This window comes from Billgrantia gudaonensis (assembly GCF_900100195.1).
Lineage (GTDB): Bacteria > Pseudomonadota > Gammaproteobacteria > Pseudomonadales > Halomonadaceae > Halomonas > Halomonas gudaonensis.
In genome coordinates this window covers 112,181-166,738 of sequence record NZ_FNES01000003.1, presented here as the reverse complement: position 1 = coordinate 166,738, position 54,558 = coordinate 112,181, and the positions used below count along the sequence as shown (strand labels likewise).

Sequence of the window (54,558 nt, the reverse complement as noted above, 5' to 3'; positions counted from 1 at the left end):
ACAGGCGTGAACGAAACGGGGCCCGCATCAGCGGGCCCCGTTCGACGAACCGGAGAGGTTCGTGAGCGCTCGTGATTAGGCGAGCGACTTGATATTCGAAGCCTGGAGGCCTTTCTTGCCCTGGGTCACGTCGAAAGAGACGCTTTGACCTTCCTGCAGGGATTTGAAGCCTTCAGCCTGAATTTCGGAGAAGTGGGCAAACACGTCATCGCTGCCATCGGCAGGAGAAATGAAGCCGAAACCCTTGGAGTCGTTGAACCACTTTACGGTACCAGTCGTCATGATGAATCCTCTCGCGCTTAGCGCCTTGTCAAAAATTCTGGTGTTACCCAGATGAGTAGCGGGTAAAACAAGAATTATAATTACAGGCGGTCGAAAGAATTCGAGTGCTTCTGAAACCATGCTGCTTGCCAACCAACTAGTGACCACAGTGTCACGCCCAGAGGCGTGGGTCAAAGACTTTCGCGTTTTATTTTGGATTCTCCGTACATGGGATCCCATCCGCTCGACCTCGATTGACGCATGGCCGAGTGACTTCAAGCGGGCCGGCGCACGACTCTCAGTTTTCCGCTGCCTCCGCCGCCGCAGAAGAACCGATCGTTGCCATCGGACTCGAGCCCCGACACGCCCATGCCGGGTGGCAGCTCGAGCCTTTCGAGGAGCTCTCCCGTTTGCGGATCGATTCGCCGCAAGTCGCTCTCGTCCCCTTCCCAGGTGCCGTGCCAGAGTTCGCCGTCGAGCCAGGTGACCCCGGTGACGAAGCGGTTGGATTCGATGGTGCGAAGGACCGCTCCCGACCGGGGATCGAGTTGCTGGATCGTGCGATCCCGATACCGGCCCACCCAGAGCGTTCCTTCGGCCCACGCGAGTCCCGAAACGCCGCCTTCAGGGGCGGGGATGGTGTCGACGACGCGGCCGGTCTGCGGATCGACCTTCTGGATGCGATCTTCGGCGATCTGGAACAGGTGCTCCCCGTCGAAGGCCGTTCCCGCATTCGCGGTGACCTCGATCGAGCGCAACGTCTCCCCGCTCGCCGGATCGAGGGCGGTCAGCGTGTCGCCGGTGGCAAGCCAGACGTGCTGACCGTCGTACGTGACGCCATGCACGCAATCGATACCCGGGAAGGGGCCATACTCGCGGAGGATGTCGGCAGTTGAGCGGTTCATGTTTCTGTCCTGGTTGCTGGGTAGGTGACTCCAGCCTAGCTACCTGGATAGGGACCGGGGAGTAACAAGGTTGTCGTGAATCCCGGCATGGGCGGGGTCATCCAGCGACGCGCCCGCCCGTGGCCGAACGATTGGGCCTTGCCTTCCGCCGCCAGGGCGTCGAGGGCTCGCTGCACGGTGCGCTGACTGGTGCCAAGGGCCAGTGCCAGAGCCGAGCTCGACCACGGCTCACCGTCGGCAAGCAGGGCGAGAACCGCGGCATGCTTCTCTTCGATGGGCCGTGCCAGTACCACCACTTCGCCGGTGCTGTGGGGCACCAGCTCGAACCCTTGCTTCGTCGCGCGTACGTCGGCCAGGGGCGATAGTGCCGTGCGCAGTCGCCCGACTTCGACGCGCAGCCGCACGCGATGCGAGTCATCGGCGAATGCCGTTCGAAAGGCTTGCGCAATGAGCCTGTCCCTCGGCACGCATTCCGGCCAGGCTTCGCCCAGCAGGCGTGCGAGTGCGAACAGTACCGGGCGTCTCGAAAGCGAGACCACCGTGTGCCCACTCCGCACGACATGGCGGCAGGCGTCCACGATGAGTGCCTTCGATGCCAGTAACGTCTCGACCTCTTCGAGCAGCAGGAGCCGCTCTTCGCCCTGCCCGATCAGGCGCGCGGCGGGCGTGTTCAGCACGTGAGATGCGCTGTCGACCTCCGCCACGAGTGCAGGAATCCCGGCGTGGTACGCGACGCTCTCGGCTCTGGCGAGTGCCGCGCGCGCCGCTTTCGTCTGCAACCGGCGCATCGCGATGCCCGCTGCCACGAGCTCGTGGGCGGTCCTCATTGCCGGCGGCAAAGGGGTGGGATCGAGACCGGCGAGCGTCCGCTCTGCCGCTTCCAGGCGTCCGATCAGCAGCAGGTGTCGGGCCTCGAGGTACCTCGCATGCGCAGCGTTGACTCGGTCGCCGTGCGCTTCGAGCGTCGCCCGCGCCGTGTCGAGTGCTTTCGCGGCCCAGGCGAGGTCGCGCGAGACCAGGGCGATCTCGGCCTCGGCGACCACGCACCTTGCGCGAGCCACGGCTTCTTTCGGACCGAAGGTGCGCACGGCGCGTCGCAGAAGCGCTTCCGCTCGCTCGAAATCGCCAAGCTGTGCCATCGCGATCCCGCGCAGCGCAAGCGCCGGCGCATCGTCGCGCAGTGCCACTCGGTTCAATGCGCCGAGAGGATCGCCCGCCGTGAGTGCGCGGCTTGCGGCCGTGATCAGTGCGTCCATCGCAATCCCGCCACGCGTGATGCTCCTTCCGTTCGATCGCCTGGCATTCAATGTACCTCATGGCGGTGAAGAACCCCGTCACATCGGGAATGAAACGAAGACGCCATCGTATGAAGGGTTGCGGCCGAGTTGGCTGCCACGGACCGTTCGCAGTAAGCAAGCTGAGGGGGCATGATGGCCGTTGACGAACGTTTCGTATTGACGTCGTTATGACTAATGTCGGTGGAAGGAGACAGCGCAAGGGAATGTCATGACTTCGACTCGTCGTCAGCTGGTTGTCTTGATCGAACGGGGCACGATACCGTGGGAGGAGGTGGCCCGTGCGGTGCGGCTTTCCGGGCTCCATCCCTCGGGCCGAGACTGGCTGATCTTTCTGGATCGCCTGCTGTTATGGCTGGGCTGCCTGGCGCTGGCCTTCGCGGTGCTGTTCTTCATCGCCTACAACTGGTCCGGAATGGGGCGCTGGTTGCGCTTCGGGCTGGTGGAGGCGGCGCTGGTACTGGCGGTTGCCGTCTACTGGTTGATGGAAAGCCGCAGGGTGATGGCCCAGGTGGCGCTGACGGCGGCGACGCTGCTGCTGGGGGTGCTGCTGGCGCTGTTCGGCCAGGTGTACCAGACCGGGGCCGACCCCTGGCAGCTTTTCTGCGTCTGGGCCGCGCTGATGCTGCCCTGGGTGCTGGTCGCGCGCTTCGCCGTGCTCTGGGTGCTGTGGCTGGCGTTGCTCAACCTGACCATCCTGCTCTACTACCGGACTTGGGGCGGCGCTTTCGGGGTTCTGTTCGGGAGCGAGGCATCCGCCCTGTGGGTCGTATTCCTTCTCGATAGCGCGGCGCTGGCGCTCTGGGAGCTGGGCTCCCGGCGCTGGTCATGGCTGTCGGTGGACTGGGCCAGGCGCCTGGTGGCGCTGGGCAGCGGCGTGCCCATCACCTTGCTGCTGATGATGGCTATCGTCGATGGGCATGAAGCGACCTTACCGGCCTGGCTGGCGTACCCGTTGTGGTTGGCGGCAATTTACGGGGTTTATCGCTACTGGAGACCGGACCTTTGCATGCTGGCGGGCGGCTGCCTGTCGGCGATCGTGGTCACGCTTCTCTTTATGGGTCGGCACCTGCTCTGGCAGGCCGAGGCGGGGGGATTCCTGGTCCTCTTTCTGGCGGCACTGGGGTTGGGGGCGGCCGCGGTCTTCTGGCTGAAGCGGGTGCATGCGGAGATGCAAACATGAGTCGCTCTCCGGTCACTCTGCGGGAGAAGCTGGCCCAAGGCGGCATTAGCGTGGCCGAGAATGATGAGGCGCCGGTGCTGGAAACGCCCTGGTTCTTGAGGGCGTTGCAGGCGTTCTCCGGCTGGTTGGCCGCCGTGTTCCTGTTGGGTTTCATCGCCCTGGGGATGGCGTCCGTCATCGAGAGCAGCGTCGTCTCCGCGGTGCTGGGGCTGGCGATGCTCGCCGCTGCCTATGGAATGTTGCGCCAGCGCCCTGGCGACTTCGTCGAACACCTGGCGTTGGCCGTCAGCCTGGCGGGGCAGCTGCTGGTGGCCTGGACGATAGGCTCCGCCCTGGATGGGCTCTCCGCCGGCCTGTGGTGGGCCTTGCTGGCGTTGCAGGTCCTACTGGCGATGATGATGCCCAGCCTCACCCACCGGGCGTTCTCCGCCTTCGCCGCCGGCCTGGCGCTCTACCTGGCTTTGGCCGAAAGCGGTGCGTCCTTCGTCGCCAGCGGCCTGGTGCTGCTCGCCGCGACCGGGGTCTGGCTGAACGAGTTTCGCTGGCCGGCTCGCCTGCGGCACATGCAGTCGTGGGGGTATGGCCTGTTGCTGGGTTTGCTGGCCATGCAGTCCCTGGGGGATTTCGGCCAGCCGCTGCTGGGGTGGCGCATTGGCCCTGGCTGGGAGGCATTGGCCTGGATCGGACCGTGGCTGGGAGACGTTCTGGCCACGTTGGCGTTGCTGCTGCTGCTCCGGCACGTTTTCCACCATCGCGAGCGTGACGTCGCCCCGGCAAGGCGAATCGCCGCCTATGGCGCCGTGGCGGTGCTGATGCTGGCCTCGCTCCAGGCTCATGGAGTGACCCAGGGCGCCGTGGTGGTGACGCTGGGCTTCGCCATCGGCAACCGCTTGGTGATGGGGCTTGGGGCGATACTGCTGGTGCTGTCCATTGCCCGCTACTATTACCTGCTCGAGGTCACCTTGCTCGGCAAGGCGCTGACGCTCGCCGTCATCGGCGTGCTGCTGCTGGCGATGCGTTGGGGACTGAGGCGCTGGTGGGCCAGGGAGGGGCAGGGCGATGAATAAGCTCGTCGTGGCGGTGGCCACCTTGTTGATCCTGGCCGCGATCAACTGGGCCATTTGGGACAAGGAGAAGCACCTGGCCGAGGGTGAGGTGGTGTACCTGGCGCTGGCGCCGGTAGACCCCCGCTCGTTGATGCAGGGCGACTACATGGCGCTGAACTTCGAGATCGGCAACCGCATTCGGCAGGCCGTACGGGAGCGAACATCTGGCGATGAGGCGAGGGATGCCGCCAACGGCCATGTCGTCGTAACGCTCGATGAGCGGCGCGTGGCGCACTTCGAACGACTGGGCAAAGGCGACGAGGAACTCGCAGAGAGCGAAATGCGGCTTCGCTATCGAGTGCGCAACGGGCGGGTCGAGTTCGCCACCGATGCCTTCTTCTTCCAGGAAGGCCAGGCCGAACGCTATGAGTCGGCGCGCTATGGGCGGTTTCGCGTCGACGAGCAAGGCGATCCCTTGCTGGTCTCCCTGCATGACGACGAGCTCGAGCGTCTGGGGGACGTGGAGCGCTGAGTACGAACGGGCTTCGATCGCGCGCCCGACGCGATGGTCGCGCTGCTCATGCGAATGCCGTTTCCCGGAAGCTCTCTCTGCCGAGGAGGGCGCGATGCCATGCTGCCAGTTGCTGGTGCCGGCTCGGCCAGTCGACCTCGGGCAGGCGGAACGACAGGTAATCGAGTGCCACGCCGACCACGATGTCGCCGAGCGTCAGCGGCTCCGGTTCGCCCTTTCGGGTTCGCTCGTGCCCCTCGAGCGTGGCCAGCAGGCGTGCGATGGCGCGTTCGCGGCGTTGGCCCAGCACGCTCTCGTCGGCTGCCGCCCCTTGATGCTTGCGGGCAATCACGGTCGTGAAGGCGGCATCGATGAGACCCTGGCCGAACCCGGTATGGCTCAGCACCTCGGCCAGCGCGGCGCCCGGCAGCAGGTCGATGCCGTTACCCCGTGCGTTGAGGTATTGCGCAATGAGCAGGGACTCACTGAGCGTTGTGCCCTCGTCCGTGACCAGGGCCGGCACTCGGCTCGCCGGGTTGACGGCCAGCAATGCCTCATCGTCGACCCAGGGATCGCACCAGCGCAGGGAGACGTCATCGGTCAGTCCGCGCTCCAGGGCAACGATGCGTGCAACGCGCGCATAGGGAGAAGTGGCGTTCAGATAGAGTTCCATGGTCAGCGCTCCCGGTTTTTGAGAGTAGGGGGTCGAGGGGAAACGGTCGGCGTGCTCGAGGCCGCTACGCCTCGGCTGAGCAGAATGAGGACGATGCCGACGGCCAGCGCGATACCGCCCATCGCGAACAGCGGATAGTAGGTTCCCGATGCGGCATACAGTGCCGACATCGCGTAGCCGGCCATGGCCTGGGCGGCGGCAAAGACGGCGGTGGCATGGCCCCATAGGCGCTTGTGCTCCTTGGCCCCGACCAGCTCCGCCAGCCGGCCGGAGGTGAGGGCGACGATGGCTGGGATCATCGCCCCCACGAGCAATGACGACAGCGAGCGGCTGATCAGAGACAGCGAGATCAGCGGGATCGCCACCGCCACGGTCTTGGTCACGAATCCCATCGCCAGCCCGGTGTGCCAGCCCAGATGCCTGGCCACGAAGCCGGCCAGCAGCGGACCGGCTACCGCGCCCACGCCGAACAGGGCCCATTGCAGCGAGGCCGCCCGGTGCCCCAGCCCGGCTTCGCGGGCCAGGAAGTCGACCCAGAACACCGTGTGCGGCACGAAGCCCACCGCGTCCAGGCCATAGGCTGCGATCACCAGCAGCACGGCCGCCGTGCCCAGTGAGCGAGCCTTGGCCGGCGATTCCGATACCGGGTGGGAGGCGACGGAAGGCGAATCCAGCCGAACGGCACCCCGGTCGCCAGCTGCGCCGGCGGCCAGCGCCAGCACGCCGAGAGCCAGCCAGGTTGGCGTCAGGCCGATCTCGAGCATGAGCGGCACCAGCGTCGCCGACAGCAGGGCGCCCAGGCCGATTCCGGTGAAGACGAGGGCACCCACCGTGGCCCGGCGATGGGGCGGCGTGGCGGCCAGCGCCGTGGAGGGACCGACCACCATCAGGATGGCGCCGGCCACGCCCGAGACCAACCGCCACGCGAAGAACCAGCCAATGGCGCCCGGGGTAGCGCAAGCCAGGAAACTCAGGCCGATGCCGGCGAAGGCAGCGGCCATGACCCAGCGGGGGGAGAAGCGCTCGGAGAGACGATGTGCCGCGAGGGCGCCGATGAAGTAGCCGAGCAGGTTGGCGGCCCCCAGGTAGGCAGCTTGGGAGGCGGAGAACCAGTGCTGCTCGATCAACGCCGGCAGCAGCGGCGTGTAGGCGAAACGGGCCACGCCGATGCCGGCAAGCGTGGCCATGATGCCTGTCAGGAGCGCGGGAAGATCGTGGTGGCGAGTCATGTGTGTGAGCTTACTCGAATCACTCGCGCCCATCACCGTGCTGCCCGCGCGGACATTGGTGCAGTGTTTTCCTAACGCTGCCGGGATTCGGCCAACTGCTGGCGGCGGTACTCTCCCTGCCGGGTGAACATCCAGCCTGGATACTCGGGCGGTAGGGCGCTGACGCTATCGAGTTCGTCGAGTTCGGCAGCGCTGAGTTCGATCCGGGACGCAGCGAGGTTGTCATCGAGCTGGTCGATGCGTTTGGCCCCGACGATCACGCTGGTCACCGCCGGTTGATGAAGCAGCCAGGCCAAGGCGACCTGGGCGACGGAGACGCCTCTGGATTCGGCGATCCGGCGCATCGTGTCGATGCAATCGAAGGCGCGCTCCCGGTCCACCGGCGGGAAGTCGAAAGTGGCTCGACGATTGCCTTCCTCGGCCTCGGTATCGCGGCTGTATTTGCCGCTCAGCAGGCCACCGGCAAGCGGGCTCCACACCATCAGGCCCATGCCTTCGCTCTCCAGCATGGGAACGATCTCGCGCTCCAGGTCGCGACCGGCCAGGGTGTAGTAGGCCTGCAGCGATTCGAAGCGGGCCAGGCCGTGTCGTTCGGCGATTCCCTGGGCCTTCATGATTTGCCACGCTGCCCAATTGGAGACGCCCACATAGCGCACGTGACCTTGCTGTACCAGGGTGTCGAGTGCGCGTACGGTCTCCTCGATGGGCGTCGCCGGATCGAAGCCGTGGATCTGGTAGAGGTCGATGTGGTCGAGCTGCAGGCGCTGTAGACTCGCCTTGACGGCGTTCATGATGTGATAGCGTGAATTGCCCCGGGCGTTGGCACCGCGACTGCCGGTTTCGCCGAACACCTTGGTGGCTATCACCACGTCGTCGCGCGACACCTCGAGGTTCTTCAGCGCCTGGCCGGTGATGCGCTCCGACAGCCCCTCGGAATAGACGTCGGCGGTGTCGATGAAGTTGATGCCCGCATCGAGGGCCCGGCCGATCAGTCGCTCGGCATCGTTTTGCTGCAGATCGCCGATCTGGCTCCATAGCTCGCCTTCGCCACCGAAGGTCATGGTGCCCAGGCAGAATTCGGAGACGAAAAGGCCAGTATTGCCGAATTGACGGTAACGCATGGTGACACTCCTGATGTTGCCGGGTTTCGGGTTGACGATGACGACGATACGTTGGCCGCGAGTGCGGGATAAGGAATGCGGCATACTGGTATGCGCACTTCCCCTCTATTGGCCCTTCCTTTCCTTCTGGAGGATGAGCGCAGTGCTCAGCATTGACCGACGTAGCGAGATCGCGACCTTTCTGAGAATCCGCCGTGCTCGGCTGCAGCCCGAGCAGCTCGGTCTGCCGCGGGGCACGCGGCGGCGAACCCCCGGCCTGCGCCGTGAGGAAGTCGCCGAGATGGCCGGTATCAGCACGGAGTGGTATGCCTGGCTGGAGCAGCGACGCAACGTGCATCCATCGATGGACACCTTGCAGTGCATCGCAGATGCGCTGAAGCTCGAACCCGCCGAACGACAACATCTGCTGATTCTGGGCGGCTACGGCCCTGAAAACGGCAGCAATGGCGTGGTGCATGAAGCTGGCGTGAGCCCACCGCTGCAGCGGTTGATGGATCAGCTCGAGTGTTGTCCGGCGTGGATCATGGGGGCACGCTCGGACATCCTGGCCTGGAACCGTGCTGCGACCGTCATTCACGGTGACTTGCATGCCCGGCAGGGCATCGAACGCAACGGCATCCATGGGTTGTTCTTGAACCCTCGCATGCGCAGCATGCTGCTGGACTGGGAAGCCCACGCTCGGGACTGCGTCGCCAAACTGCGCCTGATCTACGCCAACTACGTCGAGGATCCTTGGTTCAACGAGTTGATCGCGCTGCTCCAGGCACGAAGCCCCGAGTTCGCCATGTGGTGGGAAGAGCATGACGTGCAGCTCCCCCAGGACGGCGTGAAGGTCTACCAGCATCCGGAAGCGGGGCGGCTGAGCTTCGATTACGCCATCTTGAGGGTGGCCGGCAGCAACGGCGTGCCGCTGCAGCTGATCACTTACGTACCCACCAGCGATACGGATACTCAGCAGAGAATGGAAACGTTCATGCGGCGCTCTGCAGAGGCGATTCACGCCTGAAGCGCACCTGCCCGGTAGCCCATGGTGTCGTCCAGAGATCCTGCTTCGCGCGACTTCGTGTTGGTAGCCCGTTGCACTGAACGCTCCCGCCCGTATCGTGCGGGAGCGTTCGGCGACGGTTCTCAGGCTATGTGTCGTTGTTGCTCCTGGATCGAGGTGGTGGCACGACGCAGGAAGTCCCGGTTGATGAGGCTATGCGGCTTGAGTGCCAGGCGTTCGTTGGCCAGGCCCTCGGCCAGGTCGCGATTGCCGCCGCGCAGGGCGGCCTCGGTCAGCGTCCAGTCGATGATGTCGCGCTGGGCGTGGCTGCCGCCGAAGGCGTTGGCGATGAAGCGTACCGGGTGCAGGCGCTCGGCGGCGGTGGCGTGGTCGCCGCGCCAGAAGGCGGTGAAGCCCTCCACCAGTGGCAGGCCGATGCCCCGGGCCCAGGCCGCCGTTTCCGAGTTGTCGTCGGTTTCTCGCAGCGTGGCCAGCAGTTCCTCCACCCGATCGTCGCGGCCGGCACCCAGGTAGGCCATGACCGCGTGCCAGTCGTTGAAGGGGTAGAGCCTGCCGTCGGCGTGTTGATCCCAGGCGGCGGCCAGTTCCTGCCAGCGCTCGCCGACGTCCTGGCCGGTGAGGGTCAGCCGCCACAGCAGCGTCGAGGCGTCGATCATGTCCAGTGCCACGGCGCTGCGCTCCTGACGGATCGGGCCGTCGTAGAGGGCCAATACCTCCTGGGTCTGGCCGAGGTCGAGATGGCAGAGGGCGCGATGCCACCAGTTGTGCACCTTGAACAGGTTGTCGTCGCCGGACCAGTAGGGTTCACGCGCCGTCATCCAGCCGATGCCGTCCTGCGCACGGCCTTGCATCTCCATGACGTGGGCCACGGCGTGATGCGCCCAGCAGTCGAGCGGTTGCCGGTCCAGCGCTTGGCGGCCGGTCTCCTCGGCGCGGGCGTAGTCGCCGGTCTCCTCGAGTCCGAAGGCGTACAGGCCCAGCGCGATCGAATGGCCCGGCATGTCGGGCGACCAGCGGGGCAGCACGCGGGCGAGGCGGTCGCGCAGGTTGCGGGCGTTGGCGCGATAGAAGTCGATCAGGTGGCCGGCTTGCAGGGCCAGCAGGTCATGGGGGTAGCGCAGGTTGTGACGATCCAGCGCGACCCCGGCGGCGCTCCACTCGCCGGCCAGCAGTAGCGCGAGGGCGGCGACGTGGGAGGCTTCCCGGTCATCCAGGCGCGAGTCCTTGACGACCGCCAGGTCGGCCTTGGCGGCAACGGCGGCGGCAGGCTCGGTGGCCAGAGCACACAAGTAGGCTCTGGCGATGCGCGCCATGGTGAAGGCGGGGGCGGCCTCGATCGCCTGGTCCAGCGGGGTGACGGGGTCGCCCCGGTAGATGTTGAAGGCGTCGATGGCTTGGTTGTACAGGGCCAGGGTATCGGCGGTGGCGCCGGGCAGGGCGTTGCCTTGGCGGTCGGTCAGCATGGCGGGGCTCCGGGGTCTCGTTGTGATCATTGGCGGCGAAGGCGTGTCGGCCATCCGGCGGCGGCCGGGCCGCTCGCCGTGCTGCTAGACTACTGTGTGGTACGGGGAACCCTAATGGCCGAGGCGCCGGCGTTGTTGTCCGATCCGCCGCGATAGAGGCTGCGACCCATGGATGCGGCACTCGACGTGCTGCGCACGATCCGCTTTACCGGCGGCATCTTTCTCGATGCGGAATTCTCTGCGCCTTGGTGCGTGATGGCGCAGGTCACCCCAGAGGATTGCCGGCCGCTCACGCCGGTGCCCCAGGGCATTTTGGCCTACCACTACGTCAGCGCCGGTCGTCTGCTGCTGCAGGTGGATGAGGAGGTGCCGGTGGCGGTGTCGGCAGGGCACATCGTGCTTCTGCCACGCAACGACCCGCATCTCCTCGGCAGTGAGCTGGGCGGTCGGCCCGTCAGTGTCGATCGTCTGATACGGTCGATGACTCGGGGCGGGCCGGCAAGGATAGTGCACGGTGGCGGCGGAGAAACCACCCGCCTGGTATGCGGTTTTATGCACAGCGACACGCCCTACAATGCCTTGCTGGGCGTCCTGCCCAAGGTCATGATGCTGGATGTGGCGAAGGGGGCGGCCGGTGCCTGGATAGAGAGCTCGTTCCGTTTTGCCGCCGATGAGTTGGCAAGCGGGGAGGTGAGTTCGCCAACGCTTCTCGCCCGGCTCGCCGAACTCCTCTTCATCGAGGCCGTGCAGCGCTATCTTGCCAGCCTGCCGCACGAGCAGCGTGCCTGGGTGGGCGGCCTTCGCGATCCCTTCGTCGGCCGTGCGCTGACCCAACTGCATGACCATCCCGAGCGACACTGGACGACGCAAGCCTTGGCTCGCCAGGTTGGACTCTCGCGCTCGGCCTTTGGCGAGCGTTTCACGGAGCTGGTGGGCGTGCCGCCGATGCGCTATCTGGCCAGGCTTCGCATGCAGATTGCCGCACGTCGCTTGCGTGAGTCGCCGGCGCCCATCTCACGCATTGCCTGGGAAGCGGGGTACGAGTCGGAAGCCTCCTTCAGCAAGGCGTTCAAGCGCGAGTTCGGGGCGCCGCCGGCGACATGGCGCCGCGAGCAGCACGTCCTTTCTGATTCCGGCTGAGTCGACTGATAGAGTGTGCTTGTGGACTTCAGGATGAGAAAGACCTCGAAACAAGGAACGTCGATGATTTCCCGGCAAGGCTTCACACTGACTCGCGCCGACGCCCGCCGCCTGCTGGTGCGCCATCACTTCCGGGCGTCGTCGCTGGCGACCATCGTGCGTCGCCTGGGGACCATTCAGTACGACCCGCTGGCGCCGGTCGGTACCAATCCGGACCTGGTCCTGCAGGCCCGGGTATCCGGCTACCGCCAGGGCGAATGGCAGGATGCCGCCTATCGTCGGCGGCTGCTGGTCGATGGCTGGGACAAGCAGGCCAGCCTGATCCAGCCCGAAGAGTGGTGGGCTCAGGCGCCGTTTCATCGCTGGTTCGCCCGGCGCTGGTACCAGCGCGGCGTGGACGTCGATTCGCCGGAAGCCCGCAATCTGGTCGACCAGGTTGAGCGCGGCGGCCCCGCCACCAGTCTCGAACTCGGCGACCAGCGGGCCGACCCGGCACTGCGCGGCAGCTGGTACGGGCCCAAGCGCTCGCGGCACCTGCTCAAGGCGTTGTGGGATAGCGGGCGTTTGATGACCCACCATCGAATCGGCGGTCGCCATGCCTACGATCTGCCCGAGCGCGTGCTGCCACAGGGTGCCGGTATGCCGGACGCCACGCAGGACGACGCCCTGCAGCGGCTGGTGGTGCGTCGCGTGCAGGCCGCCGGCCTGCTGCGCCCGACTGCCGCTGGCGCCGTGTGGTCGCTGCCATGCTCGCGTGCCGAGCGCGACCGCATCGCCGTGCGGGCCATCGCCGCCGGTGAGTTGATCGAACTCGACGTGGAAGGCGTCCGCTACTGGGCCACGCCGGCAGCCCTCGCGGTGCTGGATGGGGTTCCGGGCATGAGTGGCTTCGAGGAGCCCGAGGTGCGCTTTCTCGCACCGCTGGACCCGTTGATGTGGGACCGGGGCGGCGTCGCCCAGCTGTTCGGTTTCGATTACGTCTGGGAGGTCTACAAGCCTCAGGCCGAGCGTCGCTGGGGGTACTACGTGCTGCCGGTACTCTGGGGTGAGCGCTTCGTCGCCCGCTTCGACGCCAAGTGCCAGCAGGGCACCTTGACGCTCCTTGCCTGGCACTGGGAGTCGGACATCCAGCCGGCGAGGCTGCCCGACGGCCTGCCGGAGGCGCTTCGCCAGGCCGCCCGGCATTTCCTCGACTATCTCGGCGCCACGCGCCTCGTCCTTCCCAGGGGGCTCGGTCGGGAGGCGCGACGCGCCTGGCAGGAGTCGCGGATCAAAACATAGCAGGCTATCCGTTGCCGTGCTATTGGTATGCGTTCGTTCCATCCCCATATGGTGGGTACGCCACGTCAACATCCCATCAGGAGCGTTCATGAGCCAAGATACCGCGTACACCCCGCCGAAGGTCTGGACCTGGGAGAAAGCCAGCGGCGGCACCTTCGCCAGCATCAATCGGCCGGTGGCCGGCCCCACCCATGACAAGGCACTGCCGGTGGGCGAGCACTCCTTCCAGCTCTACTCCATGGGCACCCCCAATGGCGTGAAGGTCACCACCCTGTTCGAGGAACTGCTGGCCCTGGGACACCGGGATGCCGAATACGATGCCTGGCTGATCCGCATCGGCGAGGGCGACCAGTTCGGCAGCGGCTTCGTCGAGGTCAACCCCAACTCCAAGATCCCGGCGCTGATGGATCACTCCACCACGCCGCCCACCCGGGTGTTCGAGTCGGGTGCCATCCTGCTCTATCTGGCGGAGCGGTTCGGCGAGTTCCTGCCGAAGGATCACGCCACGCGCACCGAGACCCTGAACTGGCTGTTCTGGCAGATGGGCAGCGCGCCCTATGTGGGTGGCGGTTTCGGTCACTTCTACGCCTACGCACCGGAGGCGCTGGAGTACCCCATCGATCGTTTCGCCATGGAGGTGAAGCGCCAGCTCGACGTGCTCGACCGTCGCCTGGCCGAGACGCGCTACCTGGCCGGCGACGATTACACCATCGCCGATATCGCCAATTGGCCCTGGTACGGCCAACTGGCGCTGGGCCGGCTCTACGACGCCGGGGAGTTCCTACAGGTGCAGGAGTACGCCAACGTGCAGCGCTGGGCTCGCGAGATCGACGCCCGCCCGGCGGTGAAGCGCGGGCGCATGGTCAATCGCACCTTCGGCGAGCCGGCGATGCAGCTCCACGAGCGCCACGCCGCCAGCGACTTCGAGACGCGGACCGAGGACAAGCGGGAAGTCACGTCGTGACGGCGATCATCGAGCGGAGGCAACGCCGGTCGTCGAATCGATAGACCGGCGCTAGGGTTTCGTCGGCTTTTCGGATTTGGCGGCCTTGCGGGCGTACATCGCCTGGTCGGCATGGCGCAGCAGGTCACCGAGCTGCCGGTCGCCGGGCCGGCTCAGGCAACTGCCGATGCTGACCCCGATGCACACCCGGTGCCCGTTCTCCAACTGGATCGGCTGGCGAATGGTGTCTGCCAGGCGCGCTTCGATCTCGCGCAGGCCTTGGGAGGAGTCCACCGTCTCGGCCAGCACGATGAACTCGTCGCCGCCGTAACGGGCGCAGTGGTCGGTGTCGCGCGCCTGTTGGGCGATGCGCCGGGCTACCTGCTGGAGTACCCGGTCGCCGACATCGTGGCCGTAGCGGTCGTTGATCGGCTTGAAGTCATCCAGGTCGAGCATCAGCAGTGCCAAGGGTCGCCCGTTGCGCCGGCTGCGCGAGAAGGCGTCGCGGGCCTGCTTGGCCAGGCCGTTGCGGTTGAGGAGCCCGGTGAGCATGTCATGGTTGGCCAGGGTTTCCAGTTCTGCCGTGCGCTCGGCCACTTTCTGCTCGAGCAGGCTCTCCTGGCGCTTGAGCGTGTTCAGCATGCGTACCTGTGCCTTCTCGCGCAGGCGTTTGAGTTTGTTGAAGCGGGCCGCCAGGGCGAAGGAGAGCAGCAGCATCTCCAGAGCCGAGCCGATCTGTATGCCGTGCAAGGTCAGAAAGTTGGAGGGCAGGATGCCCTGGTTGCGAAGGGCGAACACGCCGGCGCCGACCAGGAAGATCGACCAGGCCAGAACGAACAGGCGAGCGCCGGGTACCCGCGACAGGCTGGCATGCAGGGCGCACAGCAGTAGCAGCAGGGCCGCGGTGAAGCCGGTGACGTCCATCAGGTGCATGGCCCACCGGGTGGAGATGATGAGCACCCCGAACACGGCCAGCCAGCACCATAGCCGGAATGCCCCGAGCAGTCGGTGCCAGCGCGGCTGGTGGGTGGCGGTCTGCAGGAAGCTCTGTGCGAATCGCGTGGCCATCGCCGAAGCCAGGGTGAAGCCGAGAGGCACCAGACGCGTGCCGAGTTCGCCGAGATGTCCCCAGAACATCAGCGGCCCCAGCCCGTTGAAGCTGAGGATCGCCAGCGTGAAGCTGAACACGAACAGCGCATAGTGTAGGAAGACGCGTTCGCGTAGTCCGCTGAACAACAGCAGGTTGTAGAGCCCGAGTGCCAGCAGCATGCCGAAGTAGGTCGCCAGCCAGAAACCGCTGCGCGTGTCGTGGTCGGTAAAGGCCTCGGGGGTCATCAGATTCCAGCTCAGCATCATGCTGCCGGCCGATTCGACCTGAGCGAAGAGAGTGACGACTTCGCCGGGAGCGAGCGAAAGAGGAAAGGCCGGCAGCCGGTAGGGGAGCGGTCGTTCATGGCGCGGCAGGGTGCTGCCGCCGACCAGCGTCTCGTGGCGCTGGGCGGTGACGATATGCAGTGTGATGCGTTCCAGGAAGGGGTACTCGAACTGGACGAACCAACGCTTGGGTTCATCGCTCTCGTTGACGACCTCGGTGCGCAGCCAGATCGGTTGGCGGGTGTAACCGAAGTGCAGGTCGCCGCGCTGCGCTGTGGCAGAGAAGGCCTCGGGGCGCGCCATGACGTCGGCGAGTGTCGATTCCCGCGAGCCGCGATAGAACCGTGTGGCGGCATCGAGTGAGAGCACGGCGCTCCCGTCGGGTAAGGGATGCGGCTCGGCGGCGGCAGGAATCGCGATGAACAATGCCAGCATCGCCATCAGCCGGGCTGCCGCATGGTAACGCCATCTTCCCCGCCGGTGCCTTGCAGCACCGGCCATGTGCATCCATGTCATGTCGTCCCCGCGGCGGATCGAGAGGGCGTCAGGGTGGGCCCGGGGGAGTCTGGTTGGCGCCGTTGTCAGGTGGTGCCAGTGTCTCTTTTCCGAGACGCTCGCACCCTTTGACCGTCAAGGCAAGTCGAATCGACAACGTCGGTGCGGGAAAGGGCGCTCAGTCGACGCGGGTGACCAGTACCGGGGCGGTGCCGCGATGGAGCATGCCGAGCTTTCTGGCGGCACGCTTGGAGAGGTCGATGATTCGCCCCTTCACGAATGGGCCACGGTCGTTGATCAGCACTTCGACCGCATTGCCGGTATCCGGCCGGGTGACGCGCACCCGGGTGCCGAAAGGCAGGCTGGGATGGGCGGCCGTCAGAGCTTGCTGGTCGAAGGGCTCGCCGCTGGCAGTGGTACGGCCCTGGAACCGGTCGCTGTAGTAGGATGCCACGCCACGCTGGGCGTTGGGGCTGGCGTCGTGGGCCTGGACCGTGCCGGCAAGGCCGGTGCTCAACGAAATGGCCAGGCATATGGCCAGGGCGGAACGGGTCATGGCTCCCATGGTGTTACCTCACGAGGCTCGTGTGGCGCGGGGATCGCGGCCAGCGATGATGAGGTGCCTGGGTGGCGTGTGGATGGTAACCGGTGCCGTCAGTGGCGGCAAGCGTGACGAGGCATCGACGAAACGGCCGACGCGATGGTCGGCCGTTTCGGCGTGCGGTGCTTCTTGCTGGGGGGCAGAACTCAGTGCGTTCTGTCTTCTTCGAACAGTTCTGCCTTGGCATCGCGCATGACGTCTTCGCAGGCGGCCTGGTGGGCGAGCTGGGTAAGCAGGCTCTGGGTCACCTCGAAGCCCTTGCCGAGGCAGGTGTCCACCTCTTGGCGGCTAACCTGCGGTGTCACGTCACAGTCGATCTTGATCGTTCTTCCGCCGCCGTCCAGTCGGTCGGCGAACTCACGCAGCCGCCAGGCGATACGCTCCTTCAAGCTGGCTGCTGCCTCCACGCCTTCGTTTACGCTAAACGTGCACCGCCACTCCGGTTTGTAGACCTTCATGCGAACCTCCCGTGCAGGCTTGGATGGACTGATCGATCGTGCTGAGTACTCCGTAATGCCGATGTGACCGGCCTATCATACCGGTTTCTCATACCGGTTTCAGCAAATGACCGCGGGAACCCTCGCCCACTCGGGTGGGGAGAAAAGCGGGCAGGGCATGCCCCTTCCTGACGAGACCTCGATCCGACGGGCTCACGACAGGGTGGGTCGCGAGGTCAGGCCGACGTCCGGCGTGGCCAGAATCGCGCCACGCCGGCGAGCAGCACGGCCAGCAGTGGCAGCCAGGCGCCGGGGCTGTCGAGAAGGTGCAGGGTGAGGGCGCTGGCCAGGCACCACAGGGCGGGAATGACCAGCAGGGCCCAGCCCTGCCATGTCGGGCGAATCATGGCTGCCATGCCCAGCGTGGCCATGGCCAGCGGGTCCGGAGCCAGACCGATCACTTCGGCACCGGCCAGCCCGCGGCCGAGCGCCGGTGCGGTCAGGGGGTGCAGGAAGACGGCATAGGCGACCAGCGCCATCCCCAGCCCGCGGGGAAGGGGCCAGCCGGTGGGCAGCGCCAGCCCGCCCCGCCTCAGGCCGAGACCGAGCAGCAGCAGCGCTTCCAGCGCGAACAGCGGCACTACGTAGCGAATGCCCCAGTTGATGGGCGCGTAGCGCTGCCACAGGAAGGCCCAGGCGACGAACGCCCAGGCCGCGGCGAGCAGGACGAGCCCCGCACGAATCCTCACCGGCCGCGGGAAGGCGAGCGCCAGCAGCAGCGCCGCGCCCAGGGCCAGGGCAAGCAGGGGAGCGGGCCACAGCGCTTCGTTGTGCAGCACGAAGAGGCGTTCGTAGACCCGTGGCGAGAACATCAGGAAGTCCTGAGGCCGATAGCTCAACCACTCGCTCATGGCGCCCTCATAGCGTGGCCACGTAGTCGGCCATGCGCCGGCGCAGAGCGGCATCCGGCAACGGCTCGCGGGCGGCAGCGAGGTTTTCGCGCACGTGGTCGACCCGGGTGGTAGCGGGAATGGCGCAGGTCACGTCCGGGTGAGAGACGATGAACTTGAGGATGAACTGTGCCCAGTTGTTTGCCCCGGTCTCGGCCACCCAGTCGGGTAGCGGCTTGTCCTCCAGGCGGCGAATCAGCCGCTTCTGCTGGAAGGGGCGGTTGGCGATCACGCCGATGCCGCGCTCGCGGGCCAGCGGCAGCAGGCGGCGTTCGGCCTCGCGGTCGACGATGTTGTAGGTGAGCTGCACGAAGTCGATCGGCGCCTCGCGCATGATGCGTTCGATGGCCTCGTGGCGCCGACCGTGAGAGGTGGTGATGCCCACGTGGCGAACCTCGCCGGCCTCGCGCATGGCCAGCAGGGTCTCCAGGTGCGCCTCCCAGGCCACCAGGTTGTGCACCTGCAGCAGCTCGAAGCGCGGCACCCCCCAGTGGCGCCGCGACGCCTCGATCTGGCCGGGGCCTTCGTCGGGGTTCGAGGTCCACACCTTGTCGGCGGCGTAGACCGGCCCGACGGCATCGAGCTCGGCGAGGGCGTGGCCGATGGTGGCCTGCGACGAACCGTACATCGGCGAGGAGTCGATGAGTCGTCCGCCTCCCTCGAAGAAAGCTCGCATGACGGCGGTGCACGCCTCGAGCAGCTGCGGGTCGTCGCCGACGTTGAAGGTGATCCAACTGCCCAGCCCCACCAGCGGCAGGCGTAGGTTGCCGGCGGGCAGCTGGCGAGAGGCGATCTCGGCGTGCGCTGCGCGGGTGCCCAGCGGCGGCAGCGCCGAGGCGGCGGCCAGTGCGGCGAGCCCGCCGAGCAGTCGGCGACGCGTCAAGCGGCGGGGTTCCGGGAGCATGGACCTCTCCGATACGGGAACTGTGGGCAGTGTAGACGCTACCGGCATCAGCTCAGTTCCACCGCCTCCAATTGTGTCGTGAGCCCGGCCAGCAGGCTGCCGCTGTGACGCCAGAAGTGCCAGTAGAGCGGTACCTCGAGAACCTCCCCCGGGGCGACGCTGGCCAGCTCTCCCGTTGCTAGCCGCTCTTCCACCTGCATGCGGGGAATCATGCCGTAGCCCAGCCCGGCGCGGGCCAGGCGCAAGAAGCCTTCCGAGGAGGGGCACAGGTGGTAGGGAAAGGGGCCGTGGTAGCCGCAGCGGGCCAGGAAACGGTGCTGCAACTGGTCATGGGGGCCGTAGATGATCGCCGGTGCGTGGCGGAACGCCGCTTCGCCCGGGCCATCGGGGAAGTGACGGTCGATGTAGTCCGGCGTGGCCAGTGGCAGGTAAGTCATCCGCCCCAGGGGGATGCAGCGGGCCCCGGCAATCGGCTGGGGGTTGGCGCACAGGCAGGCTGCGACGTCGCCGTCGCGCAGCCGCTTGAGGCCCACGTCCTGATCCTCGATCACCAGATCGAGGAGCGCCCCGGCCTGGCGGCAGTAGTCGCCGATGGCGGTTGCCCACCAGGTGACGAGGCTGTCGGCGTTGAGCGCGATGCGCAGCCGAGGCGACGCGGTTTCCAGCGTGGGCAGGGCGGTAGACAGATCGCGCTCGAGCAGCCGTACCTGCTGCAGGTGGTTGAGCAGGCGCTGGCCCGCCGGCGTCGGAGCCAGGGTCGGGTGACGAACCAGCACCGGCTGTCCGAGGCGAATCTCCAGCGCCCTGATGCGCTGGGATACGGCCGATTGCGACAGGCCCAGGGCTTCTCCGGCACGCTCGAAGCCGCCGCACTCCATGACCGTGGCCAGCGCTTCCAAGAGCTTGTAGTCGAGCATAAGTAAAACTGATGCAGCATTAGGAGAATGATTTTTCAGTATATCGGCTTCGCGCTAGGCTGGCTTCCTTCGTTCGCACCCGGCGGTGATTCACCCCGGCAATCGGGAGTCAGGCGCATGCTAGAAAGCTTCGTCACCGGATTTCTCGTCAGTGGCGGCATCATCGTCGCCATTGGCGCGCAAAACGCCTACGTACTGGGCCAGGCAGTGCGCCGGCAGCATCACTGGTGGTCGGCCGGACTGTGCATGAGCAGCGACGTGCTGCTGCTGTCGGCGGGCATGTTCGGGGTCGGTGCCTTGCTGCTGACGGCGCCCGAGGCCATGAACGTGCTGCGCTGGCTGGGGGTGATCTTTCTCGCTTGGCTGGCGGGACAGGCGCTGTACCGTGCCGTGCAGGGGCGCGTCGGGCTCGATGCCGCCGCCAGCGATGGGCGTACTCGCCGCCAGGTGCTGCTCGCCACGCTGGCGGTGACGATACTCAACCCCCAGGTCTACCTCGACACCCTGCTGCTGATTCCTTCCGTGGGAGCCCAGCAGGAGAGTGCGGGGCTGTTTCTGGCGGGGGCCGCCAGTGCCTCGGTGACCTGGTTCTCCCTGCTGGCCTGGGGCGGTGCGGCGCTGTCGCCCTGGCTGTCGCGGCCATTGGCCTGGCGAGCCATCGATGGCGTCATCGGCGTGATGATGGCCGCCATCGCCGTGCAGCTGGCCGTCCAGCCGCCCGTGGCATGAAGGGCTGCCGGGGCCAGCCGCTGCGTCGCATTGACTCGGCAGCCGTGCCCTGGGCATGGGTGGCCTTGCAATGCCGAGCGGGTAACATCATGTTCAGTGGAACATGTCCCAAAGCGCTCCCAACATGACGAGATCCGAATCCAGGCAGTCATCCTCCTCTGCGTCTCGCCAATCGGGCGGGTCGCCGTCTCCCGACAAGTGGCAAAAGCCTTCCGGCGAGTCGCCGCAGCGGCAGTTCCTGCTCTTCTTGTGGTTCGCGGTAGGTATCCTGCTGATCTTCCACTACCTCGACGCCGCCGACCGCGACGTGCAGGCGGAACTCACTTATTCCCAGTTCCTGCAGGCGGTGGATGCCGAGCAGATCGAGTCGGTCACTCTGCGCGGCCAGTCGGTGGAGGGGCGCTTCAACGAGGAGGGCCGTGAGGCGCACGACGACGGTGAGGTCGAGACGTTCACGACCACGCGCCCCGACGTCGAGGGTGAGCGGCTGCTGGAGCGCCTGGAAAGTCACGGTATCGAGATCGTCGCCGAGCCGGTGGACCCGCCTTGGTGGCAGCGCGTGCTGATCGGGGCGCTGCCCTGGATCCTCATGCTCGGCCTGCTGTTCTGGTTCTGGAACCGCATGCAGCAGCGCATGATGTCGGGCGGTGGGCCGCTGGGCATGGGCAAGTCCCAGGCGCGTCAGATCACCAGCCAGCAGAGCCGGACGCGGCTCACCGACGTGGCCGGTTCCGAGAACGCCAAGCGCGAGGTCACCGAGGTGGTCGATTTCCTCAAGGAGCCGGAACGCTTCCGCGCCCTGGGGGCGAAGATTCCCCGTGGCGTGCTGATGATGGGACCGCCGGGCACCGGCAAGACGCTGATGGCCAAGGCGGTGGCCGGCGAGGCCGACGTGCCCTTCTTCAGCATCAGCGGCTCGGAATTCATCGAGATGTTCGTCGGGGTGGGCGCATCGCGGGTGCGCGACCTCTTCAAGCAGGCCAAGGAACAGGCGCCTGCGGTGGTGTTCATCGACGAGATCGATTCCATCGGCCGGGCCCGCGGTACCGGCATGGGCGGCGGTCACGACGAGCGCGAACAGACGCTGAACCAGATACTCGCCGAGATGGACGGCTTCGAGGAACACGAGTCGGTGGTGGTGCTGGCTGCCACCAACCGCCCCGACGTGCTCGACCCGGCGCTGCTGCGCCCGGGGCGCTTCGACCGCAAGGTGACGCTGGAGAACCCCCACCGCCAGGCTCGCCGCGACATCCTCGCCGTGCACACCCGCGACATGCCGCTGGCCGACGACGTCGACCTGATGCGCCTGGCCGAGATCACCACCGGCTTTTCCGGGGCGGATCTCGCCAACCTGGCCAACGAGGCGGCGCTGCTCGCCGGGCGGCGCGGCCAGCAGCAGGTCGACTGGGCGTGCTTCTCCGACGCGCGCGACCGGCTGCTGCTCGGCGAGGCCAAGGATGTGGGACTCTCCGAGCGCGAGCGTCACGTCGTCGCCTATCACGAATCGGGTCACGCCCTGCTCGCTTACCTGCTGCCCAATGCCGACCCCTTGGAGAAGGTCACCGTGCTGCCGCGCGGCCGTGCCCTCGGGGTGACCGCCCAGGTGCCCGACGAAGATCGCGTCAACTTCAGCGAGTCCTACCTGCGCGACCGCATCACCGTGATGTACGGCGGGCGGCTGGCCGAGTCGATCGTCTTCGGTGAGGTGTCGAGCGGCGCCGAGAACGATCTCGAACAGGCGACCAAGCTGGCGCGCAACATGGTGGGGCGCTGGGGCATGAACCGCCGTATCGGCCCGGTGATGGCCTCCCACAGTCAGGAGCACGTCTTCCTCGGCCGCGAGATGGCCCAGCCGCGGGACTACAGCGAGGCCCTGGCGGGCCTGGTCGACGAGGAGGTGCGCGAGCTGCTCTCCGGACTCGAGAGCCACGGACGAGCGCTGCTCGAGAAGCACCGCGAGGCGCTCGATGCGCTTGCCGAAGCTCTCGAATCGCGCGAGACCCTCGAGATCGAGGAGATCCGCGAGGTGCTCGAGGGCCATGTCTCGACGTCTCCCGCCTCGTCCTCGTGAGGTCACGGTGACGTTTCTCGCGCGCACCGCGGCAATGCTTGCCGGGGCTTCTACACTGGAGTGGTGGCCGGTTCGCGCCGGCCCACGCTCGCCGGGGCGCAAACGGCTGCCGCCGGGAGACGACGCATCACTCGCGCGAGGGAGGTATCGCCATGAACACGCTGAATGCAAGCCGTCTGGCCGTGGTGGCGGGGGCTCTTCTGTTCGCCATGCCCGCCATGGCAGAGATGGAGCGCCGGGAAGCCGCCGCCGACGCCGAGGTCTATTTCATTTCGCCGGAAGACGGAGCGACGCTGTCGAGCCCGGTGACGGTACGCATGGGGCTCGAGGGTATGGGGGTGGCGCCCGCGGGCACCCAGGCCGAGGGCACGGGCCATCACCACCTGCTGGTGGACACGACCCTGGACGAGGTCGACCTCGATGCGCCGCTGCCCGCGGACGACCATCACCGCCATTTCGGCGGCGGCCAGACGCAGGCCGACGTAGAGCTGGAACCCGGTGAGCACCGCCTGCAGCTGCTGTTCATGGACGAACGCCATGTGAGCTTCGATCCCCCGGTGGCCTCCGAGGCGATCACCATCACCGTCGAATAGGGCGCTGCCCCGGCTCATCCGACTTTGCCCCACGATCGAAGCCAGGCAAACTAGGCGCTTTGGTAGGGGTGACCAATCGCCAATCGATGGGGCTGGGGCATGGTACAGGGTGGTATCGGACCAGTGGTGCGCTGGCGGCGGGGACTTCGTGTCCTTGCGCTGCTGGTGTGCGGGCTGATGCTGTCCGGGTCGGCGGCGCTGGCCCGCGGCGAGGCGCCGATGAGCCTGCGGTTGCTGGAACATGCCGGTGCCTCTCCGCCCGTGACGGACCCCTCGGCCTTGCCGGGTCGTGCGCTGCCGGTCGATGAGCGCTACAGCCTGGGCATCGTCGGAGAGCCGGTCTGGCTGGCGATCACTCTGCCGGCGCTGGATGGCCCGCGGTTCCTGCACCTCGACAACCCGCTGCTGCACGACGTCGTTCTCTACCGCCACCGGCCGGATGGCGCGGCTGCCTGGCAGCCGGTGGCCAGGCATGTCATGCAGCCCCTGATCGGCGAGCCGCAGCCGGCCTGGCGGCCGATCTTCCCGGTGGAGACGCTCGGCACCTACCTGCTCAAGATCGATTCCACCCAGTCGCTGCGCTTCGGGCTGCACCTGCAGACCCCGGAAGTCCTGGAGCGGGATTGGCGCGCCTTCACGCTGGGGCAGGGGCTCTATCTGGGGCTGGTACTGGGGCTGGCGCTCTACAACAGCGTGCTGCTGCTCAGCCTGCGCGATTCCAGCTATTTCTGGTACCTCGGCTTCGTGCTGGGAATCGCCGGCTACTTCATCGGCCAGAAGGGCCTGCTGCACGAAGTGTGGCCGTCGCTGTCCATCGCCACCAACGAGGCACTGATGTTCACGGCCCTGGCGGTGGGCGCCACCAGTGCCTTGCAGTTCTGCCGTCGCTTCTTGCTGATGCCGCGCGAAGATCCGTTCTTGGGTCGCTGCCTGCGCGCCGTGGGCTGGTTCGCGGCGATCGGCATTGCCCTGGCCTGGACTCACCCCGGGCACCCGACGCTGATCTTTTTCTCGCTGTTCGGCACCGCCGTGATGGGGCTGTTCCTGGTGTCCGCCATCCGCGCACTGTGTCGCCGCTTCCGGCCGGCGCGCTGGCTGCTGCTGGCGTGGGGGGCGCTGGTGCTGGGAGCGGCGGTCTTCATCCTGGCCACCTACGGCTGGTTGCCGCATCACTTCCTGACCTATTACGGTTTCCAGCTCGGCTCGGCCATCGAGGTGACCTTGCTTTCGCTGGCGCTGGCTGACCGCATCAGCCTGCTGCGGCGCGAGCGCCAGAGCCTGCTCGACGAACAGGCCCGGCTGCACGGCATGAGCTACACCGATGGGCTCACCGGCCTCAGCAATCGCCGCTACCTGGATGAGTATCTGGCGGTCGCGGCCAAGGCGGCGGTGACCGATGGCAAGCCGCTCAGTCTGGTGATGCTCGATCTCGACCGGTTCAAGGCCTTCAACGACCGCTGGGGGCATCTGGAAGGCGACCGCGCCCTGCAGCACCTGGCAAAGGTGATGCGCGATGCGGTGCGCGACGAGGATACGGTGTGCCGCTACGGGGGCGAGGAGTTCGTGCTGGTCCTGCCGGGGCGCGACGCCGCGCAGGCACTGGATATCGCCGAACGGCTGCGCCTCGAGCTGGCCAGTCGCCCGCTGCGCCTGGAGAGCGGCGACGACGTGATCCTGACCGCGACGCTGGGCGTGGCCAGCCACGTGCCTGGGGAGAGCACCGCGTCGCTGCTCGATCGCGCCGACCAGGCGCTGTATCGCGGCAAGCGAGCGGGGCGCAACCGCGTCGTGCTGGAGCGCGCCGATCCAGGGAACGAGTACGATATCGTCGCGAACGATCGTGCTGCCCGGTCTACGCTGAGATAGGCTCGGCCAGGGTCGCCGAGCACGGCCATCGCCCGATACACTGACGAGCGCATCGCCCTTTCGGGCACCGACAAGGAAGCGTCCATGCCACGTCGTCCCCCCTCTTCCTACCTGCTGGCTGCCGCGCTGCTGGTTGGGCTGCTGCTATGGCTCGCCTTCGGCGATCTGCAGCGCTTCCAGAGCGCCCCGCCGCCGGCCGACAGCGAGCATTCGGCTCCCACGCGAGTGGAGTATCGTGACAGCCGGGCCGAGACCTACACGCCGCAGTTGGTGGCCCAGGGCCAGCTCGAGCCGGTTCGCGAGCTCGAACTGCGCACCCGTCGGGCAGGGCGCGTGGCCGAGCTGCCGGTGGCGCTGGGAGAGCGAGTGGACGCAGGAGAGGTGCTGCTGCGTCTGGCGCCGGACGCCCTCGAGGCGCAGCTGGCGCGGGCCGAAGACGAGCTCGCCCGGGCCCGCGCCGAACTGGCCGGTGCCGAGGAGTTGCAGCGTCGCGAACTGAGCTCGCGGCTCGAACTGCTGCGGTTGCAGGCCGGGGTCAGTGCGGCGGCGGCCGAGGTGGCCGAGCTGCGCGAGGCGCTCGATCAGACGCGCCCGCAGGCGCCCTTTGCCGGCGTGCTCGACCGCCTCGACGTCGAGCGCGGCGAGGTGTTGCAGGTGGGCGAGACCTTCGGGCGGCTGGTGGACGACCGGCAACTGACGGCGAGCGCCTGGGTGGCCCAGCGCGAGGTGCTGGGCCTCGAGCCGGGGCTGGCGGTGGAAGCGCAGCTGCTCGACGGTTCGCGGCTGAGCGGCGAGCTGACGCATGTATCGCGTCGGGCCGATCCGACCACGCGAACCTTCTACCTCGAGGCGACCCTGGACAACGCCGAGCGGCGACGCCTGGCCGGCGGCAGTGCCACCTTGTCGATCACCCGCGAGGCGCGTCGGGTGCATACCCTGTCGTCGGCCCTGCTGGTGCTCGACGATGCCGGGCAGCTCGCCGTGAAGCATCTCGATGGCGACCGCGTGGCGGTTTCGCCCGTCACCCTGGTGGATGCCGATACCGATACGGCGCGCGTCGCCGGGCTGCCCGAGCGGGTACGCCTGATCACCCTGGGTGGCGGCTTCGTCGCGGCGGGCGAACGGGTCGAGGCCGTGGCCGCCGAGAGCGTGGCCGACGGCGGTGAAGGAGCGAATTGAGCATGCGCACCCTGATCGAGGCCGCGCTGGATCGCTCGCGTACCACGCTGCTGCTGATGATGGCGCTGCTGATCGCCGGCATTGCTGCCTGGCAGGTGGTCCCCAAGGAGGCCAATCCCGACGTTCCCATCCCCATGATCTACGTGTCGCTGGCGTTGGAAGGCGTGAGCCCCGAGGATGGCGAGCGGCTGCTGGTGCGTCCCATGGAGCAGGAGCTGCGCACCATCGAGGGAGTGCGCAAGATGACCTCCCAGTCCAGCCAGGGCCACGCCTCGGTGACCCTGGAGTTCGATGCCGGCTTCGATGCGCGCCAGGCGCTCGCCGATGTGCGCGAGAAGGTCGACATCGCCAATGCCGAACTGCCCGAGGAGGCCGAGGAGCCTCGGGTGATAGAGGTCAACGTGGGACTCTTTCCGGTGCTGTCGCTGGGGCTCTCCGGCCCGCTGGAGGAAGCCGAGCGTCTGGCCGTGGCGCGCCGCCTCCAGGATGCCATCGAAAGCATCCCCGAGGTGCTGGAGGTGGAGATCGGCGGCGAGCGCGAGGAACTGCTCGAAGTGGTGGTCGACCCCGTCGTGCTGGAGAGCTACGGCGTCGATTTCGCAGAGCTTTTCGACCTGGTGACGCGCAACAACCGCCTGGTGGCGGCGGGTAGCCTGGATACCGGCGCCGGCCGCGCGCCGGTCAAGGTGCCGGGGGTGATCGAGTCGCTCACCGACGTGTTCGACATGCCGGTCAAGGTCGACGGCGACCGCGTGGTCACCTTCGGCGACGTGGGCTGGATCCGCCCGACCTTCAAGGATCCCGAGGGCTTCGCGCGCATCGATGGCGATCCCGCTCTGGTGCTGGAGATTTCCAAACGTGCCGGCGCCAACCTGATCGCCACCGTGGAGGGCGTGCGCGACGTCCTCGAAGCGGCCGGCGAGCGGCTGCCCGAGGGGCTCGACGTGACCACCATCATGGATCAGTCCGACATGGTGGAACAGATGCTCTCCGAACTGCTCAACAACGTGATCGCTGCCGTGGTGCTGGTGCTGGTGGTGATTCTCGCGGCGATGGGCGTGCGTGCCGCGCTCATGGTGGGGCTGACCATTCCCGGTGCCTTTCTCACCGGCATCCTGCTGATCTGGGCCATCGGTTATACCCTGAACATCGTGGTGCTCTTCGCGCTGATCCTGGTCGCCGGGCTGCTGGTGGACGGGGCCATCGTGGTCAGCGAACTGGCCGACCGCCACCTGCGCGAAGGTCAGGCACCGCGCTTGGCCTGGATCAACGCCGCCCACCGCATGAGTTGGCCGGTGATCGCCTCCACCGCCACCACGCTGGCGGTGTTCGTGCCGTTGCTGTTCTGGCCGGGGGTGGTGGGCGAATTCATGAAGTATCTGCCGGCCACGGTGATTCTCTGCCTGCTCGCCTCACTGGCCATGGCGCTGATCTTCCTGCCGACGCTGGGCGGGCTGCTCACCCGGCGCGTGGCGGAGCCGGTCAGTTCCCAAGCGCTGATCACCGGCGGCGGGCGTCTGTACCGGTCGCTGCTTGCGCGATTGCTGAACCACCCGTGGCTGACGCTCATGCTGTCATTGCTGCTGATGGCGGTGATCTACACCGGCTATGCGCGCTTCAACCACGGCGTGGAGTTCTTTCCCGAGGTCGAGCCGGAAACGGCCCAGGTGCTGGTGCGCGCTCGTGGCGACTTCTCGGCGGTCGAGAAGGATGCCGTGGTGCGGCGGGTGGAGTCGCGGCTGGCCGGGATGAGCGAAGTCGAGGCGCTCTACGCGCGCTCCTACGCCACGCCCAACGAACAGCTCGGCAACGATGTCATCGGCACCGTGCAGTTCCAGCTCATCGACTGGCAGCGGCGCCGTCCGGCAAACCGGATCATGGAGGAGATGGCGGAGCGCACGGCGGACCTGCCGGGGGTGGTACTGGAGTTTCGCGAACAGGAGATGGGCCCGGGGCCGGGCAAGCCGATCCAGCTCGAGGTGAGCGGCGAGGACGAGGCCCGGATCCTGGCCGCCGTCGATGCCCTGCGCGCCGAGATGGAGCGACTCGGGGGCTTTCGCGATATCGAGGACAACCGCAGTCTGCCCGGCGTGGAGTGGCGGCTCAACGTCGACCGCGAGGCGGCGGCGCGCATGGGGGCCGACGTGGCGGCGGTGGGCAATGCCGTGCAGCTGGTCACCACCGGGCTGCAGGTGGCGAGCTATCGACCGGAGCGTGCCCGCGACGAGGTGGACATCCGCGTGCGCCTGCCCGAACGGTGGCGCTCGTTGGACCAGTTGGGCCGGCTGACCCTCAACACCGCACGTGGCCAGGTGCCGATCGGACATTTCGCCGAACTCGAGCCGGCGCCCAAGGTGGGTACCCTGCAGCGCATCGATGGGCGCCGTGCCATCACGCTATCGGCCGATGTCGCTACGGGCTACCAGGCTGGAGAGCGGCTCACGGCACTGCTCGAGGCCGCGGGGTCGGCACCCGAGGGCGTCACGGTCGGGGTGGCCGGCGAGCAGGAAGAGCAGCAGGAGGCCGCAAACTTCCTGATGACGGCCTTCCTCGTCGCCGTCGGGCTGATGGCCCTGATACTGGTGACCCAGTTCAACAGCCTCTATCAGGCGGCGCTGGTGCTTTCGGCCATCGTCCTCTCAACGGCAGGGGTGCTGTTGGGGCTGCTGCTCAACGGCCAGCCCTTCGGCATCGTCATGGTGGGCATGGGCATCATCGCCCTGGCGGGGATCGTGGTGAACAACAACATCGTGTTGATCGATACCTACAACCAGCTTCGCGACGAGGGGCTTCCCCCACGCGAAGCGGCGCTGGAAGCCGGCGGGCTGCGCCTGCGCCCGGTGCTGCTCACCGCCGTGACCACGGTGCTGGGCTTGATGCCGATGGTGTTCGGCGTCAACGTCAACCTGCTCGAGCCCAGCCTGGGCTTCGGTGCGCCGTCCACCCAGTGGTGGACGCAGCTCTCCAGCGCCATCGCCGGCGGGCTGACCTTCGCCACCGGCCTGACGCTGCTGCTCACCCCCTGCCTGCTGGTGCTGCGGATCGGGCGCGCCCGCTGAACCGTCCTTATTCGGCGGACTCGGGCAGCTCGGCGTTGTGGAAGACGCGCTGCACGTCGTCGAGGTCTTCGAGAGAGTCGATCAGTTTCTCGAACAGCGCCACGTCGTCGCCCTCGACCGGGGTCACGGTCTGCGGCACGAACTGGATTTCGTCGACCTCGAACTCGAGCTCGCCGAAGGCATCCAGCAGCGCCTGCTTGGCCTTGGCATACTCGGTGTGCGGAGCGAAGACGGTGATGCGGCCATCCTCGTTCTCGATGTCGGTGACGTCGACGTCGCTCTCCATCAACGCTTCCAGCGCGGTTTCTTCATCCTCGCCGGGGTAGGCGAGGATGGCGCAGTGGTCGAAGAGGTGACTGACGCTGCCCGGCGTGCCGAGCTTGCTCTTGGCCTTGTTGAAACAGGCGCGGACGTCGCCGAAGGTACGGTTGGGGTTGTCGGTCAGGCAGTCGACGATGACCATGCAACTGCCCGGCCCGAATCCCTCGTAGCGCGCTGGCGAGAAGTCTTCGCCGCCCACGCCGTTGGCCTTGTCGATGGCCTTGTCGATCACGTGGCTCGGCACCTGATCCTTCTTGGCGCGTTCGATCAGCCCGCGCAGCGCCAGGTTACCGGCGGGGTCGGTGCCGCCCTGCTTGGCGCAGACGTAGATCTCGCGACCGTACTTGCTGTACACCTTGGTCTTGGCGGCGGCCGTCTTGGCCATGGATTCCTTGCGGTTCTGGAAGGCCCTGCCCATTGCATTGTCCTGTGGCGTCGATACACGAGGCGGATTCTACGAAACCGGACGGGGAGCGAACAGGACTATTTCGTGCCGTGGCCGATCACCGCCATGACTACACTGCCGTTAGTCACTCACTTGCCTGGAGGCGCCATGGATCACCATGCCTACCGCCACGTCCTCGCCGACCGTCTCGCCGGTAGCGAGCTGCCGTTCCCGCCTGCCGAGTTCGCCATGCGCCGCGAGCGGGTACGCCGGTCCATGGGCACGGCGGGGCTCGAGGCGCTGCTGCTCACCGACCCGGCGGACATCTTCTACCTGACCGGCTACCACACCTTCGAGGTCTCGGTGTACACCGCCCTGGTCGTCACCGCCGACCGGCTGGTGCTGCAGGTGCCTTCCATCGAGACGGGGCCGGCGGTGGTTACCGCTACGGTGGACGAGATCATCGGCTATCGCTGGGAGGGCATCGAGGAGGTGATCGACCCGCTGGCCGAGGCGCTCGCGCCCTATCGCACCATCGGCGTCGATCTCTACGGCGCCGGGCTGCGCTTCGGGGTGATCCGCGAACTGCAGGCGCGTCTCGGCGCCGGGCGTTTCCGCGACGATGGCGGCGAGCTGCTGGATGGCATCCGCATCGTCAAGACGCCGGCCGAGCTCGACTGCCTGCGCGAAAGCGCACGCCTCACCGCGGTGGGGCTCGATGCCGCCGTGGCGGCGATCCGCCCCGGCATCACCGACAACGAGGTGGCCGCGGAGGGCGCCCGGGCCCTGCTGGCGGCAGGCAGCGAGTTCATGAGCCTGCAGCCCATCGTCACCACCGGGGCGCGCATCGGCACCATCCACGTCAACCACAAGCGCACCCTGATCGGCGAGGACGAGCCGGTGTTCCTGGAGTTCGGTTCGGCCTTCCAACGCTACACGGCACCCATGATGCGCACCGCCGTGGCCGGCCGGGCGAGTGCCGAGATGCAAGGGGTGCGCGATCTGTGTCGTTCTCTCTTCGATACCCTGTGCGAGCAGATGCGCCCCGGCAATACCTTCGATGCCGCCGCCCGCGCCGCCGAAGCGGTGCTCGCGCCGCAGGCCGAGGAGCTGTTCTTCTCCGGCGTGTTCGGCTATGCGGTGGGGGCGCAGTTCCCGCCCAGTTGGGTGGAGGGTAGCGGCTTCATCGCCCGCGGGCAGGCGCGCGAGTTCGAAGAGAACATGGTCTTCCATCTGCCGCTGTGTCTGCGCCGGCCGGGCGAATGGGGTATCGGGCTTAGCGATACCGTACGCGTCACGCCAGGTGGCGGCGAAGCGCTGACCGACAACGACTGGCAACTGCATGAAATGGCGTGACATGGCTTAGGGTCGCCAGGAATGTCAGGATGGCTCGGTTCATCCAGCGACGATTGCACGGAGGAGATTCCATGAAGGTCGTGACCCTGAAGGCCCCAGGCGGCCTCGACAAGCTGCAGGTGCAGGAGACCGAAGCGCCGGGTGAGCCCGGCCCCGGCGAGCTGCGCGTGCGCCTGCACGCCAGTTCGCTCAACTTCCACGACTACGGCGTAGTGGCGGGGATGATACCCGTCGAGGATGGGCGCATTCCCATGTCCGATGGGGCCGGCGTGGTCGAGGCCGTGGGCGAGGGCGTCGAGGAGTTCGCCGTGGGCGATGCCGTGGTCTCCACCTTCTTTCCGCCCTGGCTGGAGGGGCCGGCACGGCTCGGCAACTTCGCCACCACCCCGGGCGACGGTGTCGACGGCTACGCTCGCGAACGGGTCGTGCGCCCGGCACACTGGTTCACCCGCCAACCCGCCGGCTATTCCCATATCGAGTCGGCCACGCTGACCACGGCGGGGCTGACCGCCTGGCGGGCGCTGGTGGTGGACGGCGGCCTCAAGGCCGGCGATACGGTACTGGTGCTGGGCACCGGCGGGGTATCGATCTTCGCCCTGCAGTTCGCGCGGCTGATGGGGGCGCGGGTGATCGCCACTTCCTCGTCGGATGACAAGCTGGACCGGCTGCGCAAGATGGGTGCCGAGCACACCATCAACTATCGCGACGACCCCCGGTGGGGCAAGACGGTGAAGTCGTTGACCGGCGGCGAGGGCGTCGACCACGTGGTCGAGGTGGGTGGCCCTGGCACTCTGCCGGAATCCATCGATGCGGTACGCATCGGCGGGCACATTTCGCTGATCGGCGTGCTCACCGGTCGCGAGGGAGAGATTCCCACGGCCAAGCTGATGGCCAAGCAGGCGCGCCTGCAGGGGTTGATCGTCGGCAGCCGTCGCCACCAGCTGGAGATGATTCGCGCCATCGAGGCGGATGGCATGAAGCCGGTGATCGATTCGACCTTCGGGCTCGAGGAGATTGCCGAGGCCTTTCGTCACCAGGAATCCGGACGGCACTTCGGCAAGATCTGTCTGACCTGGTAATCCCGTCCGCTTCCCCGGCCGCGGTGCCGGGGCGTTCCGCGGGAGCGTCGGCGTCATCCCGCGGACCTTCCCTGACTCCGGGTGCGCTGGCGGGCCGTTGCCGGCGCATGGATAGTGCGACATCGCCTGCCACTTTCTGCTATTTTGCTCGCCTCCTTTTCCCTCGGCGCCCGTCTCTTGGCAACCCGCCTCGGCTCGCTGGCCCGCCCGGGCAATCGCCTCAATTCCTTACAGGTTCATTTTCGTGTCCGAATCACCTCACGCCGGGGCCTTCGTCTCGTTGCCGCTGGCGCCGGAACTGCTGGCCAATCTCGATTCGCTCGGCTTCCACGCCATGACGCCGATCCAGGCCCAGAGCCTGCCGCCGATGCTGGCGGGCCGAGACGTGCTGGCCCGAGCGAAGACCGGCTCGGGCAAGACCGCGGCCTTCGGGCTGGGAATGCTGTCGCGTCTCGCCGTCACGCGCTTCCGCGTTCAGGGTCTGGTGCTCTGCCCCACGCGAGAGTTGGCCGATCAGGTGGCCGGCGAGATCCGTCGGCTGGCGCGCAGCCTGCCCAACGTCAAGGTGCTGACCCTGTGCGGTGGGGCTCCCTTGGGGCCGCAGCTCGCCTCGCTGGCCCATGGTGCGCATGTGGTGGTGGGAACCCCGGGGCGGGTGGAGGAGCACCTGCGCAAGGGCCGGCTCGACCTGTCGTCGCTCGATACCCTGGTGCTCGATGAAGCCGACCGCATGCTCGGCATGGGCTTTCAGGCCGCGATGGAGGCGATCGTCGCCGAGACCCCGCCCAGCCGTCGGACCTGGCTGTTCAGCGCGACCTATACCGATGCCATCCGACCCATTGCCGAGCGGATGATGCAGGACCCGGCCGAAGTGGCGGTGGCCGAGACCCATGACGAGACCACCATTCGCCAGCGCGTCTACCGCGTGGCGGACGAAACGCAGCGGTTCATCGCGCTGCGCCTGTTGTTGCTGCACCATCGGCCGCGTTCCAGCGTGGTGTTCTGCAATACCCGGCGCGAGACCCGAGAGGTCGCCGCCGCCCTCTGCGAAGCGGGCTTCAGTGCCTTGGCACTGCACGGCGACCTGGAGCAGCGCGACCGCGACCGGACCCTGGTACTGTTCGCCAACCGCAGTGCCTCCATCCTGGTAGCGACCGACGTGGCGGCGCGTGGGCTGGACATCGAGGCGCTGGACGCCGTGTTCAACTACCGAATCGCCCGTGACCTCGAGGTGCACGTGCATCGCATCGGGCGTACCGGACGTGCCGGCAGCTCGGGCATGGCTTGCACCCTGGTCGCCGAGCAGGAGACCTATCGGCTCGAGCGGTTGGCCGAGTTCCTCGGCGAGCCCCTCGAGGAGGCGCCATTGCCGGCGCACGACGTGCTGGCACGAGCGCCCTTCGAACCGGACATGACGACGCTGCAGCTCGACGGCGGCAAGAAGCAGAAGGTTCGCCCCGGCGACATTCTCGGTGCCCTGACCGGCGATGGCGGCATCGACGGTGCCCGGGTCGGCAAGATCAAGGTGTTGGAGCGCAGTGCCTACGTGGCCGTCGATCGCGAGGTGGCCAAGACGGCGCTCGCCCAGCTCGAAACGGGCAAACTCAAGGGGCGCTCGTTTCGCGCCCGGCGCATCAGCCGCTGATTGGCTGTGCAGGGAAACGGAAAGGGGGAAAGGTGAAGGTACCCAAGCGATTGCAGCCGCTACTCGATGACGGCCTGATCGACCAGGTCGAGGCCCAGTTGATGAGCGGCAAGGAAGCGCAGGTCTATGTGGTGCGTTCGGGCGACGAGCTGCGCTGCGCCAAGGTCTTCAAGGAGGCGAAGCAGCGTAGCTTCAAGCAGGCGGTGCAGTACCAGGAGGGGCGCCGCGAGCGCAACAGCCGCCGCTCACGGGCCATGGCCAAGAAGACCCGCTACGGTCAGAAGGAGCAGGAGCAGGCCTGGCTCAACGCCGAGGTCGATGCCCTTTACCGGCTGGCGGCGGCGGATGTGCGGGTGCCGCAGCCCTACGGATTCATCGACGGTGTGCTGCTGATGGAGATGATCAGCGATGCCGAGGGCCTGACCGCACCGCGCCTGGACGACGTCACCCTGAGCGTCGAGGAGGCTCGTGAGTACTACGAAAAGATCGTTCGCGACGTGGTGAAGATGCTGTGCGCGGGCCTGATCCATGGCGACCTTTCCGAGTTCAACGTGCTGCTGGCCGCCGACGGACCGGTGATCATCGATCTGCCCCAAGCGGTGGACGCTGCCGGCAACAACAGTGCCGAGATGATGTTCGAGCGCGACGTGGACAACATGCGCCGCTACTTCGGTCGTTTTGCCCCCGAGCTGTTGGCCACCGATTACGGCAAGGAGATCTGGGCGTTATACGAGGCCGGTGAGCTGCACCCGGAAAGTCAGCTGACCGGTTGCTTCGAGCACGATACCAGCACCGTGGACGTGGACGAGCTGATGACCGTGATCGACGACGTACGCGAGGAAGAGGCCTATCGTCAGGGAGCCCGTGACCGCGGCGATGAGCCCGGCGTAGAAGAGGCTGCCGAGGAGTGGCAGGAGTCACAGCGGGAGCGTTGAGCCCGGCGGCTATGCCGTCAAGCGGCTCGTTTGGGAAGAGTGTCGGTTTGCCTGCCACACGGTGATGTCTCCATACAGCCGTTGGTGGAGCGTCTGGCCCAGTGACACGGCCCGGGGCGCCTACAGCCGCCAGTTTTCGGGGTGCCCCGCCTTCAGCATGCCCTGCTCGTCCCAGTCGTCCCAACCGGCGAAGGGAATCGGCGCCTCAGTGTCGAGACCTTCCAGCCGTCGTGCCCAGGCGGTCTTCTCCTCTTCCAGGCGTTGGCGAAACGCCGTTTCCGCCTCGTAGCTGAGCCCGCCGCCCTGCACGCCGTAGCTGATCTGCGGCGGCAACACCTTCACGCCGAGGTAGTAGAGCGAATAGTGGATCGGCCATAGCAGCGCCACGATATGGCCGCTGCGCCCGTGCCGAGTGAAGGTCGACGCCGGCGCGCCGGCGGTCACCGAGAGCATCGCCCGCTTGTCGGGAAACCGCCCGCAGTCGTAACGCATCCGGCCTGAATAGAGCCCGCCGTAGACGAACACCCGGTCGAACCACCCCTTGAGCATGGCCGGCTGGGCGTGCCACCACAGCGGGAACTGCAGGATCACCAGATCGGCGCGCTCCAGCCGCTCGATCTCGCGCTGCACGTCGTCGGGCAGGGCAGCGCTCTCGAAGGCGTGTCGCTGCTCGGTGAGCGGAAAGAAAGTGTCGGGCTCGATCCGCTCGGCATAGTGCGCCGGCCCCTCCACCGGGTCGAAGTTCTCGGCATAGAGGTCCGAGACTTCGACGCCATGGCCCTGACGCTGCAGGGTGTCGATGGCGACGTCCTTGAGGGCGCCGTTGAAGGAGTGCGGCTCGGGGTGGCAGAACACGATCAGGACATGCATGGGGAGTCTCCGGTAGGGACGTGTACGGTGCATGTCTTCACGCTATTCTGTGCATGAAAGAATCGAAATTCCTCAATATCGATAACGAGCCTTGCATGAATGAACAGGCACTGCACTGGGACGACCTGCGCGTGGTGCAGGCCATCGCCGAGGCGGGCTCGCTATCGGGGGCCGGACGACGGCTGGTTGCCAGCCATGCCACGGTGTTCCGCCGGCTGAACGCCATCGAACGGCGCCTGGGCGTGGCCCTGTTCGAACGTTCCCGCATGGGTTACTCGCCCACACCGGCGGGAGAGGATCTGGCGGCAACGGCAGCCCGAGTGGCGGTCGAGGTGCTGGGCGCCGAGCGTCGCGTGGCGGGACGAGACCTGCGACTTTCCGGCAGCATCCGCGTGACCACCACCGATACGCTGCTGATGGGGCTGCTGTCGCCGATCTTCGCCGACTTCCAGCGCGCCCATCCCGATATCAGCCTCGAGGTGGCGATCTCCAACCAGCTGTTCAACCTCTCCCAGCGCGACGCCGACGTGGCGGTGCGGCCCTCTGCATCGCCGCCCGAGCATCTCGTAGGGCGTCCGGTCGGGCGCATCGCCCAGGCGGTCTATGCCCGTGCCGATATGGCTGCCGATGCCTGGATAGGGCCGGATCGCCACCTGGGCTATGCGGCGCTCGACGCCTGGATGGAGGCCAACGGAACCGACGCCAGCTGCCGTTATCGCGTCGACACCATGCTCGGCATGTTGATGGCAGCGCGCGATGGCCTGGGCCGAGCCGTGCTGCCCTGTTACCTCGCCGACGCCGAACCGGCGCTGATGCGTGTCGGCGAACCGATTGCCGAACTGACGACCGAGCTGTGGCTGCTGACCCATCCCGACCTTCGGCGGGTGGCACGCATTCGTGCCTTCATGGCCTGCATCGCCCAGGCGCTGGCCGATAGCGACCGACTGGATGACAGGTGAGCGTGGCTATACTGGAGAGGCGGACCGTTCTGGCTCGACGATTCGCCAACTGCAGGAGCCGCCGATCAAGGGGTTCCCTGGCTCGTTGCCGGCTCGAGCAAGCGGGCGCCGCAGCCCTGGTCGCCCAGTTCGTCCCCGGGGTTGCGCAGCGGGCACTCCGCGAGCGATAGACAACCGCAGCCGATGCAGTGGTCGAGCTGGTCGCGCAGTTGGGTGAGGCAACGGATGCGCTCGTCCAGGGTCTCCCGCCAGCCTGCCGAGAGGCGTCGCCAGTCGTCGGCATTGGGGGCGCGATGCTCGGGGAGGGTGGCGAAGGCCTCATGGATTTCGTCCAGCGAGATGCCGGTGCGTTGGGCGACCTTGATGATCGCCAGGCGGCGCAACACCTCGCGGGAGAAGCGGCGCTGGTTGCCGGCGTTGCGGCGGCTCGCGATCAGCCCCTTGGCCTCGTAGAAGTGGATGGCCGATACCGCCAGGCCGCTGCGCTGGGCGACCTCGCCGACACTGAGTTCACGCTGAAGTGAAACGGACATCTCGCTCTCCTTGACCTCGACTTAACTTGAGGTTTTAACCTGCCAGTCGATATCGGGCAAGTGGTGCCCGCAACCCTGAACGCAATCGGACTGCTGCCATGTTTCGCTACTTCGAAAACCTGGTGAACCCCTATCCGGCGGACCAACGCGGAACGCCGCCCAAGGGCCTGTTCGCCTTCATCCTGCACTTCTCGCGACCGGTGCTGCCGCTGTTGATCGTCATGTCGCTGCTCACCGGCCTGGTTTCCGCTGCCGAGGTGGTCTTCTTCGGCTACATGGGCGAACTGGTGGACTGGTTGGGTGCTGCCGAACGCGAGGGCTTCCTCGCCGAATACGGCTGGCGCCTGGCCGGCCTGGCCGCACTGGTGGTGATCGGCCTGCCGCTGGTGACTCTGCTGCAGTCGCTGGTGACGCACCAGAGCATCTTCGGCAACTATCCGATGATCGGTCGTTGGTTGTCGCACCGCCACATGCTGGGCCAGAGCCTGGCCTTCTATCAGGACGAGTTCGCGGGAAGGGTCTCCCAGAAGGTGATGCAGACGGCGCTGGCGATCCGCGAGACGGTGATGAAGCTGATGGACCTGCTGGTCTACGTGTTCGTCTACTTCGCCGGGGCCATGCTGCTGATGGGCCAGGCCGAGCCCTGGCTGATGCTGCCGCTGGTGGTATGGCTCGTGGGCTACGTGGCGATCATGCGGTATTTCGTGCCGCGCCTGCGAGCGGTGTCCATGGCTCAGGCCGATGCCCGGGCGGTGATGACCGGGCGCATCGTCGACAGCTACAGCAACATCCAGACCATCAAGCTGTTCGCCGACACCCGTCGCGAACAGGCCTACGCCCGCGATGCCATGGAGGGCTTCATGTCCACCGTGCACCGCCAGATGCGCCTGGCCACCGGCCTTACCGTGAGCCTGACCCTGCTCAATTCGCTGCTGCTGGCCGGCATAGCGGCCATGGCCATCGGCGCCTGGTATCTGGAGGCGGTGTCGCTGGGCGTCATCGCCGTGGCCATCGCCCTGGTGATGCGCATTCGCTTCATGTCCAACTGGATTCTCTGGGAAGTGGCCGGGCTGTTCGAGAACATCGGCACGGTGCAGGACGGCATCAACACCATCGCCCGGGAGCCGGCGGTCAAGGATGCCCCCGATGCCACGGCACTGACGGTACCGCATGGCGAGATCCGTTTCGAGGCGCTGCGCTTCGGCTACGAGCGCCCCGACGGCGAGGCGAACCGCGTCTTCGACGGCCTGGATCTGACCATCGCACCCGGCGAGAAGGTGGGGCTGATCGGCCGCTCCGGGGCCGGCAAGTCGACGCTCGCCAACCTGCTGCTGCGTTTCTACGACCTGGAAGGCGGGCGCATCCTGATCGACGGACAGGACGTCGCCGACGTGACCCAGGAGTCGCTGCGCCGCCATATCGGCATGGTCACCCAGGACACCTCGCTGCTGCACCGCTCGGTGCGCGACAACATCCGTTATGGCAGTCCCGAGGCCAGTGAGGAGCAGATCCGAGAAGCGGTGCGCCGGGCTCATGCCGATGCGTTCATCGACGACCTGGTGGACCTCCAGGGCCGCCGCGGCCTGGACGCCCACGTGGGCGAGCGCGGGGTGAAACTTTCCGGCGGCCAGCGCCAGCGCATCGCCATCGCCCGGGTGCTGCTCAAGAATGCCCCCATCCTGGTGCTCGACGAGGCCACCTCGGCGCTCGACTCCGAAGTGGAGGCGGCGATACAGGAACAGCTCTACGCGCTGATGGAGGGCAAGACGGTGATCGCCATCGCCCACCGGCTCTCCACCATCGCCATGCTCGACCGCCTGGTGGTGATCGACGAGGGGCGCATCGTCGAGAGCGGCTCCCACCATGAACTGCTGGCTCGCGACGGCCTCTATGCCGCCCTGTGGCGCCGCCAGTCCGGCGGTTTCATCGGCGTGGATGTCGATGGCGAGACGGTCGCGAGCGAGGCGGCCACCTAGGGCTGTCAGGCGGGGGCGTCCAGGGGTTCGTGGGTGGCCGCCCGTGGCTGGGTCGGGGGCCAGGCGTCGGGCGACGACAGGCTCTCGAGACGGACGCGCTCCACCACGAAGTCGACGAAGGTGCGCACCTTGGGGGGGACGAGCGTGCCGACCGGAAAAACGGCGTGCAGTTCCACTTCCGGTCCCTCCCACCCCTCGAGGACGCGGCGCAATCGCTGCTCCTCGGGCCCCAGGCAGGCGACGATCTCGCTGGCCAGCATCAGCCCCGAGCCATCGATCAGCAGTCCGCGTAGCACGAAGGGGTCGTTGGCGATGGCGATCGGGTCGATCTCGACCTCCTGGCGTTGGGCACCGTTGCGCAGCGTCCAGACGTGATGCTGGCCGCGTCGATCGGTGTGTTTGGCCAGGGTCGGGAGATGAGCCAGGTCGGCCGGCTCCCGAGGCTCGCCATGACGCGCGATGTAGCCCTCGCTGGCGTAGACGAAGGAGCGGTAGCGAGCCAGGGGGCGTGCCACCAGCGTGGAATCGGGCAGGGGGCCGACTCTGAGCGCCACGTCGATCTGCTGTGCGACCAGATCGAGGCGCTCGTTGGAGAGCACCAGATCGATTTTTACCTCGGGGTAGAGTTCGCGAAAGTCCCGCACCAGCGCCGCGGTGAATTCGGTGCACATGGTGAAAGGGGCGGTGATCCGCAGCCAGCCACGCGGGGTGTCCTCGAGCCGCTGGACGGCGCTCTCCGCCTCGCGAATGTCGTGAGCGATGCGGTTGCAGTAATCGAAGTAGACGGAACCGGCCTCGGTCAGGCTGAGGCGAAGCGTCGTACGATGCAGCAGCCGAGAACCCAGTCGCCGTTCGAGTGCCTGCACCTTGCGACTGACGGTGGTCTTGGAGAGACGCAGCTGCTTGGCTGCGGCGATGAAACTGCCCTGCTCCACGACTTTGGCGAAGATCAGAGCGTCATTGAGATCCTGCAGCATGTCTGTGTCCTGCAGCGTCAGGGGAGTGTCGAGTCCAGACGAGAACGGCTGCATGAAGACTGTCCCGCCATTGGGACAGTATTTCCCTGTCGAGCGGACTAATCAAATGCGCGCCCACTGACTAAGGTGCCATTCGGGAACGTTTGCCGATGTCGAATCACGACGCCACCGAACGACATGAAGGATGTCGGGCAAGGGCCGATTCCGGTCGCAAGCCAAGTCAATCGAGAACGATGTCTGCCGGGTGCCGTACCGATACGACAAACGGCGATGGAGCCTTATGGGAGAGGGAAGCGATGAACGTCCACGAGATGTTCGTGAATGCAGGGAGTCGACGATGCTTCATGGTCACCGCCATGGTCGCCGGACTCCTGGTCGTGACGGGTTGCGACAGCCTGGCGGATGATGCGCAGGAAGAAGGCGCTCAGCAAAGTCCGCCGCCCGAGGTCAGCGTGGCCCAGGTGCTGGTCGAAGACATCGAGCTGTGGGATGCCTTCACCGGCCGCATCGAGGCGGTGGAGACGGTGGATCTACGCCCGCGCGTCTCGGGTTACATCGAGAGCGTCAACTATACCGAGGGCCAGGAGGTCGAGAAGGGGGACGTGCTGTTCACGATCGATCCGCGTCTCTATCGTGCTGAACTCGACCGTGCCGAGGCCGAGCTTCAAAGGGCCCGTGCGCACGCCGAGTTGGCGCGCAGCGAGGCTGCCAGGGCCGAGGCACTGGCCCAGAGCCGTTCGATTTCCCGCGAGGTGCTGGACCAGCGTCGGGCGGCGGCGGCCACCAGCGCAGCCGATATCCTCGCCGCACAAGCCAGCGCCGAGACGGCCAGGCTCAACATGGCGTTCACCGAGGTGCGCGCCCCCATTGCCGGACGGGCCGGCAGGGCGCTGGTCACCCCGGGCAACCTGGTGTCCGACGCCACCCCGCTGACTCGCATCGTCGCCCTGGACCGGGTCCACGTGCATTTCCACAGCGACGAACGGGCCTACCTGCACTACGACGCCATGATGCGTAGCGATGGACAGGCCAGCCTGCGCGATGGCGGCGTTCCGGTGCGGGTGGGGCTGGCGACGGACGAGGGGTTCCCCTATCGCGGCGTGGTCGACTTCGTCGACAACCACCTCGATGCCGAGGCCGGCACCATCCTGACTCGCGCCGTGCTCGACAACAGCGAGGGGCGTTTCGCCCCCGGCATGTACGCCCGCGTTCAGCTGCTTGCCGGGCATGCCGAGGACTCTCTGCTGATCGACGAAAAGGCGGTGCTCACCGATCAGGACCGCAAGTACGTCTACGTGGTCGACGATGAGGGACGCGCCATGCGTCGCGACGTGCAACTGGGGCGCCGGGTCGATGGACTGCGTGTCGTCACCGCCGGCCTCGAGCCCGGTGCTCGGGTGGTCGTGAAAGGCGCTCAACGGATCTTCTTTCCGGGCATGCCGGTGGCGGCGGAGAGCGTCGACATGCGCGGTCAGGCCGAGGTCGACAACGAGCTTGCCGTGATGCACTGAGCGTGCCGAGGCGCCACCGCCAGGGATGACACAACGAACGATACCCCCCTGAACGACATCGTCGGCGCGGAGCAGACCGTCCGCGCCGAAAGGGAGTCTTGTCATGGACTTTGCCAAGTTCTTCGTCGACCGGCCGATCTTCGCTGCGGTGCTGTCGATCCTGATTTTCATTGCCGGTGCGATCGCCATCCCGCTACTGCCGGTCAGCGAATACCCCGACGTGGTGCCGCCCACCGTGCAAGTGCGGGCGGTCTATCCCGGCGCCAACCCCAAGGAGATCGCCGAGACGGTGGCCACGCCACTGGAGGAGGCGATCACCGGGGTCGAGGACCTGATGTACATGAAGTCGGTGGCCGGCTCCGACGGCGTGCTGGCGATGACGCTGACCTTCCGCCCCGGCGCCGACCCGGACGAGGCCCAGGTTCAGGTACAGAATCGGGTCGCACAAGCGCTGGCCCGGCTGCCCGAGGCGGTGCGCCGCCAGGGGGTGACCACCGACAAGCAGTCCCCGGATCTGACCATGGTGCCGCAGCTGATTTCGCCCGACGGTCGCTACGACAGCACCTACCTGCGCAACTATGCGGCGCTGCACGTGCGCGACGAACTGGCGCGCCTGCCCGGGGTGGGCCAGGCGATGTTGTTCGGCGCCGGCGACTACGCCATGCGGGTGTGGATCGATCCCGACCGGGCCGCCGCGCGCGGGCTCACCGCGGGTGACATCATCGCCGCGATACGCGAGCAGAACGTGCAGGTCTCGGCGGGGCAGCTCGGCGCACCGCCGACGCCGACCGCGTCGGACTTCCTCATCTCGATCAACGCCCAGGGGCGTCTGACCACCGAGGAGGAGTTCGGCGACATCGTGGTCAAGGCGGGAAGCGACGGGCAGATCACTTACCTCTCGGACGTGGCGCGCATCGAACTCGGCGCCGCCGAGTACTCGCTGCGGTCACTGCTCGACAACCAGCAGGCGGTGGCCATCGGCATCTTCCAGGCGCCCGGCTCCAACGCCATTGCGCTCTCCGATGCGGTGCGCGAGAAAATGGAAGAGCTTTCCCAGCGCTTCCCCGAGGGGGTGGAGCACACCATCGTCTACGACCCCACGGTGTTCGTGCGCGACTCGATCGAGTCGGTGATCAAGACGTTGCTAGAGGCGGTGCTGCTGGTGGTGCTGGTAGTCACGCTGTTCCTGCAGACCTGGCGCGCCTCGGTGATCCCGCTGCTGGCAGTGCCGGTGTCGATCGTGGGCACCTTCGCCGTGCTCTACTTGCTGGGCTTTTCGATCAATACCCTGACCCTATTCGGGCTGGTGCTGGCCATCGGCATCGTGGTCGACGATGCCATCGTGGTGGTGGAGAACGTCGAGCGCAACATCGAGGAGGGGCTCGCACCGTTGGCGGCGGCCCACCAGGCCATGCGCGAGGTGAGCGGGCCGATCATCGCCATCTCGGTGGTGCTGTGCGCGGTGTTCGTGCCGATGGCCTTCCTCGAGGGCGTCACCGGCCAGTTCTACCGCCAGTTCGCGGTGACCATCGCCATCTCCACGGTGATCTCGGCGATCAACTCGCTGACGCTGTCGCCGGCGCTGGCGGCGATGCTGCTCAAACCCCACGATGCCCCGAAGGATCGCCTGTCACGACTGATCGATTTCCTGTTCGGCTGGCTGTTTCGGCCCTTCAACCGCTTCTTCGCCGCCAGTTCGCGAAGCTATCAGGGCGGCGTGACTCGCAGCCTGCGTCGGCGCGGCGCCGTGTTCGCCGTCTACGCGCTGCTGCTGGCGGGTACCGGGGTCATGTTCCAGCTGGTGCCGGGCGGCTTCATTCCCACCCAGGACAAGATGTACCTGATCGGCGGCGCCAAGTTGCCCGAGGGCGCTTCGCTCGACCGCACCGAGGCGGTGATCCGGCGCATGACCGACCTGGCGTTGGAAACCGAAGGCGTGAGTTCGGCGGTGGCCTTCCCCGGGCTCAACCCGCTGCAGTTCACCAATACGCCCAACACCGGGACGGTGTTCTTCGGCCTCGATCCGTTCGAGGTACGCGCGCGCAGCGCCGACGAGATCGTCGGCGAACTCAACGGCAAGTTCGGCGCCATGCAGGAGGCGTTCAGCTTCGCCTTCACCCCGCCGGCGATCCTCGGCATCGGCTCGGGATCGGGCTTCTCGCTGTTCATCCAGGATCGTGCCGGGCTGGGCTACGGCGAGCTGCAGCAGGCCGTCGATGGCTTCAGCGGTGCGCTGATGCAGGCGCCGGGCATGGGCTACCCGATCACTTCCTACCAGTCCAACGTGCCGCAGCTCGACCTGCACGTCGACCGGGTCAAGGCCAAGACCCAGGGCGTGGCGCTGACCGACCTGTTCGAGACCCTGCAGGTCTACCTCGGCTCGGTCTACGTCAACGACTTCAACCGCTTCGGCCGTACCTGGCAGGTCATGGCCCAGGCCGACGGCGACTACCGCATGGACGCGGAGAACATCGATCGCCTGCGCACCCGCAATGCCTATGGGGAGATGGTGCCGATCGGCAGCATGATCCGCGTCGACCGCACTTTCGGACCCGATCCGGTGATCCGCTACAACGGCTACCCGGCGGCCGACCTGATGGGCGAGGCCGATCCGCGGGTGCTGTCGTCGAGCCAGGCCATCGAAGTGGTCGAGCGGCTCGCCCCGGGGGTGCTGCCCGCCGGCATGACCTTCGAATGGACCGACCTGAGCTACCAGCAGGTCAACCAGGGCGGCGCGGCATTGGTGGTGTTCCCGCTCGCCATCCTGCTGGTGTTCCTGGCGCTCGCCGCGCTCTACGAGAGCTGGACGCTGCCACTGGCGGTGATCCTGATCGTGCCGATGTGCATGCTCTCGGCGCTGATCGGGGTGAGGCTCACCGGCGGCGACAACAACATCTTCGTGCAGGTGGGCCTGGTGGTGCTGATCGGCCTGGCGTGCAAGAACGCCATCCTGATCGTCGAGTTCGCTCGCGAACTGGAGTTGCAGGGGCGCGGCATCGTCGAGGCGGCACTGGAGGCGTGCCGCCTGCGCCTGCGCCCGATCGTCATGACCTCGATCACCTTCACGGCGGCAGTGGTGCCTTTGATGCTGGCCGGCGGTGCCGGCGCCGAGGTGCGCCAGGCGCTGGGTACGGCGGTGTTCGCCGGCATGCTCGGCGTGACCCTGTTCGGTCTGTTCCTGACGCCGGTGTTCTACGTGGCGTTGCGCAAGCTGGTGAGCCGTGGCGATCAGCGAAGTGAAGCACGGGTGGCGGAGAACCTACCGACCTGACCGGAGAGATTCCGGCCGATTCGACAGATGCAACAAGGATGCAGCGATGAGCAGAGTCAGACGCGAACCGATCAATCCCGCCGGTCTTCCCGATACCCTGGCCGATGGCTACAGCCAGGCAGTGATGGTGCAGGGCGGCCATCGGGTGCTGATCTCCGGCCAGGTGGGCGTCGATGCCCAGTCCCTGCTGGCCGGCCCCGACCTGGCCGAGCAGACCGAGGCCGCCCTCGACAACCTCGAGCGATTGCTGACGAGTCTCGGCGGCGATCTCTCCCGGGTTGCGATGCTGCGCCTCTACCTGGCCGAGTTCGCTCGTTACGAGCAGCCTGTGGTGGTGGAGGCGCTACGGCAGCGCTTTCCCGCGGCTCCGCCGGCGGCCAGCTGGCTGATCGTGCATGGCCTCGCCGAACCGGAATGGCTGATTGCCATCGAGGCCGAAGCGGTGTTGCCGGAACCGGCCGCCGGTTAGCCGGACGCAGCCGGTCGCGCGGTCAGGGCCGACAGCGAAAGACGCTGCCTGCCTCGGGCATCGAAGTTGTCCGGCGACAGCCAGCGCTCGAAGATCGCCTCCAGGGTTGGCCATTCGCCGTCGAGGATCGAGAACCAGGCGGTATCGCGATTGCGACCGGCCACCACCCGGTGCTGGCGAAAAATCCCCTCGAAGCGAAAGCCCAGTCGCGTGGCGGCTCGCCGCGACGGCATATTGAGCGCATCGCACTTCCACTCGTAACGGCGGTAACCCAGGGCGAAGGCGTGGTGCATCATCAGCACCATGGCCTCGGTGGCGGCTGGGGAGCGCTGCAGGTGCGGCGAGAAATGCAGGTGGCCCACCTCGAGACTGCCGTGCTCGGGCACGATGTTCAGGTAGGCGGCGAGCCCCAGCGCCTGGCCACTGGCCCGTTCGACGATGGCATGGAAGCGCGGGTCGTGGCTGGCCGCCCGAGAGGCCAGCCAGGCATCGAACCCGGGCCGGTCGTCATAGGGGATGCCACCCAGGTAGGCCCAGCGGGCTTCGGGACCGTCGAGGGGCGTTTTTCCCGGCAAGCCCAGGGCGGCATACAGGCCGTCGCCGTGGCGCTCGGCATCCAGGGGTTCGATGCGCACCCGGTGACCGGCCAGGGTCACGTCCGGGAGCGGCGTCGCTCCCGCCCATCCCGGCACGGGGTCACCGATGGGTTGGCCCAAGCGGGTGAAGGCGCTCGTCGTGTCGTGCGGTGGGTTGGTGGGCCTAGCGGTCATCCTCGTTCGCCTCCTGCGGATGGTGCTCGAGATAGCGCTGGGTATAGCTCCCGAGCTGCCGGGCCTGAGGGTCGGGGCTGGCGCGCAGCCCGGCCAGCATGCCGACCTGGTCTTCCCGCGAGCGGTTCAGCCCCAGCTTGGCCTTGCCCTGGAGATCGTCCAGGCGGATCCGGAAGCCGACGGTCCCCGCGAGCAGCCGCCGGCGATACGCTTCGCCGAGGATTTCCTCGTCATCGAGCAGGTCGGGTTCGTACTGGGCCACCAGTGCATCGAGTGACGCCAGGGTGGCGGCGTCGTCGAGCCGCTCGACGACGCCGCTGGCATGCACGGCCACGTAGTTCCAGGTCGGTACCGCCGGCCGGGTGGCGTACCAGCGGGGGGAGACATAGGCATGTGGGCCCTGGAAGATGGCCAGCACTCGCTGTCCATCCAGCTCGTGCCAGTGGGGGTTGGCGCGAGCGAAATGCCCATAGAGGGTGCCCAGTTCGCCTTCGTTGCGTTCCAGTACCAGCGGGAGATGGCTGGCCTGGAGTCGACCGTCCAGGAGCATGGCGAAGCCATGGGCATCGATCAACGCCTGGGCCTGTGACAGGGACATGCGGGTATCACGAGGACGGTACATGGAGACTCCTTGCGGCGAGCCGGACAAGACGAATGGGCATGGCGAACGCCTCTGTGCGAGCGGCGGTGACACCGTTCGAGTCTGTCGGCATAGTGGTTCCCTGGTAAGGGCCAATCATGAGGAAAGTCATGGAACCGGTCGTCGCCGTGCACGCCGATTGGGTCAGCGAGGCTCTGGGCATCGAACTGAGTCAGCCGTCGTCACACACCCTGGTTCGCCGTCTGTATCGGGCGCTGCGGACCTGGATCCAGTCGGGACGCCTGGCCAGCGGCAGTCGGCTGCCGCCGTCGCGGCGGCTGGCCAGTGACCTGGGAGTGGGGCGCAATACGGTGCTGGAAGCCATCGATCAACTGGTCGCCGAGGGTTTCCTGGAGACCCGCCCCGGCGCCGGTACCTTCGTCGCCGACCTGCCGTTCGGTCGTGTCGAGTCGGTATTCGAGGAAGAGCCGCGTGAGGCGCCGGATCCGTTTCCGGAGGCGTCGCTGTCGTCCCGGGGCGAACGGCTGCTGAAGTTCTGTGCCCCGTCAGGCGGACATCGTGGTGCCTTTGCGCCGGGCGTGCCGGCCCTCGACCGTTTTCCCCGCGAACTCTGGCAGCGATTGCTCAAGCGTCATCAGCGGGATGCACCCGAGGCGTGGCTGGATTACCGCACCCAGGGCGGCGTGACGGCGCTGCGCGAAGTGCTGTGCGACTACCTGAGGCTGTCGCGCTCGGTGCGTTGTCGCCCGGAGCAGGTACTCGTGGTGCAGGGCGCCCAGCAGGGCTTCGAGCTGATCGCACGAATGCTCGGCGACGCGGGCGACGTGGTGTGGATGGAAGAGCCCGGCTATGGCGGTGCCCAGGCCTGCTTCGATGCCTCCGGGCTGGAAATGGTGCCGGTTCCGGTGGATGGCGAGGGCATGGATATCGAACGCGTCCCCGCCGGGCATGCCGCGCCCCGGCTGATCTATGTGACGCCGTCTCATCAGTATCCCAGTGGCGTGACCATGGGGCTCTCGCGACGCCTGGCACTGCTCGAGGCGGCCGAGGCGCGCGGTGCCTGGGTCGTCGAGGACGACTACGACAGCGAATTCCGCTATGGCCAGCGACCCATCGCCGCCCTCCAGGGGCTGACCGAGTCGGCGCGGGTGATCTATGTGGGCACCCTCAGCAAGGTACTCTATCCGGGGCTGAGGCTCGGTTATCTGGTGTTGCCCGACGCCCTGGTCGAGCCGTTCCGGCGAGCCAATGCGCGCCTGCATCGCGAGGGGCAGTACGCCGTGCAAGCGGCGTTGGCCGAGTTCATCGCGGCCGGCCACTTCTCGCGGCACGTGCGGCGCATGCGCGACTGCTACCGGAAGCGTCAGGCGCTGTTGCGCCGGGCGTTGACGCCGGCCGTGGCGCAGGGCCTCGTTCTGTCGGAGGGACAGGCCGGCATGCACCTGGTGGCCTGGCTCGACAGCCTGGAGACCGAGCGCGCGCTGGTGGCTCGCGGAGCGGCTCTCGGTATCTCCTTGTCGCCGCTCTCCGGCTATTGCTTGACGCCGCCGGGACGCCCAGGGCTGGTGCTGGGCTATGCCGGCGCCCCCGACGGCGAGATTCTCCAGGCCGGGCGCTGGTTGGCGCAGGAGTGGCTGTCGCTGAGCGAGGCAGGCGCTGCGTCGCCACCGCGATGAGGGCCAGACGGCCCGGCGAGCCGTACGCCATCGCCCAGGCGGCTGGTACGCTGATGCCATCCCCACGCCGCAGCCGCAAGGAGACCCAATGACGACCTCCTCTTCCTCCCGCACTCACCTCGATGATCCCCTGACCCTGCGCCTGGGGCACGAGGAACTGGTGATTCGCCGTCGCTACGAGACGTTGAGCATCGCCAACGACTTCTGCATCGCCATCTGGTTCCTGATCGGAAGCGTGCTCTTCCTGTATCCCAGTCAGGAGACGCTGGCGGTGTGGATGTTCATCCTGGGTAGCTTCCAGTTCCTGATCCGTCCCAGCATCCGGCTGGCGAGCCATCTGCATTTGCAGCGCATACCGCCCAGCGAATGGCAAAAATGAGGGCATGGCGCGGCGATGACGCTCAGGCCTCGGGTACATGGATGAACAGCCGCTCCCGGGGCCAGCGCACCTTGGCGAGTCCCGCATGCCGGTCGGCCTCGGTGTCGCGGTAGCCCAGAGCGAGGAGCGCGACGCTGCGCAGGCCCTGAGCCTCGAGGTCGAGCAGGCGGTCCAGCGCCGCCGGGTCGAAGCCTTCCATGGGCGAGGCATCCACGCGTTCCACCGCCGTCGCGGCCAGTGCCGTACCCAGAGCCAGGTAGGCTTGACGGGCCGCCCACTGGAAGCGTTCGTGGGGCGTGGCGAATCCGTCTAGAGTGCCCTTGATGGTGGCGCCGTAGGCGTCCAGCTCCGAGGCTTCGATCCCTCGTGTCTCGGCAATCAACTGGGTCAGTTCGTCGACGTGGCGAGCCTCGACGGGATCCCAGGCGGCGAAGACCAGCAGGTGCGATGACTGGACGATCTGCGGCTGGTCGAAGGCCACCGGGCCGATACGCTCGCGCAGTGCCGGATCCTCGATCACCAGCACGGAATAGGGCTGCAGCCCGTAGGAAGAAGGCGCCAGGCGAACCGCCTCCAGGATCCGTTCCACCCGTTCTGCGGGAACCTTGGCTCCGGTCATGCGTTTGGTGGCGTAGCGCCAGTTGAGGGCTTCGATGAGTTTCATGATGACTCCTCTAGGTCGGGGGAGAATGTGGCGGTTTGCGTACCGCTCGTGGTGGACGCGGCGCGGGCGCCGCGCTGGAACAGCAAGGTACCGCCGGCCACCAGCAGCGCGGCCAGGCCCAGGTTGGGCGGCGGAGCCTCGCCGAGGGCGAAGATCGCGATCAGGGTGCCGACCACGGCCGCCACCGAACCGATCTGACTCAGGTAAACGGGGCCGGCGAGTCGTTGCAGTACGAAGAAGAAGAGGTAGAGCACGGCGAACACGGCGACCTCCACCAGCAGCAGCCGCACGACGGTTCCGGTGGCGAGCAGCGCCGGGAACTGGCCGGGTTCGAGCGACAGCGCGAAGGGCAGCAGCGTCACGGCGCCCCCGAACATCATCGATGCCGCCAGGAAGACCGGTGAGCTGCCTTCGGGCCAGCGCAGCGTGCGGTAGATGTTGCCCAGTGCGAGCACCAGCGGCATGGCCAGCATCAGCAAGGCCCAGCCTGGTGAGCCGTCGATGCCGCCGGCCTTGGCGGTAGCCAGCACCAGGCCGCCGGAGAGTCCCAGCAGCACGCCGAGCAGGCGCGATGGCCTCAGACGCTCCAGTCCCAGCAGGACGGCCAGCCCCCAGGTGATCAGGATCGGGAAGGCGAAGCTCAGCGAGATGAACCCCGCCCCGACGTGGCGTACTGCGAGGAAGGCCATGGCGTTGGGCAGGGCGAACAGGGCTCCGGCCACGATGGCGTACTCCAGCGTGCGGCGGTCGAAGGTCAGCGGCCGATGGCGGGCCACGGCGATGCCGAGCAGAACGCAGCCGGCGCCGGCCATGGCCGTCATCAGGAAGGTCAGCCGCGGCGCTCCAGCGCCATCGGCCAGCTTGGCGACCACCATCGATAGCGCCAGGAAGGTGCCGACCAGCAGCAGGCAGCCCAGGGCGTGGAGTCCGCGTCGGTCCGAGCGCTTGCGCGTCCGTGTTGCGTTCGACATCATTCATCCTCCTAGCTCGACAGGAAGTATCATTGTGTCGAGTATCTTAGTATCAAGATAAAAGCTTGGCAAGGAAAGATGACAATGAACCGAGTGAAGCTGGCGGTTGGCCAATGGCGGCGCGAGTTGCCCGACCTCGATCTGCTGCCCATGGAGGTGGTCGGGTACCTGAAGACGAGTCAACTGATTACCAAGGGGCGGCTGGACGCCTTCTTCAAGCAGCATGGCTTGCAGGCGGGGGAATTCGACGTGCTGGCCACCCTGCGCCGTGCCGGCGAGCCCTACGCCTTGACGCCGACGCAGCTGTTCGAGGCGTTGATGCTTTCCTCAGGGGGCATGACCAACCGGCTGGACCGTCTGGAGCGGGCCGGGTTGATTCAGCGCTCACCCAACCCCGACGATCGCCGCGGCACCCTGGTTTCGCTCACTGCCCAGGGGCGCGAGCTGATCGACCGCTTGATTCCTCTGCACGTGGAGAACGAGGCGCGCCTGCTCGAGCCCCTGACTCGCGAAGAGCAGGAGACGCTGAACCGGCTGCTCGGCAAGCTGCTGGATGGACTGGAAGGGGAGTAGCACGGCGGGCCAGGCGAAATCGTAGTCCGCCAGGTGCACCGGCTCATCAATGGCCTTGCGTAGCGACTGGGCTTCGTTCATGGGGATTCCTGACGTCGGAAGGGGCCGGCGCGGCGCGCGTGCTCTCTTTGTGCTGCTGGCGTAAGGCGCCGGGCGGGTAGCCATGGATACGCTTGAAAGCACGGCTGAAGGCAGCCGGGGAGCCGTAGCCTAGTCGGTAGGCGACCGTCTCGATTGGTTGACGTTCCCTGCCGATCCATTGGGCTGCCAAGTGCATGCGTAGCTCGGTCACATAACGGTGCGGTGTCATCCCCGTTACCGCCAGGAAGCGCTCGGCGAACACTGAGCGCGAGCTGCCCATCTCGGCGGCGAGTTCCGCCACCGTCCAGTTGCGCCCTGGCTCGCGATGCAGGGCGGCGATGACACGTCCCAGGCGGGGATCGCGCAGCGCCTCGATCCAGCCGGTGGCGTCGCCACAGCCGCACTCCACCCAGCCGCGTACGATGAAGGCCGCCATCACGTCGGCGAGCCGCGCCAGAATGGCGGCAAAGCCCGCACGCTCACTCACTGTTTGCCTCGCGTTCCATCGCCTCGAGCATGGGCAGAATCTCGGGCTGGCGCTCGAGCAGGGTACCGACGTACATCACCTCGGGCATCAGCGAAACGAGGGCGTGCATGCTGCCCAGGTCGAACTCCATGCAGCCGCTGAAGGTCAGGGCGCTTTCGCGTGTGCAGCCTTGGGGGCAGGCGCGAATCGCACTGACCGCTTCACACAGCTTGGCGCTTTCGAAGGCAGCAATGTCCTGGGCCGACTGGTCGGGTTCGGAGAGCAGGGCATGCTGGCCGCGGCCCTGGTCTTCACCGGCCACTTCGCCTTCTTCACCTACATCCGCCCGTTCCTCGAGACCGTGACCGGCGTCGGCGTGACCGGCGTGGCGACCATCCTGCTCGGCTTCGGCGTGGCCAACTTCGTGGGCAACTACCTGGGCAACTACCTGGGCGGTTGGATGGTGGAACGCAGCCTGCGCCTGACCATGATCGCGATGCCGCTACTGATGGGAACGCTCGGCGTATCGCTGGTGTTGCTGGAAAGCACACCGGCCACCGATGCCGCGCTGGTGGCACTGTGGGGGCTGGCCTTCGGTGCCATTCCGGTGGCCTGGTCGACCTGGCTTACCCGCACGGTGCCCGATGAGGCCGAGAGCGCCAGCGGCCTGCTGGTGGCCGCCATCAACTTGGCGATAGCCACTGGGGCAGCGGTGGGTGGCGTCATCTTCGACCTGGGCGGTGCGCTCGACGTCTTCGCCGCCAGCGGTGCCGTGCTCTTGTTGGCCGCATTGATGGTCCTGATAGGCGTCAGGACGCGACCGCTAGCCACGGCGTGAAGGTTGCCGATCCGTGTGGGGCTGCCCGTTTGCCACCATCGATTGCTGAAAACGCCAGATGGCTGGCAAGCGGTCCTGTGATTCTGCACGGCTGGGCGCACGGCTTCCTGCACGTTGTCGTCGTTTCCCGCCTCGTCAGTTTTCGCAGTCGTCTCAGCGACGATGGTTAGGAGGCGATAGCCGAGCCCTATCGGACGCATTGTCACGGCGACCTTTGACCTCAACTTAACTTGAGGTCGTATCGTTCATCGCACTCAATCAGCGAACGGGAGAACAGTGCAATGAGCGATACGATCAAGGTGGCCGTGATCTATGGCAGCACGAGGGAAGGACGTTTCTGCGATACCGTCGGCTCGTGGGTCGTGGACCATATCCGGCGCCGGGAGGCGTTTTCGCCGATGGTGATCGACCCCGCCGCCGAGCCCGCGTCGGCATTCGCCGGGCGTCTCGACGAGGCGGACGCCTTCGTCGTGGTCACGCCCGAGTACAACCACTCCTACCCCGCTGCGCTCAAGGCGCTGATCGACGACTACAAGGCGGAGTGGCAGGCCAAGCCGGTGGCCTTCGTCTCCTACGGTGGCGCCTCGGGCGGGGTACGGGCGGTGGAGCACCTGCGCGATGTCTTTGCCGAGCTGCATGCCGTGGGCATTCGCGACGGCGTGATGTTTCCCAACGTCTGGGAGCAGTTCGACGAGCAGGGGCAGCCGCTGCAGGCACAGCGTTTCGAGCGTGGCATGCAGACCTTGCTGGCGCGGCTCGCCTGGTGGGCCGAGACCCTGCGCGAGGGGCGCGCCGCCCGAGACTATGCCCAGGCAGTGATGCTGGATTGAACGGTCGATGAGGCGCCGATGCGTTTCTCGGCCCTCTTCTCCAACGCGGCAGCGCCGCTCGGCAAAGGAGTTTTCGTCATGCAGGCATCCGGAACCTTGCTCCATGAATCGGCTACCTGGGAGGCCTCGCCTCTCGACCTAGAGGCCTATCTGGCACGCCTCGACTACCGCGGGTCGCTGACCCCCAGTCTCGAAACGCTGCGGGCACTGCAGCGTGCGCATCTCGAGGCGATCCCCTTCGAGAACCTGGAGATCGCCATCGGCGGGGAGATCCGGCTGGATCTGGCGAGTCTGCAGGACAAGCTGGTGCGGCGGCGGCGCGGTGGTTACTGCCACGAACAGAACCTCCTGTTCGGCACGGTGCTGGACCGGCTCGGCTTCCGGGTGGTGCCCCGAGGCGCGCGGATGCTGGTGGGCGAAGAGGCCCGCCGGATCACGGCCATGAACCATACGATGCTGGCGGTGACCGTCGAGGGGCGCGACTGGCTGGTCGATGTCGGGGTCGGCAATGTGGGGCCGCGTGAGCCGGTGCCTGTCGGGGAGAACGTCGAGGTGCGCCACGGCCGTTGGGAGTATCGCCTGGAGCGCTCCCCCGTGGGGCTCTGGCTGCTGCGGCATCGGCGCCACGATGGCTGGTTCAATATCTACCAGTTCGGCGATGCGTCTTACTACCGTGCCGATGCCGAGACCCACAACTACCATGTCTCCCATCACCCGGACTCGCCCTTCGTGCGGCGTATCGTGGCCCAGCACAACGGTGCGGAGGAACGCCTGGGACTCGCCGACCTGGAACTGACGGTGGAGCGTCCCGGGGCCGAGCCGGAACGTCGCGAGCTGCGGGCCGCCGAGCTTCCCGGGGTGCTGCGAGAGCGTTTCGGGCTGGCGCTCGATCCGGAGCAGGAGGCCCGCCTGCTGAGTCGGGCCGAGTCGCTCGCTGCGTCGGTCGCAGGCGAACGACTCGGAACCTGAGGACGGTCACTTGGGCCGGTAGCTGCCGACATCGGCGGCAAAACTGATCGCCAGGCGGTTCCAGGCGTTGATGGTGCAGACCGCCAGGGTCAGGTCGGCAAGCCCCTGCTCGGAGAAGTGCTGGCGGGTCGCCTCGTACAGGGCGTCGTCGATGCCGTTGCCGGCAATCAGGGTATTGGCCTCGGCCCAGGCCAGGGCGGCCCGCTCTCGGGGGGTATAGA

52 protein-coding genes (1 of these 52 running past the window's edge) are annotated in these 54,558 nt (G+C 67.0%); 28 read left to right on the top strand and 24 right to left on the bottom strand.

The window, feature by feature from the left end; translation table 11 throughout:
- Positions 1-75: 75 nt before the first annotated feature.
- From BLP96_RS04755 to BLP96_RS04745, 3 genes are all read right to left on the bottom strand, one after another.
- The gene (locus tag BLP96_RS04755) at positions 76-282 is read right to left on the bottom strand and encodes a cold-shock protein (protein WP_089683666.1); all 207 of its coding nucleotides are present in this window, start codon (positions 280-282) and stop codon (positions 76-78) included.
- A 254-nt stretch (positions 283-536) separates the two neighbouring features.
- On the bottom strand, positions 537-1,166 hold the full coding sequence (locus BLP96_RS04750) for a Vgb family protein (protein WP_089683664.1): 630 nt from the start codon (positions 1,164-1,166) through the stop codon (positions 537-539).
- 35 nt (positions 1,167-1,201) lie between these two features.
- Entirely contained in the window at positions 1,202-2,422 is a 1,221-nt protein-coding gene (locus BLP96_RS04745; RefSeq protein ID WP_089683662.1) for a tetratricopeptide repeat protein, read from the bottom strand.
- A gap of 250 nt (positions 2,423-2,672) precedes the next feature.
- Between BLP96_RS04745 and BLP96_RS04740 the strand changes: the two genes are divergently transcribed.
- Genes BLP96_RS04740 through BLP96_RS04730 form a run of 3 tightly spaced genes read left to right on the top strand, consistent with a single transcriptional unit; the run spans position 2,673 to position 5,222 of the window.
- Entirely contained in the window at positions 2,673-3,644 is a 972-nt protein-coding gene (locus tag BLP96_RS04740; protein WP_089683660.1) for a DUF2157 domain-containing protein, read from the top strand.
- Positions 3,641-4,711, top strand: a complete 1,071-nt coding sequence (locus tag BLP96_RS04735; protein WP_089683658.1) for a DUF4401 domain-containing protein — start codon at positions 3,641-3,643, stop codon at positions 4,709-4,711. The genes BLP96_RS04740 and BLP96_RS04735 overlap by 4 nt, the downstream gene beginning before the upstream one ends.
- On the top strand, positions 4,704-5,222 hold the full coding sequence (locus BLP96_RS04730) for a GDYXXLXY domain-containing protein (protein ID WP_089683656.1): 519 nt from the start codon (positions 4,704-4,706) through the stop codon (positions 5,220-5,222). Before BLP96_RS04735 ends, BLP96_RS04730 begins: the two co-directional genes overlap by 8 nt.
- 46 nt (positions 5,223-5,268) lie before the next feature.
- Here the strand turns inward: BLP96_RS04730 and BLP96_RS04725 are convergent, their stop codons facing one another.
- The 3 genes from BLP96_RS04725 to BLP96_RS04715 all read right to left on the bottom strand — a co-directional run bounded on the left by BLP96_RS04725 (position 5,269) and on the right by BLP96_RS04715 (position 8,224).
- Entirely contained in the window at positions 5,269-5,874 is a 606-nt protein-coding gene (locus BLP96_RS04725; protein WP_089683654.1) for a glutathione S-transferase family protein, read from the bottom strand.
- Positions 5,875-5,876: 2 nt separating this feature from the next.
- Positions 5,877-7,103: a YbfB/YjiJ family MFS transporter gene (locus BLP96_RS04720; RefSeq protein WP_089683651.1), complete on the bottom strand. Its 1,227-nt coding sequence runs from the start codon at positions 7,101-7,103 to the stop codon at positions 5,877-5,879.
- Between the two features lie 71 nt (positions 7,104-7,174).
- Positions 7,175-8,224, bottom strand: coding sequence for an aldo/keto reductase (locus BLP96_RS04715; protein WP_089683649.1), 1,050 nt, complete (start codon positions 8,222-8,224; stop codon positions 7,175-7,177).
- A 142-nt stretch (positions 8,225-8,366) separates the two neighbouring features.
- Here BLP96_RS04715 and BLP96_RS04710 point away from each other — a divergent pair, with 142 nt between their 5' ends.
- Positions 8,367-9,230: a helix-turn-helix transcriptional regulator gene (locus BLP96_RS04710; RefSeq protein ID WP_176761462.1), complete on the top strand. Its 864-nt coding sequence runs from the start codon at positions 8,367-8,369 to the stop codon at positions 9,228-9,230.
- A gap of 122 nt (positions 9,231-9,352) precedes the next feature.
- Here BLP96_RS04710 and BLP96_RS04705 read toward each other — a convergent pair whose 3' ends face one another.
- Complete coding sequence (locus tag BLP96_RS04705; RefSeq protein ID WP_089683645.1) at positions 9,353-10,693, bottom strand: tetratricopeptide repeat protein; 1,341 nt, start codon at positions 10,691-10,693, stop codon at positions 9,353-9,355.
- A gap of 168 nt (positions 10,694-10,861) precedes the next feature.
- Here BLP96_RS04705 and BLP96_RS04700 point away from each other — a divergent pair, with 168 nt between their 5' ends.
- The 3 genes from BLP96_RS04700 to yghU all read left to right on the top strand — a co-directional run bounded on the left by BLP96_RS04700 (position 10,862) and on the right by yghU (position 14,078).
- Positions 10,862-11,833 (top strand): AraC family transcriptional regulator, encoded by a 972-nt coding sequence (locus BLP96_RS04700; RefSeq protein ID WP_089683643.1) that lies wholly within the window; start codon positions 10,862-10,864, stop codon positions 11,831-11,833.
- Between the two features lie 63 nt (positions 11,834-11,896).
- Positions 11,897-13,114, top strand: coding sequence for a DNA glycosylase AlkZ-like family protein (locus tag BLP96_RS04695; protein ID WP_176761461.1), 1,218 nt, complete (start codon positions 11,897-11,899; stop codon positions 13,112-13,114).
- 88 nt (positions 13,115-13,202) lie between these two features.
- On the top strand, positions 13,203-14,078 hold the full coding sequence (yghU, locus tag BLP96_RS04690) for a glutathione-dependent disulfide-bond oxidoreductase (protein ID WP_089683639.1): 876 nt from the start codon (positions 13,203-13,205) through the stop codon (positions 14,076-14,078).
- Between the two features lie 51 nt (positions 14,079-14,129).
- On the opposite strand, the gene BLP96_RS04685 is transcribed toward yghU, so the two are convergent.
- The 6 genes from BLP96_RS04685 to BLP96_RS04660 all read right to left on the bottom strand — a co-directional run bounded on the left by BLP96_RS04685 (position 14,130) and on the right by BLP96_RS04660 (position 19,735).
- Entirely contained in the window at positions 14,130-15,872 is a 1,743-nt protein-coding gene (locus BLP96_RS04685) for a diguanylate cyclase (protein WP_089683637.1), read from the bottom strand.
- Positions 15,873-16,104: 232 nt separating this feature from the next.
- The gene (locus BLP96_RS04680) at positions 16,105-16,491 is read right to left on the bottom strand and encodes a septal ring lytic transglycosylase RlpA family protein (RefSeq protein WP_089683635.1); all 387 of its coding nucleotides are present in this window, start codon (positions 16,489-16,491) and stop codon (positions 16,105-16,107) included.
- A 182-nt stretch (positions 16,492-16,673) separates the two neighbouring features.
- The gene (locus BLP96_RS04675; RefSeq protein WP_089683633.1) at positions 16,674-16,985 is read right to left on the bottom strand and encodes a hypothetical protein; all 312 of its coding nucleotides are present in this window, start codon (positions 16,983-16,985) and stop codon (positions 16,674-16,676) included.
- A gap of 215 nt (positions 16,986-17,200) precedes the next feature.
- A complete protein-coding gene (locus BLP96_RS04670; protein WP_089683631.1) occupies positions 17,201-17,875 on the bottom strand; it encodes a hypothetical protein in 675 nt (224 codons plus the stop codon).
- A 7-nt stretch (positions 17,876-17,882) separates the two neighbouring features.
- Positions 17,883-18,818 (bottom strand): aldo/keto reductase, encoded by a 936-nt coding sequence (locus BLP96_RS04665; RefSeq protein WP_089683629.1) that lies wholly within the window; start codon positions 18,816-18,818, stop codon positions 17,883-17,885.
- A 47-nt stretch (positions 18,819-18,865) separates the two neighbouring features.
- Complete coding sequence (locus tag BLP96_RS04660; RefSeq protein ID WP_089683627.1) at positions 18,866-19,735, bottom strand: LysR family transcriptional regulator ArgP; 870 nt, start codon at positions 19,733-19,735, stop codon at positions 18,866-18,868.
- A 117-nt stretch (positions 19,736-19,852) separates the two neighbouring features.
- On the opposite strand from BLP96_RS04660, the gene BLP96_RS04655 reads away from it, so the two are divergent.
- The 6 genes from BLP96_RS04655 (at position 19,853) to BLP96_RS04630 (ending at position 29,232) form a co-directional block, all read left to right on the top strand.
- Positions 19,853-20,464, top strand: coding sequence for a LysE/ArgO family amino acid transporter (locus tag BLP96_RS04655; protein ID WP_089683625.1), 612 nt, complete (start codon positions 19,853-19,855; stop codon positions 20,462-20,464).
- 124 nt (positions 20,465-20,588) lie between these two features.
- Entirely contained in the window at positions 20,589-22,535 is a 1,947-nt protein-coding gene (ftsH, locus tag BLP96_RS04650; RefSeq protein ID WP_218118579.1) for an ATP-dependent zinc metalloprotease FtsH, read from the top strand.
- Between the two features lie 152 nt (positions 22,536-22,687).
- A complete protein-coding gene (locus BLP96_RS04645; protein ID WP_089683621.1) occupies positions 22,688-23,128 on the top strand; it encodes a DUF4399 domain-containing protein in 441 nt (146 codons plus the stop codon).
- A gap of 177 nt (positions 23,129-23,305) precedes the next feature.
- Positions 23,306-24,994: a GGDEF domain-containing protein gene (locus tag BLP96_RS04640; RefSeq protein WP_176761460.1), complete on the top strand. Its 1,689-nt coding sequence runs from the start codon at positions 23,306-23,308 to the stop codon at positions 24,992-24,994.
- 84 nt (positions 24,995-25,078) lie between these two features.
- Complete coding sequence (locus BLP96_RS04635) at positions 25,079-26,173, top strand: efflux RND transporter periplasmic adaptor subunit (RefSeq protein ID WP_089683618.1); 1,095 nt, start codon at positions 25,079-25,081, stop codon at positions 26,171-26,173.
- 2 nt (positions 26,174-26,175) lie between these two features.
- Complete coding sequence (locus tag BLP96_RS04630; protein WP_089683616.1) at positions 26,176-29,232, top strand: efflux RND transporter permease subunit; 3,057 nt, start codon at positions 26,176-26,178, stop codon at positions 29,230-29,232.
- Between the two features lie 7 nt (positions 29,233-29,239).
- Here the strand turns inward: BLP96_RS04630 and BLP96_RS04625 are convergent, their stop codons facing one another.
- Positions 29,240-29,971: a YebC/PmpR family DNA-binding transcriptional regulator gene (locus BLP96_RS04625; protein WP_089683614.1), complete on the bottom strand. Its 732-nt coding sequence runs from the start codon at positions 29,969-29,971 to the stop codon at positions 29,240-29,242.
- Between the two features lie 135 nt (positions 29,972-30,106).
- On the opposite strand from BLP96_RS04625, the gene BLP96_RS04620 reads away from it, so the two are divergent.
- The 4 genes from BLP96_RS04620 (at position 30,107) to BLP96_RS04605 (ending at position 34,953) form a co-directional block, all read left to right on the top strand.
- Positions 30,107-31,294 carry a M24 family metallopeptidase gene (locus tag BLP96_RS04620; protein WP_089683612.1) on the top strand — a complete coding sequence of 396 codons (1,188 nt, stop codon included), beginning with the start codon at positions 30,107-30,109 and terminating at the stop codon, positions 31,292-31,294.
- 71 nt (positions 31,295-31,365) lie between these two features.
- Positions 31,366-32,373, top strand: coding sequence for a zinc-dependent alcohol dehydrogenase family protein (locus BLP96_RS04615; RefSeq protein ID WP_089683609.1), 1,008 nt, complete (start codon positions 31,366-31,368; stop codon positions 32,371-32,373).
- 244 nt (positions 32,374-32,617) lie between these two features.
- Positions 32,618-34,018 (top strand): ATP-dependent RNA helicase DbpA, encoded by a 1,401-nt coding sequence (gene dbpA, locus BLP96_RS04610; protein ID WP_089683607.1) that lies wholly within the window; start codon positions 32,618-32,620, stop codon positions 34,016-34,018.
- 32 nt (positions 34,019-34,050) lie between these two features.
- Complete coding sequence (locus tag BLP96_RS04605) at positions 34,051-34,953, top strand: PA4780 family RIO1-like protein kinase (protein ID WP_089683605.1); 903 nt, start codon at positions 34,051-34,053, stop codon at positions 34,951-34,953.
- A 120-nt stretch (positions 34,954-35,073) separates the two neighbouring features.
- Here the strand turns inward: BLP96_RS04605 and BLP96_RS04600 are convergent, their stop codons facing one another.
- Positions 35,074-35,823, bottom strand: a complete 750-nt coding sequence (locus BLP96_RS04600; RefSeq protein WP_089683603.1) for an NAD(P)H-dependent oxidoreductase — start codon at positions 35,821-35,823, stop codon at positions 35,074-35,076.
- A gap of 95 nt (positions 35,824-35,918) precedes the next feature.
- Between BLP96_RS04600 and BLP96_RS04595 the strand changes: the two genes are divergently transcribed.
- The gene (locus BLP96_RS04595; RefSeq protein ID WP_089683601.1) at positions 35,919-36,782 is read left to right on the top strand and encodes a LysR family transcriptional regulator; all 864 of its coding nucleotides are present in this window, start codon (positions 35,919-35,921) and stop codon (positions 36,780-36,782) included.
- 65 nt (positions 36,783-36,847) lie between these two features.
- Here BLP96_RS04595 and soxR read toward each other — a convergent pair whose 3' ends face one another.
- Entirely contained in the window at positions 36,848-37,315 is a 468-nt protein-coding gene (gene soxR, locus BLP96_RS04590; protein ID WP_089683599.1) for a redox-sensitive transcriptional activator SoxR, read from the bottom strand.
- 98 nt (positions 37,316-37,413) lie between these two features.
- Between soxR and BLP96_RS04585 the strand changes: the two genes are divergently transcribed.
- Positions 37,414-39,291: an ABC transporter ATP-binding protein gene (locus BLP96_RS04585; RefSeq protein WP_089683597.1), complete on the top strand. Its 1,878-nt coding sequence runs from the start codon at positions 37,414-37,416 to the stop codon at positions 39,289-39,291.
- A gap of 5 nt (positions 39,292-39,296) precedes the next feature.
- On the opposite strand, the gene BLP96_RS04580 is transcribed toward BLP96_RS04585, so the two are convergent.
- Entirely contained in the window at positions 39,297-40,268 is a 972-nt protein-coding gene (locus BLP96_RS04580; RefSeq protein ID WP_089683595.1) for a LysR family transcriptional regulator, read from the bottom strand.
- A 311-nt stretch (positions 40,269-40,579) separates the two neighbouring features.
- Between BLP96_RS04580 and BLP96_RS04575 the strand changes: the two genes are divergently transcribed.
- The 3 genes from BLP96_RS04575 to BLP96_RS04565 all read left to right on the top strand — a co-directional run bounded on the left by BLP96_RS04575 (position 40,580) and on the right by BLP96_RS04565 (position 45,519).
- A complete protein-coding gene (locus BLP96_RS04575) occupies positions 40,580-41,779 on the top strand; it encodes an efflux RND transporter periplasmic adaptor subunit (protein WP_422666803.1) in 1,200 nt (399 codons plus the stop codon).
- A 103-nt stretch (positions 41,780-41,882) separates the two neighbouring features.
- The gene (locus BLP96_RS04570; RefSeq protein WP_089683591.1) at positions 41,883-45,050 is read left to right on the top strand and encodes an efflux RND transporter permease subunit; all 3,168 of its coding nucleotides are present in this window, start codon (positions 41,883-41,885) and stop codon (positions 45,048-45,050) included.
- Positions 45,051-45,096: 46 nt separating this feature from the next.
- A complete protein-coding gene (locus tag BLP96_RS04565) occupies positions 45,097-45,519 on the top strand; it encodes a Rid family hydrolase (protein ID WP_089683589.1) in 423 nt (140 codons plus the stop codon).
- On the opposite strand, the gene BLP96_RS04560 is transcribed toward BLP96_RS04565, so the two are convergent.
- A complete protein-coding gene (locus tag BLP96_RS04560; RefSeq protein WP_089683587.1) occupies positions 45,516-46,289 on the bottom strand; it encodes a GNAT family N-acetyltransferase in 774 nt (257 codons plus the stop codon). The genes BLP96_RS04565 and BLP96_RS04560 overlap by 4 nt on opposite strands.
- On the bottom strand, positions 46,279-46,911 hold the full coding sequence (locus BLP96_RS04555; protein ID WP_089683585.1) for an FMN-binding negative transcriptional regulator: 633 nt from the start codon (positions 46,909-46,911) through the stop codon (positions 46,279-46,281). The genes BLP96_RS04560 and BLP96_RS04555 overlap by 11 nt, the downstream gene beginning before the upstream one ends.
- Before the next feature lie 128 nt (positions 46,912-47,039).
- Here BLP96_RS04555 and pdxR point away from each other — a divergent pair, with 128 nt between their 5' ends.
- Positions 47,040-48,566, top strand: a complete 1,527-nt coding sequence (gene pdxR, locus BLP96_RS04550; RefSeq protein WP_089683583.1) for a MocR-like pyridoxine biosynthesis transcription factor PdxR — start codon at positions 47,040-47,042, stop codon at positions 48,564-48,566.
- A gap of 88 nt (positions 48,567-48,654) precedes the next feature.
- Positions 48,655-48,945, top strand: coding sequence for a YrhK family protein (locus BLP96_RS04545; protein ID WP_089683581.1), 291 nt, complete (start codon positions 48,655-48,657; stop codon positions 48,943-48,945).
- Between the two features lie 22 nt (positions 48,946-48,967).
- On the opposite strand, the gene BLP96_RS04540 is transcribed toward BLP96_RS04545, so the two are convergent.
- Positions 48,968-49,609, bottom strand: a complete 642-nt coding sequence (locus tag BLP96_RS04540; protein WP_089683579.1) for a nitroreductase family protein — start codon at positions 49,607-49,609, stop codon at positions 48,968-48,970.
- Positions 49,606-50,583 carry a DMT family transporter gene (locus BLP96_RS04535; protein ID WP_245682163.1) on the bottom strand — a complete coding sequence of 326 codons (978 nt, stop codon included), beginning with the start codon at positions 50,581-50,583 and terminating at the stop codon, positions 49,606-49,608. Before BLP96_RS04535 ends, BLP96_RS04540 begins: the two co-directional genes overlap by 4 nt.
- A gap of 81 nt (positions 50,584-50,664) precedes the next feature.
- Here BLP96_RS04535 and BLP96_RS04530 point away from each other — a divergent pair, with 81 nt between their 5' ends.
- Complete coding sequence (locus BLP96_RS04530; protein ID WP_089683577.1) at positions 50,665-51,153, top strand: MarR family winged helix-turn-helix transcriptional regulator; 489 nt, start codon at positions 50,665-50,667, stop codon at positions 51,151-51,153.
- Between the two features lie 46 nt (positions 51,154-51,199).
- Here the strand turns inward: BLP96_RS04530 and BLP96_RS20315 are convergent, their stop codons facing one another.
- On the bottom strand, positions 51,200-51,721 hold the full coding sequence (locus tag BLP96_RS20315) for a helix-turn-helix transcriptional regulator (protein WP_245682162.1): 522 nt from the start codon (positions 51,719-51,721) through the stop codon (positions 51,200-51,202).
- Positions 51,714-52,022 (bottom strand): hypothetical protein, encoded by a 309-nt coding sequence (locus BLP96_RS20310; RefSeq protein ID WP_245682161.1) that lies wholly within the window; start codon positions 52,020-52,022, stop codon positions 51,714-51,716. The genes BLP96_RS20315 and BLP96_RS20310 overlap by 8 nt, the downstream gene beginning before the upstream one ends.
- Between BLP96_RS20310 and BLP96_RS04520 the strand changes: the two genes are divergently transcribed.
- The 3 genes from BLP96_RS04520 (at position 51,990) to BLP96_RS04510 (ending at position 54,337) form a co-directional block, all read left to right on the top strand.
- Positions 51,990-52,538: an MFS transporter gene (locus BLP96_RS04520; protein ID WP_245682160.1), complete on the top strand. Its 549-nt coding sequence runs from the start codon at positions 51,990-51,992 to the stop codon at positions 52,536-52,538. The genes BLP96_RS20310 and BLP96_RS04520 overlap by 33 nt on opposite strands.
- A gap of 281 nt (positions 52,539-52,819) precedes the next feature.
- Positions 52,820-53,368, top strand: a complete 549-nt coding sequence (locus BLP96_RS04515; RefSeq protein WP_089683575.1) for an NADPH-dependent FMN reductase — start codon at positions 52,820-52,822, stop codon at positions 53,366-53,368.
- 78 nt (positions 53,369-53,446) lie between these two features.
- Positions 53,447-54,337, top strand: a complete 891-nt coding sequence (locus BLP96_RS04510; protein ID WP_089684066.1) for an arylamine N-acetyltransferase family protein — start codon at positions 53,447-53,449, stop codon at positions 54,335-54,337.
- A gap of 6 nt (positions 54,338-54,343) precedes the next feature.
- On the opposite strand, the gene BLP96_RS04505 is transcribed toward BLP96_RS04510, so the two are convergent.
- On the bottom strand, positions 54,344-54,558 hold the final stretch of the coding sequence (locus BLP96_RS04505; RefSeq protein WP_089683572.1) for a carboxymuconolactone decarboxylase family protein. Its footprint extends 244 nt past the window's final position; 215 of the gene's 459 nt are visible here — the last part of the coding sequence; the start codon falls outside the window, past its right edge; its stop codon occupies positions 54,344-54,346.

Excerpts from the sequence above, each read along its gene's own strand:
- BLP96_RS04730 (WP_089683656.1), top strand. The coding sequence starts at position 4,704 with ATGAATAAGCTCGTCGTGGCGGTGGCCACCTTGTTGATCCTGGCCGCG.
- BLP96_RS04595 (WP_089683601.1), top strand. The coding sequence starts at position 35,919 with ATGAATGAACAGGCACTGCACTGGGACGACCTGCGCGTGGTGCAGGCC.
- BLP96_RS04705 (WP_089683645.1), bottom strand. The coding sequence starts at position 10,693 with ATGCTGACCGACCGCCAAGGCAACGCCCTGCCCGGCGCCACCGCCGAT.
- BLP96_RS04615 (WP_089683609.1), top strand. The coding sequence starts at position 31,366 with ATGAAGGTCGTGACCCTGAAGGCCCCAGGCGGCCTCGACAAGCTGCAG.
- BLP96_RS04510 (WP_089684066.1), top strand. The coding sequence starts at position 53,447 with ATGCAGGCATCCGGAACCTTGCTCCATGAATCGGCTACCTGGGAGGCC.
- BLP96_RS04600 (WP_089683603.1), bottom strand. The coding sequence starts at position 35,823 with ATGCATGTCCTGATCGTGTTCTGCCACCCCGAGCCGCACTCCTTCAAC.
- BLP96_RS04665 (WP_089683629.1), bottom strand. The coding sequence starts at position 18,818 with ATGCTCCCGGAACCCCGCCGCTTGACGCGTCGCCGACTGCTCGGCGGG.
- BLP96_RS04620 (WP_089683612.1), top strand. The coding sequence starts at position 30,107 with ATGGATCACCATGCCTACCGCCACGTCCTCGCCGACCGTCTCGCCGGT.
- BLP96_RS04625 (WP_089683614.1), bottom strand. The coding sequence starts at position 29,971 with ATGGGCAGGGCCTTCCAGAACCGCAAGGAATCCATGGCCAAGACGGCC.
- BLP96_RS04515 (WP_089683575.1), top strand. The coding sequence starts at position 52,820 with ATGAGCGATACGATCAAGGTGGCCGTGATCTATGGCAGCACGAGGGAA.
- BLP96_RS04530 (WP_089683577.1), top strand. The coding sequence starts at position 50,665 with ATGAACCGAGTGAAGCTGGCGGTTGGCCAATGGCGGCGCGAGTTGCCC.
- BLP96_RS04560 (WP_089683587.1), bottom strand. The coding sequence starts at position 46,289 with ATGACCGCTAGGCCCACCAACCCACCGCACGACACGACGAGCGCCTTC.
- BLP96_RS04640 (WP_176761460.1), top strand. The coding sequence starts at position 23,306 with ATGCTGTCCGGGTCGGCGGCGCTGGCCCGCGGCGAGGCGCCGATGAGC.
- BLP96_RS04715 (WP_089683649.1), bottom strand. The coding sequence starts at position 8,224 with ATGCGTTACCGTCAATTCGGCAATACTGGCCTTTTCGTCTCCGAATTC.
- BLP96_RS04555 (WP_089683585.1), bottom strand. The coding sequence starts at position 46,911 with ATGTACCGTCCTCGTGATACCCGCATGTCCCTGTCACAGGCCCAGGCG.
- BLP96_RS04520 (WP_245682160.1), top strand. The coding sequence starts at position 51,990 with ATGCTGGCCGCGGCCCTGGTCTTCACCGGCCACTTCGCCTTCTTCACC.
- BLP96_RS04635 (WP_089683618.1), top strand. The coding sequence starts at position 25,079 with ATGCCACGTCGTCCCCCCTCTTCCTACCTGCTGGCTGCCGCGCTGCTG.
- BLP96_RS04750 (WP_089683664.1), bottom strand. The coding sequence starts at position 1,166 with ATGAACCGCTCAACTGCCGACATCCTCCGCGAGTATGGCCCCTTCCCG.
- BLP96_RS04535 (WP_245682163.1), bottom strand. The coding sequence starts at position 50,583 with ATGATGTCGAACGCAACACGGACGCGCAAGCGCTCGGACCGACGCGGA.
- BLP96_RS04540 (WP_089683579.1), bottom strand. The coding sequence starts at position 49,609 with ATGAAACTCATCGAAGCCCTCAACTGGCGCTACGCCACCAAACGCATG.
- BLP96_RS04565 (WP_089683589.1), top strand. The coding sequence starts at position 45,097 with ATGAGCAGAGTCAGACGCGAACCGATCAATCCCGCCGGTCTTCCCGAT.
- BLP96_RS04695 (WP_176761461.1), top strand. The coding sequence starts at position 11,897 with ATGATTTCCCGGCAAGGCTTCACACTGACTCGCGCCGACGCCCGCCGC.
- soxR (WP_089683599.1), bottom strand. The coding sequence starts at position 37,315 with ATGTCCGTTTCACTTCAGCGTGAACTCAGTGTCGGCGAGGTCGCCCAG.
- yghU (WP_089683639.1), top strand. The coding sequence starts at position 13,203 with ATGAGCCAAGATACCGCGTACACCCCGCCGAAGGTCTGGACCTGGGAG.
- BLP96_RS04585 (WP_089683597.1), top strand. The coding sequence starts at position 37,414 with ATGTTTCGCTACTTCGAAAACCTGGTGAACCCCTATCCGGCGGACCAA.
- BLP96_RS04720 (WP_089683651.1), bottom strand. The coding sequence starts at position 7,103 with ATGACTCGCCACCACGATCTTCCCGCGCTCCTGACAGGCATCATGGCC.
- BLP96_RS04630 (WP_089683616.1), top strand. The coding sequence starts at position 26,176 with ATGCGCACCCTGATCGAGGCCGCGCTGGATCGCTCGCGTACCACGCTG.
- BLP96_RS04685 (WP_089683637.1), bottom strand. The coding sequence starts at position 15,872 with ATGGCGATGCTGGCATTGTTCATCGCGATTCCTGCCGCCGCCGAGCCG.
- BLP96_RS04655 (WP_089683625.1), top strand. The coding sequence starts at position 19,853 with ATGCTAGAAAGCTTCGTCACCGGATTTCTCGTCAGTGGCGGCATCATC.
- BLP96_RS04570 (WP_089683591.1), top strand. The coding sequence starts at position 41,883 with ATGGACTTTGCCAAGTTCTTCGTCGACCGGCCGATCTTCGCTGCGGTG.
- BLP96_RS04745 (WP_089683662.1), bottom strand. The coding sequence starts at position 2,422 with ATGGACGCACTGATCACGGCCGCAAGCCGCGCACTCACGGCGGGCGAT.
- pdxR (WP_089683583.1), top strand. The coding sequence starts at position 47,040 with ATGGAACCGGTCGTCGCCGTGCACGCCGATTGGGTCAGCGAGGCTCTG.
- BLP96_RS04645 (WP_089683621.1), top strand. The coding sequence starts at position 22,688 with ATGAACACGCTGAATGCAAGCCGTCTGGCCGTGGTGGCGGGGGCTCTT.
- BLP96_RS04725 (WP_089683654.1), bottom strand. The coding sequence starts at position 5,874 with ATGGAACTCTATCTGAACGCCACTTCTCCCTATGCGCGCGTTGCACGC.
- BLP96_RS04680 (WP_089683635.1), bottom strand. The coding sequence starts at position 16,491 with ATGGGAGCCATGACCCGTTCCGCCCTGGCCATATGCCTGGCCATTTCG.
- BLP96_RS04580 (WP_089683595.1), bottom strand. The coding sequence starts at position 40,268 with ATGCTGCAGGATCTCAATGACGCTCTGATCTTCGCCAAAGTCGTGGAG.
- BLP96_RS04755 (WP_089683666.1), bottom strand. The coding sequence starts at position 282 with ATGACGACTGGTACCGTAAAGTGGTTCAACGACTCCAAGGGTTTCGGC.
- BLP96_RS04545 (WP_089683581.1), top strand. The coding sequence starts at position 48,655 with ATGACGACCTCCTCTTCCTCCCGCACTCACCTCGATGATCCCCTGACC.
- BLP96_RS04675 (WP_089683633.1), bottom strand. The coding sequence starts at position 16,985 with ATGAAGGTCTACAAACCGGAGTGGCGGTGCACGTTTAGCGTAAACGAA.
- ftsH (WP_218118579.1), top strand. The coding sequence starts at position 20,589 with ATGACGAGATCCGAATCCAGGCAGTCATCCTCCTCTGCGTCTCGCCAA.
- BLP96_RS04575 (WP_422666803.1), top strand. The coding sequence starts at position 40,580 with ATGTTCGTGAATGCAGGGAGTCGACGATGCTTCATGGTCACCGCCATG.
- BLP96_RS04700 (WP_089683643.1), top strand. The coding sequence starts at position 10,862 with ATGGATGCGGCACTCGACGTGCTGCGCACGATCCGCTTTACCGGCGGC.
- BLP96_RS04735 (WP_089683658.1), top strand. The coding sequence starts at position 3,641 with ATGAGTCGCTCTCCGGTCACTCTGCGGGAGAAGCTGGCCCAAGGCGGC.
- BLP96_RS04670 (WP_089683631.1), bottom strand. The coding sequence starts at position 17,875 with ATGAGCGAGTGGTTGAGCTATCGGCCTCAGGACTTCCTGATGTTCTCG.
- BLP96_RS04740 (WP_089683660.1), top strand. The coding sequence starts at position 2,673 with ATGACTTCGACTCGTCGTCAGCTGGTTGTCTTGATCGAACGGGGCACG.
- BLP96_RS04660 (WP_089683627.1), bottom strand. The coding sequence starts at position 19,735 with ATGCTCGACTACAAGCTCTTGGAAGCGCTGGCCACGGTCATGGAGTGC.